The sequence below is a fragment of the Priestia sp. D51 genome, from assembly GCF_053345675.1.
In genome coordinates, this window is record NZ_JBLTIR010000003.1 from 461372 (window position 1) to 519042 (window position 57671).

The window sequence follows — 57671 nt, forward strand, 5'->3', positions numbered from 1 at the left end:
TAGTGAATGTAAAAAAATGTTTTTATTGGGTGAATGTGTATCTATGAAAAAACAATAGAAAAATCTAGTGGGTTTTTATGAGAAACATTTGTTTATTTCTGACGGACTGTAAGCTTCAAAAGAGTACAATCCGTCCTGTAAATCAGTATTAAGAAAAAATGAGCTGAACCCAGTAGAATAGGAGGAAAAGCGTAACGATGGTGGTAAGCGGGATAACGATAAGTGATACTTTTAAATAATCTTTCCATTTTATTTTGATATGATTTTCTTTTAAAATATGCATCCAAATAAGAGAAGCCAGTGTTCCAATCGGCAATAAAAGCGAGCCCATATCACTTCCAATAATATTAGCAAGATAAATGGTTTTAAGAGTAATAGGATCGAGCCCCATTTCAGTCAAGGTAATGGTTCCGACCATCAGGGCAGGGTGATTGTTAAACAAGTTAGAGAGAATAGAAACAAGTCCTCCCATGATAAAGCTTGCTTCAAAAAGTCCTCGATTTACGATTGGTTCGCAAATTTTTACAAGTAGCTCTGTCAATCCTACGTTATGCAGTCCGTAAATAATAACATACATCGAAAAGGCAAATACGAAAATGTGCCACGGCGTTTTCTTTAAAATATCAATCGGGTTTGTACGTAAGTGATACCATCTCCAAATAAGCAAGATCAGTGAGCCTAGTACAGCAACCAATTCGATTGGTATGCCGAAATAAGAGGCGACAAATAGGAGACATCGCATAACAAACACAAATAATAAAACTTTCAGCATAAATTGTGTGCGTTTACGTTTTGTTTCAACAGAAATGCTTCCTTTTAAGGGGTGAAACTGTTTCGTAAAGAAACTCTCTTCTATATCTTTTGAAGCATGCGGCAGTTTTTTTGGCAAATGGCGTTTTACGACCGTATACATGAGCCAAGACATAAATAATAAACCAAGTGTCGCCGGTACAAACATCATCGCCGTGTGCATATAAAGCGACATATGAACAATTTTTAAGGCAATCAAATTGACAATATTACTTACACCTATAGGCGCGCTGGAAGCGGTAGCAATAAGCGCTCCACTTAAAAGGTAGGGGATCTGCTGGTGGGGTTTTAGCTGAAGGTTTTTCAAAAGTAGAATTAAAATTGGAGTGGTAATTAAAATACTGCCGTCATTATTAAATAGTAAAGTCATTAAAAAGCAAAGCAGTTGAATGTACCAATATAATCGGTACCCTGAGCCTTTGGATAAACTCACTAGTCGTGCAGCTGCCCAGTGGAAGAATCCAAAACTTTCTAATATGACGGCCATGACAATGGTGGCAATAATGGTGATAGAAGCGCCGCTTATCTTTGCAAAAATATCAACAATGTCTGATTTGGATACAATCCCTGTAAGCAGGATAATGGATGCTCCTATGGCTGCCGGCCATGCTTCGTTGATGCCGTTTGGCCTCCAAAAAATGACGAGCATTGTCATTGTAAACACGAAAATGGCAATTCCAATTTCAATATTCATCAGTATGCTCCTTTCTTCTAAAATTTGTAATGAATATACCCTTGCATGTCCCTTACACTCTATTTATATTCATTTATTACTAGAAGGATTGTGCATAAGACCATTTTTGCTAATATGTTTGTTTATCTTGCCAAGGCACGTATCATCTCGGGAGAGGAGCCTATAAAAAAGGGGCTGGGACATAACTAAATCCATCCAATCTAAAAAGAAATCAATTGAATAAAGGAGCTAGTATGCGTTGCTTTTTACACCGCTGTTGATTTCCGTGCAAGACTCCGCTTTCCGCGGGCGGTAGAGCCTGGCCCTCCAATCCACAGCTAGAAGCCACTACATACATGAAACCTACGTTCATATTTATCATCACAATAAAAAGGTCCGAACGATTCATCGTTCGGATCTTTCTTCAACTAACATACTTTTGGACCAGGATCTTCAAGGTTAGCAAGTATAGATTTTTTGATGTAAAGTTAGCGCTTGTATCTGATCGTAATCAGGTTCATAGCCAATTCCCGGTGTATCAGGAACGGAAATAATGCCGTTGTCGACCGTGATTTCCGGGTGAACAATATCACGCGGCCAGTATTTAGATGATGCGGCCGTATCTCCGGGAAGCGTAAAATTGGCAAGTGTGGTAATGGCAATATTATGTGCTCGTCCGATACCTGATTCGAGCATGCCGCCGCACCATACGGGAATACCGTGAGCTTGGCAAAGGTCATGAATTTTTTTGGCTTCGGTTAGTCCGCCTACGCGTCCAATTTTAATATTAATAATTTGCGTGCTTCCAAGTTTAATAGCTTTTCGAACGTCTTCAGCTGAATGAATGCTTTCATCCAAGCAAATGGGCGTGCGCATGCGGGCCTGCAGTTCAGCGTGATCAATTAAATCATCATGAGCCAACGGCTGTTCAATCATCATTAAATCAAACTCGTCAAGCTGAGCAAGGTGATCAGCATCTGCAAGCGTATAAGCAGAGTTCGCATCAACCATCAGCGGAATAGAAGGGAACGCGTTTCGAATCGCGCGCGTCAAGTTAAGATCCCAGCTCGGCTTAATCTTAATTTTGATCCGCTTATATCCTTCATTCAAGCCGGCTTCAATTTTGCGAAGCGTTTCGTCAATCGTAGGCTGAATGCCAACGCTGAGCCCAACTTCAATTTGATTTTTAATGCCTCCTAACGCTTTAGATAGAGAGAGGTTTTGCCTGCGCGCATACAAATCCCAAACAGCGCCTTCTAACGCCGCTTTTGCCATGTAATTGCCTCGAATATGAGCAAAGCGTTGAGATACTTCATCAGGATGCTGAATGTCTTTCTGTTGAAGCAAAGGAATTAAAAAATCCTCCATAATGTGCCAATTTGTTTTGAGCGTTTCTTCTTTATAAAAAGGGTCCGCGCACGCTACGGATTCAGCCCAGCCCGATCGTCCGTCTTCGTCTTGAATTTCTACTAAAATAAAATCTCGATCCACTTCTTTTCCAAGACTTGTGGTAAACGGATGAAGTAAATCCATTTTTAAATGGCGTAAAATGACGCGTTTGATCTTCATTTTTGCACCTCTTTTTTCGTTAAGATGTAAAAATGAACGGGCGCGCTGCTTTCTGGATGCTTCATAAAACCTGTTACTTGGAATCCTTTTGCAAAACACGTTTGAAATACGTATCTTGTACGCATCCGCCAGTCCAATGCAAGAGAAGGAGAGCCTTCTTTCATTTGCTGAAAAGCAGCTGGAATAGCTACAGCTACAACCTCATCATTTAACAGTTTTTCATCAATATTTGTAACAGAAGGAAACCCTTCATCCGTTAACGTCCATTGAGTAAGCGATGCCTCCATTATTTGATCTGGCGTATAGGGAGGCTGAGCTCGTGTTGTATCTTCTGCGGATGCCCATTCTACAACGAATCGATCAGAAGGCAAGTCAGCATTTAACGGATCATTCATGTCTCCGTAGCAGTTTTCAATATATGTAGAACAAACGGCTCCAAGCTTTCCAATATTTAAATACCCGTTGGCGCTTTCTAACGGATCGTACGTCCAGCTGATATATGAATAACCCTTTTTTTTACTTTCCTGGCGCTGCGCATGCTTAAGCTTAGCTCCGATACCCATGCTGCGATAGGCAGGGTCAACTGCTAATATATGAGAACATAAGTAGACGCACGTTCCGTCAAACCCGGGGAAACTATATTGAAAGCCAATCAGCTTTTCATTTAGAAACGCACCGAGCACAAGACCTCCGTTTTTAACAGCGGTCAAAGTTTGATGGACAGGCGTTGCTTCTTCTTCTCCCCAGACGCGGCTTTCTAATGCGCGTACGTCTTCTAGTTCAGTGGTTGTTGTAAGTGAACGAATCGTTAAAGCTTCAGTCATATGTTTACTTCCTTTCTTTTAATCATTTATTCTAAAAAGATGCCTTTCTCGGTATAGAGCTTTTCCAAGTGTTCTTGTCTTTTTCCAGCCGTTTTTTCATCTCTTTTTTGCATGCTGCTAATGACAATTTGAGATAGGGCAAGAAGCGATAAAATATGTTCGGTTGTGCCGGCTAAAAGCGTGATATCAGCGATTTGACCTACCGGAGACAGACGGCGGTCTGTAATGGCAATGACTTTTGCTCCTTGTTTTTTAGCCTGCTGAGCTACTTCAAGCGCTTCTTTTGTATAGCGCGGCAGTGAAAATACCACAACGGTTGATGCGCTCGTGAGATTGCATAGCGTTTCAAGCAAGAATCCAGTTGGAAAAGATAAAAGAACATGATTGCGAAGCTGATTCATTTTATAATACAGCCAGTAGGCTGCCGTATGAGATTCACGGAAACCTGCAATATACACTTGATCACTTTTGATAAGCGTATCTACAGCTTGAGATAAATCCTTTTCGTCAACGGGGGAAAGCCATTCATCGAAAATTTTCTTTTCTTCCGCTGCGGAATAAGCTGCAGGCTTGCTAGCTGATTCTTTTGATTCGGCAGAAGAAAGCCATTCTTTTCGCATTAGCTCCTGCAGATCTGAAAAACCATTTAACCCAAGTGCGTAAGCTAGACGAATAACGGTTGTTTCACTGACACCTACTTCTTTGCCAATTTGTCCAGCCGTGTACAGCGAGCCTTTTTCCATAAAATTGACGAGAAACTCCGCCACTTTTTTTTGACCGCGAGAAAGGTCAGGGAATTTATGTTTAATTAATTCTTGAAATGATGGATTCATATAGCCTCCTAAAAAAAGAAGTTATAACTTCATAAAAATATATTAATGCATTTTTAGCTTCATTTCAATTACTGTTTCAAAATAAAAAGAAGCCCTCGTGATATAATAAATTGATTATTCAAAAATAAATGCCATTATTCAAAAACGAATTGTATTTTATTCAAAAATGAATAGAAAGCGGGGAGCATACATGAATTCAGAATGGAATGAAAATCAGTGGATCCTTCATTCATTAAAAGATGATTTGCTTGTGACGGATGAAAAAGGCATCATTGTCCGAATACATGAAGGAACGGGAAACATTTACGATGTAAAAGCTGAAAAACTGCTGGGAAAGTCTGTGTATGAACTTGAAAAACAAGGACTGTTTACCCCAATTGTTACCCCAATTGTGCTTGAAACAAAGAAGAAAATTACGCTTGTACAAACAACTAAACAAGGCAAGCAAGTGCTCGTTACGGGCATTCCGGTCAAAGATGAAAAAGGCGAGATTAAAAGAATCGTCAGCTATTCTCACGATGTGACGGAGCTGATGGAAATGAAAACATATCTTGATGCGATGGAAGGCGAAATGCAGCGCGTAAAGAGCGAGCTTATGCTGCTGCGGAACCAAAATCTATCAACAGAAGGAATTGTATGCAACAGCGATAAGATGCAGCACGTTCTTCGTACGGCCGTTCACGTTTCGAACGTGGACGTAAATATTTTGCTTTTAGGGCAGTCCGGAGTAGGAAAAACGCATTTAGCCAAGCTGATACATAACAAAAGTACAAGAAGCAAAGGGCCGTTTATTGAAGTGAACTGCGGGGCGATTCCAGACCATTTATTTGAAGCGGAACTGTTTGGATATGAAGCAGGGGCTTTTACGGGTGCATCGAAAAACGGAAAAGTGGGACTGGTCGAATTAGCAGACGGGGGCACGCTTTTTTTAGATGAAGTGGGAGAGCTGTCACCGGCGCATCAAGTGAAAATTTTAAAGCTCATTCAAGAAAAACAGTTTTATTCCGTTGGAGGAAGAAAGCCCAAAACCGTGGACTTTCGCTTAATTGCAGCGACGAACAAAGATTTAGAAAAAGCCGTCGCTGAAAAAGAATTTCGAGAAGATTTGTATTTTCGTTTAAGCGTTGTACCGATTACCATTCCATCTTTGAACGAGCGTCCTGAAGATATTTTTCCGCTGCTCACACATTTTGCCGAGCAGTTTGAAAAGAAATACAACCGAAAAAGAACGTTTGATAATGCGGTTATTCACGCACTGCTTGCACATGAGTGGAAAGGAAACGTACGAGAGTTAATCAATGTGATTGAACACGCGGTGGTTGTGTCTTCACAAACGCTGATTACAATGGAGCATTTGCCGCATTCTCTGCATAGGAAAAAACGGATTCAACACGTTGAAGAACATGGGGAAATGAAGCTTAATGACGCGTTAAACGAGCTGGAAAAAGAGATATTAGTAAGAGCAAAAAAACAGTATAAAACGACAACAGAAATAGGTGAAGCACTCGGAATCAGTCAGCCTTCAGTTGTTAGAAAATTAAAAAAACATTCTGTTTTTTAACGTCTTTGGCACGCTCTTTGCATGTAAAACAAGTACAAACACATTACTTGATAGATTGCGAGGAGGAAGTCAGATGACGCAGGCATCACTTACACAGTTAATGAACAGTTTACCGGATTTACTAGCACCAAGCATGGCGAAAGATCATCCTAATTTACCGGTGGTAAAAGCAGAGGGCTGCTACTACTACGGAGCGGACGGAAAAACGTATTTAGATTTTACATCGGGTATTGCAACAGCGAATACAGGTCATCGTCACCCTAAAGTTGTACAAGCGATTAAAGATAGCGTTGATCATCTTATGCACGGCCCGTCAGGTGTGATTATGTACGAATCTATTTTACAGCTTGCTGAAGAATTAAAAACAGTATTGCCAAGAGGCCTGGACTGCTTTTTCTTTGCTAACAGCGGAACTGAAGCAATAGAAGGAGCGTTAAAACTGGCAAAATACGTGACGCAAAGACCTTATACGGTTTCGTTTATGGGCTGCTTTCACGGGCGTTCTCTCGGAGCGCTTAGCGTGACAACATCAAAAAGCAAATACCGGAAATTTCTTCAGCCATCGGGCTTAACGTATCAAGTGCCTTATGCAGACGTGACTCAGTGTCCAAAAGGAGAAGATCCGGAAATCTACTGCGTGGAAAAGCTGGAAAAAGATTTTGACACGTTGTTTAAGCATCAAGTAACGCCGGAAGAAGTGGCGTGCATGATTGTAGAGCCGGTTCTTGGAGAAGGCGGCTACGTGATCCCGCCGAAAGCATGGCTGCAAAAAATAAGAGAAGTGTGTGATAGACACGGCATTCTGCTTATTTTTGACGAAGTGCAAACCGGCTTTGGACGTACCGGCGAGTGGTTTGCAGCTCAAACGTTTGACGTGACGCCTGACATTATGGCAATCGCAAAAGGCATAGCATCAGGACTTCCGCTAAGTGCTACCGTAGCTTCCAAGCAGCTCATGGAAAAGTGGCCGATTGGTACACACGGAACAACTTTTGGAGGCAACCCCATCGCTTGTTCAGCAGCACTTGCGACCATAGACGTACTAAAAGAAGAAAAGCTGATTGAAAACTCAAAAGCAATGGGGAAATATGCAGCGGATCAGCTTCAGCATTTAAAAGCGAAGCATGAAGGGATCGGAAGCATTCGTTCAGTAGGACTAATGATTGGAATTGAAATTATTAATCCGAAAACAAAGCAAGGTGACGGAAATCTTCTTCTTGAGATTTTAGACAAATGTTTGGAAAAAGGGGTGCTGTTTTACCTTTGCGGAAATAGCGGAGAAGTGATTCGAATGATTCCTCCTTTAACGATTACAAAGGAAGAAATTGATGCCGGGCTTCGCGTGTTAGACGAAGCATTGACAGAAATCACAAGTCTTCACGTGATCTAAAGCTTTAAGAAGCTCTTTGCTTCAATGAAAGATAGATTGACCCATAATAAGGAGGAATCTGTTATGAACGGACTAGATATGACGGTTATGTTTGTCTATTTTGGCGTATTGGTTGTAGCGGGTATCATTGGCTCGTTAAAAGCAAAGTCATCAGAAGATTTTATTTTAGCCGGGCGAAACTTAGGGATGTTTATGTATTTAGGATGTTTATCAGCCGTTATTTTAGGCGGAGCGTCAACGATTGGAACGGCTCAGCTTGGCTATGAGCACGGGCTGTCTGGCATTTGGTTTGTGACGATGATTGGACTTGGAATCATTACGCTTGGCACGATTTTTATTAAGCGGATTTCGTCGTTGAAAGTGACTACTATTAGTGAGCTGCTAGGAAAAAGATATAACGCTCAAGCGCAAATTATCAGCGCCGTTGTTGCCGCTATTTATACACTCATGGTATCGGTCACTCAAGTGATTGGAATGGGAACAATCATTCATGCGTTGCTTGGATGGAACATGACGGCCTCGATGCTAATTGGCGGTTCGATTGTTTTGTTCTATACGATTTTAGGCGGAATGTGGAGCGTAACGGTTACTGATATTATTCAATTTGTTGTGATGACGGTGGCGATTTTTGGATTTATGCTTCCGATGAGTGTATCAGAAGCAGGAGGTTTCAAAGCCCTTACCGGAGATTTACCATCATCGTATTTTGATTTTTCATCGATTGGATACGGTCAAATTTTTCAGTATTTCCTTCTATATACGCTTGGTATGGCAGTTTCTCAAGATATTTGGCAGCGAGTATTTACGGCGCGAACAGAAAAAATTGCGCGAAACGGCTCTATTTTTGCAGGGGTGTACAGCATTGCCTACGCAATTGCGGGAAGTGTAATTGGAATGTGTGCGTATTTGCTGCTGCCAAACGCAGAAAGCAGTCAAAGCATTTTTGCGACGCTTGCGATTCAAATTCTGCCTCAAGGGTTATTAGGTCTCGTACTTGCAGGCGTTTGTTCGGCGCTGATGTCAACTGCTTCAGGAACGCTGCTTGCGTCTTCTACGCTGATTAGTAACGATATCATTAAAAAAGTATGGCTTAAAAATATTTCAGAGAAAAACTATTTAGTTTTAACCCGTGTGAATACACTTATTGTCGGCGTGCTTGCTATTATTTTTGCTCTTTGGATTCAAGACGTGCTTGTTGCTTTAGACGTTGCTTATGCCATTTTATCAGGAGCGATCTTTGTTCCGTTTGTTGTCTCGCTGTTTTGGAAAGACATTCATCCAAAAGCCGGAGTTTCAGCGATTGTTGTTAGTACGCTAGTAGTGCTTGGAGGTCTATTGATTGAAGGACTTTCTTCTACTACGCCAATTCTATACGGCATTTCAAGCAGCATCATTGTAATGGCTGGATTTGCGGTTATGGCTCGAAACAAAGAACTGTCTGATCAAGAAAAGGTTCAAGAAGATATGTGAATAAGGGGGGGGAAAGCTTCTCATAGTAAAGTGAGAAGCTTTTTAGCATTTTGTATGCATAAGTATAGACAACGAACGGCAAGGAGGAGTACACTAGACGCTCAGATTATAGAGATAAGGAGATTGGTACATGAAAAGCAGAACGTCCGTAATGGTTAGTATTGTGCTGGCGATGCTAGTGGCTTCGCTTGATTCAACAATTATGAATACGACGATGCCTGTTATTGCAAAAGAGCTTGGAAGATTTGATTTGTACGCGTGGTCGTTTGCTTCGTACATGATTGCAAGTACGATTTTATCTCCGGTAGCGGGAAGATTATCGGATTTATTTGGCCGCAAAAAAGTATTTGGGTTTGGAATTATTGCTTTTTTAATTGGTTCAATGCTTTGCGGCGTGGCAAATACGATGATTCAGCTTGTTCTTTTCCGTGCGGTTCAAGGAATAGGAGCCGGGTTTATGGTGGCCTTTCCCGCTATTATTGCCGGAGACTTATTTCCAGTGGAGAAACGAGGGAAAATTCAGGCGCTCTTTACAACGATGTGGGGATTATCAGCTGTGTTAGCACCGCTTTTAGGCGCTTTTTTTGTGGATTATTTAACGTGGAGATGGATTTTCTTTATTAATTTACCGGTGTGTATCGTTTCATTTCTGACGTTAATGCCGTATCAAGAAAGCTATGAGCCGAAACGAGCAAAAGTCGATTACATCGGCGCTATTTTGTTTGGAGCGGGCGTTACCTCACTGCTGCTTGTGACAGTAGTGGAACAAAACCGAATTGTGTATGCAGTCGTTGGACTTATTTTATTAGTGATCTTTTATTTGCATGAACGAAAACATGCTTCTCCGATTGTACCGTTGTCTATGTTCCAAAACAAAACGCTGTCATGGATTAACATCAATGCGTTTATTGGAACGGTGGCTTTATTCGGAACGTCAAGCTACATTCCGTTATTTTTACAGCGAGTAGCGCATTTGTCACTGTTTATGAGCGGAGTGGCGCTGTTAGGAACAGCGGTTGGATGGATGTCTGTGTCCGTGCCTGCAGGTAAATGGATTTTAAAATATGGCTACAGAAAGCTGTTGTTAATCGGGAATGTGCTGCTGGTTGGTTCGGGAACGCTTCTGCTGATGCTAAATGAAAGTCACGGCTTCTTTTATGTGTTTTGCGTCATGATTGTACAAGGACTGTCGTTTGGTCTGCTTTCTACGGTTGGAGTCATTGGTGTACAGCAATTAGTAGGAGGACATGAAAGAGGTATTTCAACATCATTTTTTATGTTTTGCCGAAACATGGGAACAGCAATCGGCGTTACCATTATGGGTGCGTTGCTGACTTCAGGCGGAAGCTTTATGGCAGGCATTCATCACTTGTTTTTATTTGGCTTTGCTGGAAGCATCGTGGCGTTATTAACGTCGTTAAAAATTCAAAACGATACGGAAACAAAGCACAGTCGAGCTGCTAGTTGAGGGGATTTATGCTAAATATGTTTATTTCATAAAAAAAACGGGAAGAAACCAAATAAGGTCATAGAATTGCCTGAGAAATCGTAGGCATATTCTTCTTCTTCTTTCACTTACTACATGTGGGACGCCGGGGATCGGCGTCTTTTTTTTGTGCCGTAAAGGAGCTGCTTATATTATTCATAAATAATTTTGTTCAAATAATGGGACTTTTTACAAAAATAAGTCTTTAAATGGCAAAAAACATTAGGTATAATTTAGTAGTCATTTAGCATATTTTAGAAATGTTTGACTAAGTTTGTACGAAAAAGTGAAAGGGGATATTTCATGTCTTGGCTCACCAAATGGTCGTTCAAAAATAAAGCGGCTATTACCATTATGTCTATTTTAATTTTAGCTTTAGGAGTCATTAGTTATTTTACACTTCCGATGGAGTTCCTGCCGACCGCTGATCAGCCTCAAGTGTCAGTAGTAGTTATGGGGCAAGGAACGGATGCAGACTCGATGGAAAAACAAGTGACGTCACCGATTGAAGAAGCGGTAGCCGGTGTTAAAGGAAAAAGCAACGTGTATTCAACGACGGGAGACGGCTATTCCAAAATCGATATTTCATTTGAATCCAAAACGGATATGAAAGAAGCAAAAACAAACGTCCAAGAAGCGCTGTCTTCGGTGCAGCTTCCAGCCAGCGTATCAAAGCCTAATGTTATTCAATTAAACACCTCTATGATTCCCATCGCAGATATTTCACTCACATTTAAAGAAGGATTAACAAGAGACAATCTGGATTTTGCAGAGAAAAAACTGATCCCTAAATATAAAGACATTAAAGGCATTGCCAGTGTTCAAACATATGGAACAGCGGATTCCTACGTGTCTATTAAAGTTGATAATAAAAAATTGTCACAAAAGAACGTGACGATTGATAAAGTCATCAGCGTGTTAGAAGGAAAAAACACGTCGCTTGCAGTTGGAGAAAAAGTCATTAATAACAAGTCGAGCAATATCAACGTAACAGGTAAAGTTGACAGCTTGGACAAAGTGAAAAAGCTGCCGGTTGCACAGGGTGTAACGCTAGGCGACCTTGCAAAAGTAGAGGTCAAAAAGCCTGAAGGCGTCGTGACGCATATTAACGGAAAAGATGCACTTTTACTTATTGTGACAAAAGACAGTCACTCAAACGCCGTTAGCATTACAAAAGAAGTAAAAAAACTTTCTCAGCAAATTAACAAAGACTATAACGATGTGAATGCTTCTGTATTTTTTGCAACAGGGGATAGCGTACAAAACTCTGTTCATTCCATGATGAAAGAAGTGTTGCTAGGCGCACTTTTTGCGACTGTTGTCATCATGCTGTTTTTACGCAGCGCTCGCTCTACGTTTATCACAATTGTATCCATTCCGTTATCGCTTTGCTTTACGCTTTTTTTATTATCCAAATCAGGCGTCACGCTTAATATTTTAACACTTGGAGGAGTAGCGGTAGCGATTGGGAGATTGGTAGATGATAGTATCGTTGTCATTGAAAACATCTTCCGCAAAATGCAAAAAGAAGAGTTTTCGCTTGGACTGATTATTGATGCCACAAAAGAAGTAGGCTCTGCTATTACTGCTTCTACGTTAACGACAGTAGCTGTCTTTTTACCAATCGGCCTTGTAAACGGAGGGCTTCAGGACTTTATGCTTCCGTTCGCTCTAACGCTGACATATTCACTGCTGTCTTCATTAATTGTGGCGCTTACGGTTGTACCGTTAATGAGTGCCGGGCTATTAAAAAATGAAAAACTTCGCAAGCACAAGCAGCCGGTTCGTTTTACAAAGGTTATTACGTGGTCGCTTAATCATAAATGGGTTGTACTGCTGCTTTCGCTGCTTTTATTTGTCGGATCTATTGGCGCGTACACGATGATGCCTAAAGGAGCGGTTGATAACTCTTCATCTGACTTTGTAGGCACAACGTTAAGCTATCCAAATAATACGCCAATTAAAACCGTAGAAGAAAAATCACTGCAGCTTGAACGCTACATTTTAGCTCAAAAAGAAGTAAAAGAAGTATACATGCAGCTTGGTAATACGGACGAAGGAGCCAAGTGGGGAGACGTTGGTTCACCTACTGAAGCTACGTATACGATTACCGTAAAAGACAGTGGAAACACAGATTCGCTAATGAAACGAATCCAAAATCAAAAGAAACTCTATGACGGAGGGGATCTTAGCGTAAGTGCTGCTTCACTAATGGGAGCGTCTACTACTTCGATTACCGTTGATGTAATTGGAAATGACATGAACAAGTTAGAAAAGACGGCAAGCAGCATTAAGAAAGAAATAAGTGATATAAAAGGAGTAGACAAAGTTTCTACGAACCAAGACGAAAAGAAAACGATTTACTCTTTAGACGTAGATCCAACAAAAGCAAACACGCAGCAAGTAGCGCAGCAGCTTGGCGTTATGCTGAATAAAACGCCGATTGGAGCGATAGATTTAGAAGGCAAGCAAGCAAACGTACTTCTTGAATCTGTCTTAAATCCAACGTCACCAAAAGAGTTAAAAGATATTTCTATTATGACAGAGACAGGACCGTCGCCTGTTTCAAAAGTGGCTTCGCTAACGCAAGCTGAAAAGCCGACAAATCAGTTTCATAAAAACGGAGACCCGTATATTCAAGTAACAGCGGATGTCAATCCAGAAAAGCTTTCAGAAATTAATAAAGACATTCAAACAGCGATTTTTGGAGACGGTAAGAATAAAGGACTGTCGATTTCAAAAGATGTTGACGTTGTAATCGGCGGAGCAAGCACGCAGCAAGGAGAAGATTTCTCTGACTTGTTTATTACGATGCTCGTGTCGATCGGTATTGTGTTCTTAATTATGGTGATTACGTTTAAAACGATCCGCACGCCGTTTGCGATTTTATTCTCACTTCCGCTTGCTGCGATTGGTGCCATTTTAGGATTATTAATCAGCCGCATTCCAGTAGACGTAACGGCTTTACTTGGAGCACTGATGCTGATTGGTATTGTTGTAACCAACGCCATTGTACTATTAGACCGCGTGAAGCAAAATGAAAAGAAAATGATTATGCGCGATGCCATTGTTGAAGCAGCCGCTACGCGTATGCGTCCAATTGTTATGACGTCTGCTGCTACGATTTGTGCAATGCTGCCGCTTTTATTTAAACAAAGCGAAAGCGGAAGCCTCGTTTCTCAAAGTCTAGCAGTCGTTGTAATCGGAGGATTGGCTGTTGCAACTCTTCTTACCCTTGTAGTCATTCCAGTTGTATATGAACTGCTTCATTTCAGAAAATCGAAAAAGCAAAGAATACAGCAAAAACAGCAGGAAGACGTAACGCCGCTATAATGTTTAAAAGAGGTTAGGACATAAGTAATTTAGTTGAAGGAAGAGGCTGAACAAAAGGATTTTAGAAAAAGTGAAAAACGAACCATTGATCAAGATGTTTGATTCGTGGTTTGTTTTTTTTGTTAGGGTAAACATAGGTTTTATGTGTGTAAGTCTTTCTAGCAGGTGATTGGAGGGCAAGGCGAAGACTCCTGCGGGAAAAGCGGAACAGGTGAGACCCCCCAGGAGCATATGCGACGAGGAGGCTCAGCGGCCGCCCGCGGAAAGCGAAGCCTTGCACGGAAATCAACTGCGGTGTCACAAGCGGCTCAGCTCATTCTCTCATTTTTTTGTCTTTAGCTGGAATTGATTTGGTTACGTTCCAGCCTCTTTTTTATGAAACTTTTTGACTAGTCAAACGTATAGTTAGATAAAGAAATGGAGGGGTAGTATGTTTCGAATAAAAGAGCGATGTTCCGTTTGTCAAAAAGAAATTCAGCCGAATGAAGAAGTATGGATGAGAATGAAGTATCCGAGTAGAAGAGGAATGACCGAAATCAAAGCTTTTTTACATCAAGAGGCGCAGTTTGTATGTATGGACTGCTTTGAAAAAACAAAAAAATGAGTCAAATGCGGTGTTCTCTTTTCAAAATATTGACATATTATATTTTATAGTTTAATATTTAGATAATTATCTAAATACTTAAATATGATGGAGATGAACTTCAATTGAATGAAACGTTTAAAGCCTTAGCGGATCCTACTCGCAGAAAGATTTTAGAGCTGCTAAAAGAGCGGGATTTAACCGCAGGAGAAATTTCCGAGTATTTTAATATGACCAAACCAAGCATCTCAAATCATTTGAAAATCTTGAAGCAAGCGGACCTCGTTCAAGATGAAAAAAGAGGGCAGTTTGTGATTTATTCATTAAATACAACCGTTTTTCAAGATTTAATTGGCTGGTTTTTCAGCTTTCAGAAAGGAGAGAGTTAAATGAAAAAACACGTATTTCCTTTAAGCATTACTCTTTTCACACTAATTGCATGGCTGGTTGCACTGCCGCATCTTCCAGCTACGATGCCCATTCACTGGGGAGCAAATGGAGAAGCAGATGGATTTGCAACGAAGATAAATGCAATGATCTTAACAGTAGGAATCATGGTACTTATTTATTTTATCATCGCATTTGTTCCGCGAATTGATCCGCGTAAAGAAAACTATAAGTACTTTTCAAAAACGTATAATATCCTGTTAAACGCCGTACTGCTATTATTCTTTTTTGTAAATATGAGCACTATTTTACAGGGGCTTGGCTATAACGTGCCGATGTCGTACATTGCTCCGATTATGGCTGGACTCGTTTTTATCATTATCGGAAACTACTTGCAGCGCGTGCGCTCGAACTATTTTATGGGGATTCGTACACCGTGGACATTGAGCAATGAAAACGTATGGAAAAAGACGCATCGTTTATCTGGAAAGATCTTTTTTATCGGCGGACTGCTAATTCTTATTAGCGCTTTTTTACCTGATGGATACAAGTCAGTTATCATGTGGGGGAGTATCGTTCTGTGCGTGGCAATTCCTTATCTGTATTCGTACTTGGCGTATAAAAAAGAAATGAATATGTAAGCATACCAAAAAATCCGGTGAACACACCGGATTTTTTTATGGATAACATATCAGCCGTAACGCCACCGTTCGTGTCACGCCGGCTGATGAGAATAAATACAGCATAAAGTATGAAACGCGTTTCAGGTCAAGAGCTGCTATAAAAAAACTTACATTTCTTTACGGTCGCTTGCTTCAGGGGGCTTTTCAATCCACCCGTTTTTAATCATCACTTCGCTGCAGCGCCCCGCTACTTTTAAATCTCGTAAAATACACGCTTCACAGTGTCCTACAATATCAAGCCTCATGCTGGTAGTCATTGCCGTTGCGTAATAAGTAATGGCTACTTTAAACATCGCTCCTGCGTGAAACGTCATCAGCTTTTCTGAAAAAGGCGCGTGCGTAGACGTTGTGATTTCATTATCCAAAAGCGGAGGCGTATGAAGGTTTTCCTCGTGCATGATGGAAGAATAAAGCTCAATATGCTTGTGGGCTACATCAAGCCCCGTCTCCATGACTTTCCGCACGTCTTTTCGTTTGCTCACTTGTTTAAAGGCAATTAAAAGCGCTTTGGTTGCCATGCTTTTGCGCAAATTAAAATAAATATTTCCGGCTTCCGTTGCGTTTAAAAGGCGCTGCTTTCCTACAAAATCAAGAGCGTAAGTCAAATCTGTGATGTGCTCTTGTTGTTTCGGATTTGAAAAATAAGGAGCCGGCACATAAAGATTTTTTGCTAAAAGCAGGTCGAGCGACCGATTATATACTTCCATCACGTCCAAATTACACTGATGATAATAATCTCGAAGATCTCGGCGAACGGACACGCTAAATGAAATGCCGTATCCTGCCAAGCCGTGAATCGTCATGTCATGAAGATATTTCAGCCAAAACGAGTCTGTAAAAAGCGGAGGTGCGTGCAAGTCCACATCTTCATCTGTAAATCCTTTTGGCAACGGAAAATGCTCGGCATGAAAAATGGCAGTCAGCAGCTCAATATGCTTTTTTGATAGCTCTAGCGAAAAGGCAAACAGCGCCCGAATCTCTGCATCCGTGACCGTTACAAGAACGTGTTTTGCTACACAAACCGCCAGCGTATCCTGCTGATACTGCGCGCATAGACTCGTTATCTCCGGCGAAGTCAAACGCTTGCTTTCTGCGTTCAATAGGCTTTCCTCCTATCTATAAAAATGGTACGTATTTATAAAAAACAGATAAGCATAGTGTGGACAAGGGTGTGTTAAATTATTCCATGAGTAAAGAAGGATAAAAATAGAAAAAAGACCTGCCCGGCAAAAAGCAGATCTTTATGTAAAGCGTTTATTTTTTATTGAATGCTTTTTCAATTTCAGGGTAGGTAATGCCGTATTTTTTAGAGACGGTAACTAAACTCATAATTTCTTCTTCAGCAGGTGGTCCCACTTGCGGCAGAGGAGCATTTTCGGGAACGGAAGTACCGAGTTCTTTAACGAATGAATCAAAGCCTGCTGGAGAAGCAGTAAGGATAAATTCTGTTTCTTCTGGTCCGGTCACAAAGCGGTGCTGAATACCCCGAGGAGCAAAAACATAATCGCCTGCTTTTGCTTCAATTATTTCTTCTCCTATGTAGAAAATCATGGAGCCGCGCTTTACGTAAAACGTTTCGTCCTCATGTTCGTGAAGGTGAAGCGGGGGACCTTGGTTTGCTGGTTTCACTACGTGTGCTACGGCGTAAGCTCCGTTTGTGTCTTCACCTGATACAAGAAGCGTTACTTTTTCATCAAGAAAATGAAATGTGTTTTGATCGTGCGGCGTACGGTGAAAAGCGTTTGTTAGCTGATTATGAGTTGCTGTCATCCTTTTATCTCCTTAAAAAACATATTTTGAAATTATTGTATACTAATATGGACGTTTTGTGTGCAAAATAATAGTTAAAAAGAATTATTTATTTACATTTATTATCTTTTTATAGTTCTATTGTTATTGATTATGGATTTTCCATATAATTTCCTTTGTCTATTTTCCAAAACTACCCAGTATGCTAACATAAAGATAGAACCCTTAAATGGATAAGTCATGTATGAGATGTAAAAGGAGAGTTTTGATGAAGTTGTTTAAAGATGCGTCTAAACGAGAGCATCAAAATTGGAATAAAGCTGTGTCGGCAGGTTTTTATATCCTTTTATTGCTGCTGTTTGTGAACGTAATAATGTATACCTATAAAGGTGCCGAGTTAGTGTCGTCATTTTCTATGTTTTGGACAGGGATCATTGTGACGTTTGGCTATCAGTTCATTTTAAAAAGAAAAAGTGAGGAAAAATGAATAAACAGCCTTGGCACCGTTCAGAAAAATTTTTGCTGCTGCTGTGCTTTTTTACGCCACCCATTGGTTATGTGGCAGTGGTGATGAATAAGAAAAAGCTAAGCCGAGAACAGTGGCTGAGTAACTTAACGGTAGCGACTATTATCATGTCCATATGGATGCTGAAGTTTTTACCTCATCAGTGGGGAACGATTATTTTATTCACGGGCGTGGGAATCTATTGGTATCACCGAATGTTGAAGAAGTTTAAGAAGTAGCGGCAGGGATAAAGAAAGTTAAATTTTCCCCCTTTGATATTTTGAAAAAAGAAGTTAAAATATTATAGTAATACAAATTTGTTCTACCCATGTAAATAAAAGTATGTATTTAATATATTTGATGATTAGTTAAGAATAGAGCCAACCAAAGCGGTTGGTTTTTTGTATGAGTTCATTCTTTTTTTGTGGAAATTGAAGAATAGTATCCGATGTAAAGCTAGAGCATATAGGCAGGTTTTAAAACTGTCGGATCAGTTCTTTAAACAGGAGGCCATCACTAGTGTCGATAAAGAAAAAGTTGTCCGTATTCTTTACTTTGCTGGTATTGTGTATTCTACTAGCAAATAACACCTTGCACTACATTAGATCAAAAAATAGATTAACAGAGTTTAATCAAAGGGAAATCACGCTGGTCACAGAAGAAATTGCGTACGAAGTCGAAAATTCTAAAAATAGTGCCTCCTATATGGAAGATCGGATGGCACAGGAATTACGAACGGCTTCAATTGCAATTCAACAGTCTTTGCCTGCTGATTATCATGACGTCAGCAATGACGAGTTAAAACAATTGGCTAAAAAACTGATGGTATCTCACATTACATTATTAGCACCCGTAGCAGGTGATATTATAGGCGTGAAATCTTCTGACCCTAAGGAAATCAATATGTCTACAAAAGAGTGGGGCTATTGGTATACCTCCTTTCAGCAGCTTCTTTCTCAGCAGCCGGTCACGACAACAAAAGGATTGACGTTACCTCACTATTGGAGCGGGCCGATTGAAGTAGCTTCTAGCAACCCTAATCACATTGACAAATGGGGTTATTATTACGACGGGTCTACTAATTACATTATTGATCCTTATTTTCGAGATCAGCACGTCCTCGATTTTGAAAAAAGGTTTGGCCCTACGAACGTGATGAACCGCTTTACGGAAAATCTTGAAGGCGTTCTTGAACTAACGGCTTTTAACCCGAAAAACTTCGGGAAAAGAAATCAAAACGTATATTTAAACGGCAATAAATATATTAGAATAAAAGATCAGCCGATTTGGTACGGTACATACACGTATCGAAATACCGAACGTGATAAAAAGTCCATTCAAAAGGCCTTAAAAACGGGAAAATCACAAAGCTATACTGCTGAAATTAACGATAAAAAAGTATTAAAAACATTGGTACCGATTAAAGAAAAAAACTCTCCAGCTTACGTGATAGGTGTAGTGTATGACTATGGACTTATTAAAAAAGAGCTGCAGCAAGAATTAATCAAACATTTACTGCTGTCTCTTCCGTTTATCTTTATTGTCCTTATTATCAGCTTTGTTTTCTCTACATCCATTACGCGGCCGATTAAACATATTATGGAGCACGTAAATCAAATCGCCAAAGGCAATTTTGGCAAGGTGCTGAATGTAAGAAGAAAAGATGAGCTGGGAGGACTTGTAGCAAATATCAACCACCTTTCTCATTTTTTAAAAACATATGTGGCCGATTTAAAGAAAAGTCAGGAAGAAAGTGAGTACCATGCGTACCACGACTTTTTGACAGGATTGCCGAACAGAAGATATTTTAAAGAAGAATTAAACAGGCGCTTAGTTGAGTCGAAGGAAAAATCCATTCGTCACGTAGCCGTGTTATTTATGGATATAGACCGGTTTAAAGATATTAATGATACGCTAGGGCATTCAAAAGGAGATCAGCTTATACAGCTGATCGCCAACCGTATTAAAGAATGTCTGCCTCCTGCTAACAGCTTTCTTACAAGGCAAGGAGGAGACGAGTTTGTCATTTTATTCAGTGATTTTACACCGGAAGAAGTTAAAGGTATCACCGAGAAGATCATTGCATATGTTCAACAGCCCTGCTACATTGACAATGATGAAGTTTTCGTCAGTATCAGCAGTGGGTTAAGCTTTTATCCGGAGCACTCTACGAATTTGGACACGCTTATTACGTATGCAGATGTCGCCATGTATGCTTCAAAAAGACAGGGCGGCAATAAAGTAAGTATTTATCATGATTCGTTAAATCAAAAACAAGCTGAAAAAGTTCACATCGAAACGCGCTTGCGAAAAGCAATTCAAAAAGGTGACATTGACGTTTACTATCAGCCTAAAATAGAAGCAAAGCGCAATGTAATCACCGGCGTAGAAGCATTAGTTCGCTGGAATGACGCAGAACTTGGATTTGTTTCTCCGGAAGTATTTATCCCTATCGCAGAAGAAACTGGTTTGATTCAGTCTCTATGGGAAGTTGTCATGAAAAAAGCTTGTTCTCAAGTCAGCAAATGGAACAAGGATCGAAACGAAAAAATGACGCTAGCGGTTAACTTTTCTCCGCGGCAGTTTCAAGATCCGATTGTGTTAGTTAATGAAATACAGCAATTTCTTTCGCTTCATAGATTTGATCCCGCATGGTTTGAAATGGAAATTACGGAAAGTACATTGCTGATGAACGCGGAAGAAACGATTAAAGCTTTACATCTGTTAAAGAAATATGGTATATCAATTTCTATCGATGATTTTGGAACCGGATATTCTTCATTGAGCTATTTAAAAAAATTACCAATCGATTGTTTGAAAATCGACCGGTCTTTTATCCAGGATATTCAAGAAGATTACAGCAACAGTGAAATTGCGCAGGCGATTATCAGCTTATCTCAAAGCTTAAAGCTTGAAGTAATCGCAGAAGGTGTGGAAGAAGAATATCAAAAAGCGTTTTTAATGGAAAACGGCTGTGATCACATGCAGGGGTACTTGTTTAGCAAGCCTCTTGCTGCAAAAGATTTTGAAGCAGCGTTTTTAAATAGCTGAAGCAAAACCATCATTTAAAAATAAACTTACTAAGAAAAGGGAAGAGGACATAAAAAGATGGCACTTAGTACACAAAATTTAATTGCTCAAAAATTTTTAGAAACAGTAGGAACAAATTCAACTGAAATAGATAAAAAAATAGGTCAAGCTGACACATTTATGAATGCGGTGAAAGAACTGATAGATTTATGCGGAGATGATCCGGAAAGAGACGGCCTTGAAGAAACGCCGTACCGCGTGTTAAAAGCATTTTTAGAATACACGGAAGGCTACCGTGAAGATCCGAAAGCTCATTTGGAAAAAACATTCGATGTGAATCACAATGAACTGGTATTGATACGAGATATTGAATTTCACTCAATGTGTGAACATCACTTTGCGCCGTTCTTTGGCGTTGCCCACGTTGGGTATATACCGGATAAAAAAATCACAGGTTTATCTAAAATCGCTCGTACGGTAGAAGGATATGCAAAAAGATTTCAAGTTCAAGAACGTCTAACAAATGAAATTGCAGATGCAATCGAAGAAGTGTTAGAGCCAAAAGGAGTTATGGTAATTATTGAAGCAAAGCATATGTGCATGTGCGGAAGAGGAATTAAAAAATCTTCAGCTTCTACAGCCACTTCATCCGTTCGGGGAACATTTATGGAAAAACCAGAGGTTCGAGGAGAATTTTTATCTCTTTTACAGCGACAAATGTAAAGAAATAAAAAGCCATATAAGCTAAGAAGCAGAAGCGAGGTGAGCTGTATGCAACATGTTGACGTACTGATTATTGGCGGAGGACCCGCTGGTATCTCTGCTGCCGTGTGGTGTAAAAGGCTAGGCGTTGAGTGCTTGCTTCTTGAAGAGCAGGCACAGTTAGGCGGACAGCTGTTTACGATTTATAATGAGATTATTGATTATCCCGGAATACAAGCGGAAAATGGAATTGAGATGCAGCGTAAAATGGTTCAGCATTTTATTGATATGGACTGCTTATATGAAGCGAATACAAAAGTAATTTCCATTGATGAACGTTCTAAAACAGTAAAAGTAAAGCAGCAAGAAACAGAAAAAGAAATTGGCTATACGTATCTTATTTTAGCAACGGGCTCTAGTCAGCGAAAGCTCGGAGTGCCGGGTGAGCAGCAAATGATTGACCGAGGAGAAGTATATTCAGCTTCAGCAGACGGTGAACGGTTAACAGGTAAAAGGGTTGCTCTCATTGGCGGAGGAGACCGGGCGTTTGAAGGAGCACATCTTTTAGCATCAAAAGCAAAACAAGTATATTTGATTCATCGTTCTACGCATTTTAAAGCAAGAGAACAATACGTTGAAAAAGTTCTTTCCGACCCCGGTGTTAAAGTGATGACAGATACCGAAGTGACGGCTATCCACGGAAAGCATCACGTCACATCAATCGATTTAAAAAGTAAAAACGGTGAGTCCGAGAATTTATTAGTAGACGCAGTGCTAATCAGATTAGGCGTAGCGCCCAATGTTGAACTTATTAAACAAAAAGTCACGACTACACAAAGCGGGCTCATCGTCATTAATGAAGTGCATCAAAGCAGCAATCCATCTATTTACGCCATTGGAGACGCATGCACGACTCCCTTGTTTTCTAGTATCAGCTCTTCAGCCGGTCAAGGAGCGATTGTAGCCAAGCATGTATCGAGCCTTTTGAAAAAGTCATAATATCAAAAAGCATCTATCAAATCGATAGATGCTTTTTTACGTAACATAGTAAAAGAAACATAGAAGAAGTACGTTCACAGGCAGACAAATCGTTTGGAAAAAAGCAATGTAGTTTTTCGGAGCAGCGCTGATTCTTTTTACTAAAATACATTCGGTAATGAAATTAAAAAGAACGATGATAGAAGCGACTGTTATATACGTCCAGACGTTCTGCTGAAACAAACGAGTAAAAAGAGGCGAGAAAAGAAGTAAAAAAGCAGCGGTTTGAAAGGAACCCCTAGAAAATAAAGCATGTTTTTTAGCACTTTGCGTCACGCTGTCCCTCCTTTATATGTTTTATTTTACCAAATAAAAAAAGACTTTAAAAACCTTTTCGGCTATCTTTACCTGAGATGTTCCTCATTTGGGGAAAGTAGAGTAAAATATATGTCAAATGTAGCTTATTTTACTAGTATAGAAGAAATAGATAAAGAGATAAAAGGAGGCAGCATGAGACCTTGCCAGATAAAAACACGAAGAAGGACCAGTCGATCATAATCATGAAACATCTTGATCGTTTGAATACACAGCTTTTAAAAGAATACAGTGAAGGTATTTTTTTAATCAACTGTGAAGGCGATATCATGTTTAGCAACGAAGCAGCCTTCAAGCTAACAGGAAACGAGCATAAAGAAAAAAGCCAGCAGCTGACGGCTCTTATACATAAATCAAAACAACAACAGGCACAAGATCGCTTTCAACTTGCTTTAAAAGGAGAAAAAGTTCAGTTTTCGACGATAATTCATCACAAAACAAAAAAAGAACTTTATTTATATATCACTCTTATTCCTATTATCGTAAATGAACAAGTAGCTGGTGTTTATGCCGTATGCCGAGATGATTCAAAAGAGCAAGAGCGTTCCAATCATATTTCTCAATTAGAAACACATTTGAAAATGGAGCAAAAGCTTGCGAATGTAGGAAGCTGGTATTACGATGTGGCGGAAGATAAAAGCTATTGGTCACCTCAGCTGTACAATATTTACGGATTAAATCCTGGTCAGCTCTTTACTCCTTCTTTTAAAGATGTTCTTCAATTTATTAAAGAATGTGACCAAAAAAGATTACAAAAAGCAGTTACAGAGGCACTTTCAACGGGAGAAAGCTATAAAATTGAATACGCGCTCATGCGGCCAAACGGTGAAGAACGTACGGTGTTTGAGCAAGCGGACGCAGTAGCAGATGAGCAAGGAAACGTCATACAGCTGATTGGCGTAGTTCATGATATTACCGAATCGAAAGTGATTACGAATGAATTAAAGCAAAAAGAACAGCAGTTTCAAACAATTTATAACAATTTGGATGCCGGAATATGGTCCGTTGATGTGCAGCGCAATAAAATGATTGTATGTTCAAACGGTGTTAGCAGCATTTACGGAGAAGATGCGATTAAATTTTTAGAAGATAGAGATCTGTGGAAAAGCTTTATTCACCCTGACGATAAACCAGCTGTGGAAAAAGCGCAGCATCAGCTGCAAAAAGGAAAAACAATTCGTCATCAGTATCGGATTTACACACAAACGGGAGAAATGAAGTGGGTAAAAGATCGATGCATTCCAACCCTTGATGAGAACGGTAAGCTGGTGCGCATAGACGGGATTATTGAAGATATCACCGCAGAAAAAAAGTACGTGGATCAAGTTGAATATCTGGCGACTCATGATCATGTGACAAACTTGCCGAATCGAAGAAAGTTTGAAAGAGAATTAAAAAATTTCATTCGGCAAATGAAAAAAGAAAGAGATTCATTAGCGGTCTTTTATCTAGGATTGAATCGCTTCAAGCATATTAATGATACATTAGGACACGACGTAGGCGATCGCTTGCTGCAGTCTATCGCCAGTCGGTTAAAAAAGTTCGTAACGCCAGATGTAATGCTAGCTAGAGTAGGAGAAGACGAGCTTGCGATTTGTTTTTTATCTCTTGCACATATAAATGAATGTCAAAAGCTAGCCGCAGCACTTTTTCAAGAAATCGAAAAAGAAATTACCATTGACGACTTTTCTCTCTACGTCACAGCCACTATCGGAATCAGCATCTATCCGCATGACGGTGAAGATGTGAAAAGTTTATTGACGAATGCCAACCTTGCTATGCGTCGTGCCAAAGAAGTCGGGCGAAGCGACTGGCAGCTGTATTCTCCGTTAATGGACAGCGAGACGTATAAAAGCTATCACTTGGAAAAAGGACTGCGCAACGCACTTCTTCAAAATGAGTTTTTTATTGAATATCAGCCAAAAGTTCATACAAACAGCAGAGAGATTGATAGTATGGAAGCGTTAATTCGCTGGAATCACCCAGAGTGGGGGCGCGTATCACCAGAAAACTTTATTCCATTAGCAGAAGAAACACATTTAATTATTGAACTCGGCGACTGGGTGATCGAGAACGTCTGCAAGCAGCTGCAGCAGTGGAAGAATCAAGGATTACAAACCGTGCCCGTTTCGATTAACGTCTCGTCTAAACATTTGCTGAAACGCGGATTTGTAGAGCACGTTCAACAAACGTTAGCTCATTACAACATCGACCCTTCATTTATTGAATTTGAAGTGACGGAAAGCTCCATTATTCAGTATGAAGAACACGTAAAAAAAGTGATGGACGAATTAAAGAAAAGTGGCGTAACGTTTGCATTAGATGATTTTGGCACCGGCTTTTCTTCGCTATCACATTTAAAAGACTTCGAATTTAACACGTTAAAAATCGATAAAACGTTTATTCAACACGCGACTGATAAAGGAAAGCAGCAGGCGATTACAAAAAGCATTTTGTATTTAGCTCATGCTCTTAACATGAAAGTGATCGCAGAAGGCGTTGAAACAAACGAGCAGCTCGCCTTTTTACAAAAGCATAAATGTTCATTTATCCAAGGCTATATTGTGAGTCAGCCAGCTGCGTCTCAAAAAATCGCAAAATATTTAAAGAAACGATTTCTATAAAAAAGTGATGTCTCAACAGAGACATCACTTTTTTACGCTTGAATAGGTTTTCGAAGCGTCCAAATTTGGTAAAACATATAAAGAGACTGATAGATGGTCAAATATGTCAGCAAGATCCAGCCGTTCATTAAGTACGGATAAATGACTTGCTGTACGGGAGGGCTCGTTAAATAATCACGGAAATAAATGCATAGTACAACAATCATTCCTGTAAAGGAAAATCCTGTTAAAATCCCTTGCCCTAATTTACTCCGCGTTTTCCCATTTTCTGCGTTGTATTGATTCGCCCAGCCGTCTTTTTTATTCGCGGCAAGCCTCTCTAGCCACACTTGACCAAACGTAATTAAATTCACCCACAGATAAATTTCCGGACTAATCAAAAGACCGGCCAGTATCACATCAATTGGCCTGTGCATTGGCGTTTTCACAGCAAGCATAATATTTAACACAGAAGCTAACGCAATGGGAATGATCCAAAGCCACGACCAGTAAAATTGATCAGTCGCAAGCGCAGCCGATAACAATACAATAAACAGCAGGCGAATGAGCAAATCACACAGCGTTTTGATCTGTGAACGCCACAGCTTTCCTTTATGCTTGGTTCTGACGTCCAAGTTTCCGTTTGTCAGTAAATCAACGGTTCCGGACTTCCATTTATTACGCTGTTCACGGTACGTGTGATAGCTTCTCATCGAGTCTACAAAGCAGCGAGCACCTGGACTGATTAACGTTTTCCAGTTGGATTTTTGCAGCTGCCACGTCAGCAGCATATCTTCAACGTCGCTGTCATTTTGCCAAGGACCGTCAAGCTTATTTTCTTCCACTATATTTTGAAGCGCTTCCGGGCGAAACAGCGTAGCCTGACCACCGAGTACGTACGTGCTTCCGCCGTGGTACTGAAGATCTAGCAACCAGCTCGCCATATCCTGCTTTTGCTGATGTGTCCACCACCGGGCTATCGGTCCGCCATACTCGCCGCTTGCAAGCTTTTCTTCATAACGTACGTCATCTTTTGACAGCGAGCTCTTCTTTTTGGGCATTCTCATCGTATATTTTGCCATCACGCCCCCGATGTTTCGAGACGTCATTAAATCTTCCCATAAATGAATGAGTGCTTTTGGAGCCAAGCGACTGTCTGCATCCATCCCTAAAATCGCTTTAATCGACTCTTTATACAGCTGCTGATATTTCGTCAGCGTCGTATTATATAAATCGAGCGTATCTCCATATATCTTTTTCCAAGCCGTATTTAACGCGCCGACTTTTCGTTGTTTATTGCCTTCAGTGACCAGCACTTTTACATTTAAATCAAATTCATCTGCGGCCAGCTCCGCTTTTTCTTTTGTGCGGTCCGTACAGTTATCTGCAATCACAAATACATCAAGCTCCACATTATTCGGAAGAAGCTGATCGCCTAACCCGGCCAAGCAGTCGCGAATTGATTTTTCTTCATTGTGCGCCGGAATGAATGCCACAATGCGCGGCCTCATATATGAAGCTCCAATGCTTCCAGTAACGACACGCTGATTGTTCATGTTTTCCTTTACCCCCTGATATATCAGGAAACCCAGCTATCCTAGTCCTAAAGACCTTAGACCTGAGGTTTTGCGTCCCAGCCTTTCGACTGGTTTGCCTTTAACTGAACAAGTTAAGTTCACTACTCTTTGTTTTCTTTAAAGAACGAAATACCTAAAAAGATACTATATAACGAATATCTTTTTTAGATTTTACCATAAAAATAGGTTGAATTACCCTAAAAAAGATTCGACAAATTTCGATGATGGTTTATAGGTTGAGTGAAAATGTTAATAAATTATCGTATTAAGTTGATAAGAATTTTGGTTGTCAGTTTACAAAAAAATAAAATGGTAAAAATATAGGTTTTTATATCCATATTTATATAAATATTGTAATATTAATAGGTATTTAATAATAAAAGGAGGAATAGTATGATTTTATCCATACGAAAAACAATTTTGCTATTAGTTATCGTGAGTTTTGGTTTTTTTGGAGTGAAACCAATTTTCACACATGCTGCGATTTCAAATGCTGTACAAGTAGAATTAAATAAAGCTTATAATGGTAAATTACAACAAGGGAAAAACGAAGATGATTTTTATAAATTTTCTTTGCCGAGCGACGGAAATGTGACGTTGTCAGTCAAGCAAAGGGATGGATTTACTTGGGAAGCAAAGATTTTGAACAGCAAGGGAGAAGTATTTCAATCATTCCAAACAGATGATAGTGAGTTAATTGAGGGTAATGCTTCAGCAGAAGTAGGACTTCCAAAAGGAACATACTACATAGAAATTAGTTCATATGATTATTCATCTTATGACGAACGCTATGAATTTAAAGTTGGCTTTGCATCAAGCAATAATTATGAAAAAGAGTTTAATAATAGCTTAGCTACTGCAAACATAATGAACGTAAACCAAACATATAAAGGAAATTTAAGCGACAGTGAGGATGTAGATGTCTATAAAATAACAGTTCCTAGTGACGGAAACATTACTTTATCTATGAAACAACAACCGGGGGTCCGTTGGCAGGCAGCTATTCAAACTAGCAGTGGCAAAGTTATCGAAGATTTGACTACAGATGATAGCGAATTGATTGATGGTTATGAAACGAGGCAAGTAGGCTTACCGAAAGGGTTGTACTATATTACAGTAGAATATTATAGCTACGGAGTAGATGAACCTTATGAGATAAAAGCAGGTTTTGAAAAAAGTGATAACTATGAAAAAGAATTTAATAACAGCTTGACAACGGCAAATTCAATGAAGCTAAATCAAAGTTATAAAGGAACATTAAATAACGACGATGATAAAGATGTCTATAAAGTTGATATTCCTAGCAATGGAAATATTACTGTTTCTTTGAAACAAAAAGCTGGATTTAAGTGGCAAGTTAGTATTTTAAATTCAAAATCTCAAGAGTTTGATAGTTTTGTTACAGATGATAGCGAACTTGTTGAAGGATACGAAACTATGCAAGTAGGTTTACCAAAAGGGTCATACTATATTGCGGTAGAACGTTATAGCTATGCAACAGATGAACCCTATGAAATAAAAACATCATTTTCGTCAAGTAATAACTATGAAAAAGAATTTAATAATAGCTTAACTACAGCTAATTCTATTAGTCTTAGCCAGTTATATAAAGGTACAATCAATTCTTATGGGGATACTGATGTTTATAAAGTAGTAGTACCCAACGATGGAAATGTGACATTAGCAATGAAACAGCAAGAGGGGGCAAGCTGGCAAGCTAAAATTCAAAACAGTGGTGGGTATGTATATAAAGAGCTTGTAACAAATAACGACGAATTAGTTTCAGGAAATGCCTCAGTTCAAACCTGGTTGAAAAAAGGAACTTACTTTGTTGTTATTACAGATTATTATGGCAATGCAGAACATAAGCCTTATCAATTTATTACATCTATGAAATCCTCTGCTTTAAAATCATCTCAAATTAAAGTCACAAACAATAAAGGAAAAGATGACGTAATTGCAGTTTCGGGCATTGCTAAAGGTGATATCGTTAGAGTGTACAATGAGAACTCAAAAGGAACGATTCTTGCATCTAAAACATCAACAGGAACATCGGTTACGCTTACAGCGAAGCAAATCGGTCAAAAAGCAGGAAAAGTGTATGTAACAGTTATGCGCCCAGGAATGGGTGAAAGTGATCGCGTAGCAGCCTCATTCTCAGGAGAGCAGTCTAATTCATTACAGTCATCACAAGTGAAAGTAACGAACAATAAAGGAAAAGATGATGTAATTGCAGTGAGTGGAATTACTAAAGGTGACATGATCAAAGTATATAGTTTAAGCTCAAAAGGAACAGTTCTTGCATCTAAAACATCAACAGGAACGTCGCTTACACTTACAACGAAGCAAGTTGGTCAAAAGGCAGGGAAAGTGTATGTGAGCATCACACGTTCAGGTATGACGGAAAGTGCACGCACGACGGTGTCATTCGCTGGGGAACAATCCAATGCGTTGCAATCATCACAAGTGAAAGTAATCAACAATAAAGGAAAAGCAGATAGTGTAACTGTAAGTAAAATTGCTAAAGGTGATGTTATCCAAGTATATAATGCGATTTCAAAAGGAACGCTGCTTGCAAGCAAGCAGTCAGAGGGATCATCAACAGTATTATCAATTAAGCAGCTTGGCTCAAAAGCGGGAAAAGTATACGTGACAATCACCAATTCAGGTATGAGTGAAAGCATACGAACAGCGGTTAGCTATAGTGCTGAAAGATAACTAAGCAAAAAAGCGAAATGCTTCGGCATTTCGCTTTTTTGTTTAAGTTTAGTAAAAAAGCTTGATTATTTTTTAACTTGTACGCTCGTTCGCTTTCCGTTTTTTAAAACAATCGTATAAATGTCAGCTGAAGGAGTACTCTTAACGGTATAATTTTGAACCCCATTGTTAGTATTAGTGTTAATAATGAACTTATATTCAGCATTTTTTTGATTGCTATTCATAAACTGAAGCTGAGTAATTGGCAGTTTTTTATTAAATTCTAATGATTGCCATCCAGCGATAGGAGAAGCAGAACCTTTGTAATTTTTGATGGTGCTCATTTTTGTAAGCTGAATCAGTTCAATTTGCTGTTGATCAAGTTTGCTGGTAAGAGTAAACACTCTGCTTGCAGATTTTTTTACATCTACGTCTTTTCCGATATTAAATATATCCGTGTATGTGTGATTTTTGTTTGATTCCATTACATCACGCACAAGAATGCTGTTTGTGTTTTTTAGATAAACAAGCGTTCTGCTTACTTTTACTCCTTTATATAGCTCATGGCTACCAGTTACATAACTGTACGTTTTATTTATTTCAGAAGAACTAATTTTAGATTTGTTGACTTGATCCTTGGTTACAGGAAAGGATTTTTTATCTACGGTTACGGTATTATGAGCTAAGGTACCTTTAAAGTATTCTCTGTAAGGATCTGTGTAACTGTAATTATATTTCCCTGAGTCTACAAAGAAGTCAGTTTTTCCATAGTTTAAGATAAAGGACAAATCATCCGCATGTTTATGAGTAGTGGAGTGGAAGGCAGATGTGAATAAAAGGTATAAAGGTCTTTCATTATTCAAATCATTTTTAAAAACAGCCGTACCACCGTCTGCGTATACCATTTCTTGACCAGGTTTTTTTCCTTGTTTTCCTTTTGTGACAACATATAAAAGCTTTTGACTTGTTATAGATTTAGGATTTAAGGAATAAAGGCTTTCAGGCTGTGAATCACCTAACATCGGTAAGTCACCAGATTGGTTGCCAATAAAAGCTAAATAATCCTCCATTTTTGAAATGCCATCTTTTAGCTTAGGCTCGTTCACGTTAAATTGTTTGATAAAGCCATTGATGCTTTTAAATAGGTTAAGAACAAGCAGGTGATAAGAAGGACTGTGCTCTTTATGAACACCGCTTTTTGTAACGTCACCTTCTACATGTGTAATTAAACGACCCATTCCTTTTTTATACCATTGCTCACTGTGAGACATATCTGGAAAGATTAGTGCTAATTCGATTAAAGAACGATCTTGGAAAATTCCATGATTACTCCCGGCAGAGTAATTTTTATCATCCATTAAAAAATCACCGTGCTTTTCTAACATTTCAATTAATTTGTTTTCAAAATCTTTATCATAAATAGCTGAATCCTTGTATTGTTCCCAAAATTGAATCATGGTCACGACTCTGTTTGCTGTACTGTGATCTTTCCAAGCAAAGCGGCTTGCTTGTTTTGTAGGAGATGGATTAGCATTCATCCAGCTTTCTATGTACCACTGAGCTTTTTCTAAATATTTTTGAGAATGAGTTTGCTCGTAGGCATTTGTCAAATAACCTACCATATCTAAGCTTTGGAAATAAAAAGACCAGCTGTCATCTTTATAAGGGTTTTCTTTCCATGTTAATTTACCATTGAATTTATACGTAGGCCAAATAGTGTTAACGTAAAGTTCGTCCCTCATTAGTTTATCTGCTATACCGACAGTTTGAGAGTTGGAACTAACCCTCTTAAAGATACTAATTTTTTTTGCAGCCGCTACCTGTACAGATGAACTTTTAGCGTTTGCCGCTGCATAAGCAGGGCTCACTGAAGCTGACATAGATACAAGTAATGAGGAAGCAACGAAACATGTTATCACAAAACTTTTCCAATTTCTTTTCATATAATACTCCTTTTTAATTATAGTTAATAGACTAAATAAAATAACAGTGATTCATAGGGTTATTTCTAATTTTTACAGCAAAATCTCCTGTTCATAAAAAGTTAGAATACAATTAATATAGTACCTTATAATCAGTATAAAAGTAACTTTTATTTTCCTTTTTATTCAATTTTAATTAACGAAAGATTTATTAATGGATTGAACGAATTTTAAAATTCGTTCAGCAATGTACATAACCTCCAAAAAAAGTTAACAGTGTGTAAACTTTTAGCTAATAAATAGAAAAAATTAAATGAAAATGAATTCATAATGTAAACAACTTAGTAGCTCTGTCGATATATAGTATGAACATATTTCCTAGAGTTATATGTTTGATTACTGTCAGATCCTGCTTAACTATGAATTAAGCAGGAAACTTCTTGAATACAAGGATGTAACCAAGAAGTAAAACCAATTATATGGAGGTAAAGGAAAATGAGAATTAATCACAATATTGCAGCATTGAACACGTATCGTCAGTTTAACAATGCTAATAATGCACAATCAAAATCAATGGAGAAGTTATCATCGGGTCTTCGTATTAACAGTGCGGCGGATGATGCTGCAGGTCTTGCAATTTCTGAAAAAATGCGCGGACAAATTCGTGGGTTGGATATGGCTTCTAAAAATGCTCAGGATGCAACTTCACTGATTCAAACAGCTGAAGGTGCATTAAATGAAACGCATGATATTTTACAACGTCAACGTGAATTGGCTACCCAAGCAGCCACTGATACAAACACTGATCAAGATCGTCAAAATATTCAAGATGAAATGAATCAGTTGGGGAAAGAAATTGATCGTATTGCTGAAACAACTCAGTTCAATACAAAAAATCTACTAGATGGTTCTATGGATAAAACAACAACTGCTCAAGCTAATATTCAAGGAAATGCTGCACTTAAAGCAGGTACGAGCGCTCCAGTAACAACAGGTACTAAACTGGATGCTTTAACTGATAAAGATGGTAATAATTTAGGTATACAACTAGGAGATACTATTGAAGTGTCTTATGTGAAAAATGGTCAAACAATAACTAATAAGTTTGCTAATACTGATGGTTTAGGTACACCTTCATCATTAACTGTTGCTGATTTAGAAACAACAGACGGTGCTGGAGCTACTGATGATACTAACTTTGCTCTTACTGTTGATGCAAAGGGTAGTTTAAATGCAACAGCATCAACTACTGGTGAAGCAGGAGCTATTCATGGGTTCACTATTACAGTTAAAGATTCTAGTGGTAATGTAAGAACAGGAGCAACAAACGCGCTTTCTAGTTTTGCTGAAACTCAACAAGCTACTGATGTTCATTCCGATGGGTCCTCTACATTTCAAATTGGTGCAAACACGGGTCAAAATATCAACTTAGCTATCAAAGACATGGGAGCTTCTGCATTAGGGGTAAAAGACCTAAAAGTAGGAAACCAAGGTCAAGCAAACGTAGCAATCAAGGTTATTGATGAAGCAATTAAAAAGGTATCTACCGAACGTTCTAATCTTGGTGCTACTCAAAATCGTTTAGATCACACTATTAACAATTTGAATACATCTTCTGAAAACCTAACTGCTGCGGAATCTCGTATCCGTGACGTTGATTATGCTTTAGCTGCATAAGCAGTAACAAGCACAGTCGTCCTAGCCAGTAACGGCTAGCGATTATTATCGGGTGAATTGCTGGGAACCCCTTAGAGCTTTTCTTGCCACAACGTAGTTGGAAACGACAAGCGTGATGGTATGAAAAAAGAAAAGATTGGGCAATCAGCAGCCAAGCTCCTGTGAGGAAACTCTGGAGAAGGTTCAACGACTAGGATAGACCATCTAAAAGCCATGCTCAAGATGATGAAATCCATAGGTGAAACAATAACCATCAGTATTGTGAATCCGAAGTGCCCGGCCCCTACTTATATAAGAGGGTGAAGATATAGTCTAGTCATTTATGAAAGTAAATGTTCGCACGATGGCGAAAGAAATGATGGAACAAACGAAGAATTCAATTCTTTCTCAAGCATCACAAGCAATGTTGGCTCAATCTAATCAGATGCCTCAAGGAGTATTACAACTTTTGAGATAATGATTAAAGGGCGTCTAGCTTGGTAACGAGCTAGAGGATAACTGGGTGAACTGCTGGAACTTCCTAAAGCTTTGTCAACCACAACGTAGTTGGAAACGACAAGCGTGACGGTTTAAAAATGATAAATATGCTACAATGGATAATCAGCAGCCAAGCTCCTGTGAGGAAACTCTGGAGAAGGTTCAACGACTAGAGGATACGGTCTAAGGTGAAAACTATGACTATGAATCTCGTAGGGCAGTGAAAACTGTTCGAAGTGCCCAGCTCCATGAAAAACATGGATGAAGATATAGTCTATTCTGTCATCGAAAGATATAGTCGCAAAGCAAGCGAACCAACAACCACAAGGAGTATTACAACTTCTTCGTTAATAAAATTTTAAGGAATTCTAGTCTTACTAGAATTCCTTTTTATATTTGATACAAAGAAATTAAAAGAGTCGTGCAATATTTACTTTACAAAAGTTTTTTCTCTTTTAGTTCTCTAATCTTATAAACAACTGACCAATACGTTCGATTAATTGCTCTAGCTATATTAGAGATTGATTCTCTCTTTTTATACAATATGATAATACAATTAATTTCTTCTGGAGAGTACGATCTGTAGCGATTGGAACTCGAAGCAACAATTTCATAGTTAGGATATTGCTCCAGTAGCAATTGTTTTTCCTTATTATAGCGCCACTCCCAATTGTTTTTGTAAAACATGCTTGGACAGGTGTTGGTCACAGGAGAAATAAATTCTAAAAATGAAAAGGTATGTTGTACAGATGTAAACCTTAACATATGACCATATCCAGATGGAGTAGAGCATAGCTTAAAAGAATAATTGAAAGTATTGTGGATGTGTTTTTGTAGTAAGTTGAGCTCACGTACAGGATAACATTGAAGTGCTAACATAATAGAGGGTGTAAGGTAGATTCGTTTTTTTGTATGATTAATTCGTTTTGTAATTGATAGCGTACCATCATCCATATACAAGACAGCCAAAAAGTGAGGTAGAGTACATATTGGTAATAACTTTTTAGGAACTTGTTTTTGATTTTTACTATTGTAAAAGTGTGGATATAGTTGTGTGAAAAGAGGAAGTGATCTAGAGCAAAGGCTATGACTTTTTTTATTGAAATATAACAAATCAGGAAGAAATAACTGTTTCCATTCACGATACTTTTCTTGAGCTTGTCCATAATGTTCACGGTAGCTATTATTTTTACGTCGACTATTTTTGTAAATTTTTGTTATTTCACCGTCACCCATAATACTAGCTATTAAAACATTTTGTTGAATGGAAGATAACTGATACAAATCCATTTCGTTCACCTCGTTTTATAATAAGGATGTATGTTCTTATTATAAATTATAACGTTAAATAATTAAAAGATATAGTTTGTTTATAAGAAAAAAGAAAGGAAGTGCCCTATGGATATCGCACTTACGTCAATGTCACTAAGTCAAGGAAAAGTCCAGCAGCAAGCTTCTCTATCAGTCATGAAAATAGCAATGGGAAACGCTGAACAGCAAGGAGAAGCTGTTAAGGAATTAATCAGCACTTCCAATGTAAAAGCACTTCAACAGGCCGCGCAACCGCATCTAGGCGGAAATATTGATTTGAAATTATAGTTTCATTACTGCTAGATAAATGAAATATAAGGGCATCGAATATAATGTCTTACTATGCAAAATGACCTTACCAAGTAGAGTAAGGTCATTTTTTTATAATATAATGGTATCGTTTAAATATTATTTTTAATGCGTAGCCCCACCCGAAACCACAACATCCTCTTCAACCAAAATCGTCGTCTTCACCAAACTCAACAACCCCTGCACAATCAAATCCAGCGACATACTCGCTTTCCCTGGATGGTTCACAGCTTGTTCAGGAAGATAAGGAATATGCACAAACCCGCCTTTAATACAGCAGTTTTGAATCATGTTCATCAGCCCGTAAAACACGTGGTTACAGACAAAGGTTCCAGCGGTTTGGGAGACGCTGCTTGGAATGCCTGTTTGGCATAAGTTTTCGACAGCGGCTTTAATTGGCAGTGTCGAAAAGTATGCGGCAGGTCCGTTTTGGATAATAGGACGATCAATAGGCTGCTGGCCGATGTTATCAGGAATCCGCGCGTCGTCTACGTTAATGGCCACGCGTTCTACCGTAATTCCTTCTCGGCCGCCTGCTTGTCCAACGCAAATGACGATAGAAGGGCTAATTTCTTCTATATACGTATGAAGCTTTGCGATTGATTCACCAAACACAGTAGGAAGAGGTTTAGCGATAATATGATAGTCTTCAACAGCTACGCCGTCTAAAGCTTTTACAGCTTCTAAGGACGGGTTAATACTTTCACCTTCAAATGGTTCAAAGCCAGTCAGTAATACAGTTGTCATTCTATTACTCTCCTTTAAAAGTGATATACAAGGTAGTACATTAATAACATATTCACAACAAAAACGGATAAAGCGATCGGCACTTGCGCTTTAATCACGGCGTTTTTGTCTTTTAATTCAAGCAGCATGGCAGGCACAATGTTAAAGTTAGCTGCCATTGGCGTAAGAAGCGTGCCGCAGTAGCCAGCAAACATGCCAAGTGCCGCCATAATGGCTGGATTTCCTCCGTGCATATGTACAATCAAGGGAAGTCCAATACCTCCTGTAATAACGGCAAATGCCGCAAAGGCATTTCCCATGACAATCGTAAATAGCAGCATTCCTAGACAATAAGCAAGCACAGCAACAAACGCATAGTTAGTCGGAAGCACATCACTTACAATATCTGATACTACTGTTCCAACCCCTGATTTGGAAAAGATGCCGCCAAGCGCTGCCAGCATTTGCGGTAAAATAACTGCCCAGCCAACTGCTTGAAGCAAGCGGCTTCCTTCTTTAACAGGCACGTCCATTTTTGCTTTAGTGACGCCCATTGAAGCAACAAATGCAATGACGGCTGCGATTGCCAGTGAAATTAACGTGACTTTTTCTGGGTCAATCAATGCCCAGTTTCCAAACTTAATTTTGCCAAAAAGAAGGGTGCCGATAATCGTAAAAATAGGAATAAATAAAGCCGGTAAAAAGATTTTGTTTTTTAACCTTTGCGCGTGGGCTACTCGTTTTTCAGCAGGTGTTTCCGCTTCATTCGATTTAGTCACGCGGTTAAATGAAGCAAGCAGCACCATAATAATGACTAAACACCCTACATAAAAAGGCGGAATTACGTTGCCAAATAAAAACGTAACGGAAAACAGCGCCCAAAACAGAGAAGATCCTAAACGGTTAGGATGGTTGTGATCGCGTGCAATTCGAATTGCGATAAAAGCGACAATAATACCGAGTAAATAGTAGATCGTATCAAGCGTCAGGATACTTTTCATTTAACTCGCCTCCGTCTTTGAAGATGATGTTGGTTTGTGTTTCGTCATCTTTTTGTGAATTCTTCGGTCTAATTGACGGAAGCGAATGGCGCTGATCAGCAGTGCTGCGATAGCTGTTGGAATCCCCCAAAGCGCCATATTCCAGACGTCAACGTGAATGCCTACGGAGTCAAAGAACCCTTTCATTAAAAGAATTCCACCCGTTGCGATAAAGATATCTTCTCCGAAAAACCAGCCTGTATTTTCAGCCGCGGCTGCGTGAGCGCGAATATCTTCTTTGATTTTAGGCGGAAGCTCTCCATATTTGGCACGAGCTGCGCCTTCAGACATAGGTGCTACTAACGGACGCACGGATTGAGCATGCCCCCCAATATTTAAGCCGACTGCGGCTGAGATTTCACGGATAAAAAGATATATAAGTAAAACATTTCCAGAAGAAGCGTTTTTGGCTTTTTTGATCAATACTTCCGCTTGTTCCTTTAATCCGTATTTTTCTAACACGCCAAAGATAGGAAGAGTAAGTAAAATAGCCATAGACATATAGCGGTTATCGACAAAGAACTGTCCAAACATCGTGATTACCTCATGCAGTGACAAGCCTGATACAAGGCCCGTCACGATGCCTGCAACAGTTACCACAAGCAGTGTGTTTAAACGAAATAAAAACCCTACTGCCACTAGCAAAACCCCAATTAATTTCAACATAAAAATCCCCCTTGATTATGTATAGACCGTGCTGCAAATTCACCTCCTTTGTTTTTCTAGAAAAACAAAGATGTTTTGAGTATAAACAATTCTGAAAATTAAAACAAGATGCTTAAGGCATAAAATAGTTTTATTGGTGAAATAAAATTATAGAAAGAAGATTTATATAATGTGCATGGATTCAGAAATAAAAGAAAGAATTCTGCCAGGGGATTTGGGTAGTGATTTTTTTAGATAATCTGTTGAAAACATTTCTCCTAAAATACCAAAAATGGTGTATAATGCTAAAAGGTATGAATATAGAATTATATAGATTTTAACTAAATGAATCTATATAACTATATTTTAAACAATTTATTGAAGGGGGAGGAGTATTTGAATTGTTCAAATTGCGGCCATTTTAATGAGGGCGGGAAGTTTTGCGTGAAATGCGGTCATAAATTACAAGAAGAGGCAGCTGTAAGCCAGACGGCAGCAGCATCCGAATATCAGTCTCATCCTGAGCCGCAAACTGCGTATGCGCCTCAACAGCCTAATCAGCGTGTCCGTCAGGCGAAAAAAGTGTCAAAATCATTTTTTAGTTATTTTGCAGAAGGAATTAAAAATCCAACAGCTACAGCACAAGCAGCAGGCGAAAGCCAATTCGTTAATGCACTTATCACAGTCATTCTTTATGCTCTTAGTATACCTATTATGCTGTATGTAGGCTGGAAGCTATTGTTGATTCAATTTGTTCGAAGCATGTTCAAGCTTCCTATTATCAGTGAAGAGCTGGCTCCATCTGACATGGAGGATTTTAATACAGGCGCTGATTTGATAAAAGCCACAGATATCAACAGCATCATTCACTTCAATTTTACCGATTTTGTCTTTAAACAAGGGATTTTCATTTTTATTGGACTCGCAATTATTATTGGAACAACATATGTTGCAGCAAAGTTTGGAAAGGTAGACGTTTCCTTTAAAGAATTTTTCTCACGCTTTGGCACGTTTTTAATTATTCCAACAGCTCTTCTTTTAATTGGACTTGTGCTTGCATTTCTCCATGTTGAATACTTCTCTTATTTTATGAATTTTGGTTTGCTGAGCATCTTCTTTGTGGTTCCATTTACGATTGCTAGCTTTAAGCAAAGCGGAACAAATGGACTTGATCGTATCTATAGCACTCTTATTGTATATGTAATCATTACGATTGTACTGACGTTCATTGCGAATGGTTTAGGAGAAGAAGCCAAAACCATTATTACAAGAATGGGAAACAGCAGTGAATTGAATGATCTATTTTAAGTCGACAGAAAGCATCGTGTACAGCGGTGCTTTTTCATACCATTATAAAAAAGGAGTGTAGAAATTGGGATATTGCAGAGAGTGTGGTCATCAGTTAACAAGTGAGCATGAATTTTGTCCGGAGTGTGGACATCCCGTCGAAAGGAAAGCGGCTTCTAGTGAAGGAGCAAAAACACAGCGTTACGTAGAACCCGCATCAGCTTCAGTAGAGGAAGAGAGAGAATCGGTAAAACCTCCGAATAAAAAAACAAAGATTATTGCGATTTCAGTTATAGCGGCAGCTGCTATACTCGGCGGTGCTTATTACGGAATAGATAAAACAATGATGGCGCCTAAAGCCGTGTCAGAAAAATTTATTGCTTCAGTAAAGGGTAATGATGTTGATAAAGTAAAAAAATATGTAAATGATGGTCAAATTCAACTAGAAGCCAACGATGAGCAAACAAAATCATTTATTACATATCTGCACGAAAATCCGGATGTAATGAAGTCAATGTCTGAAGGGTTAGCGGCAGATAGCAGAGCGCTTGAAGCAGGAGTTCCAAGCGAAGACCACTCTTCATACGCTAAGCTAGAACAAGACGGAAAGAAATGGGGAATCTTTGATCACTACACGGTTCAAGTAAACCCTGTATATGCAAAAGCTCAGTCTACAGAAGATGCGACAGTAGTATATATTGACGGTCAAAAAGCTGGAACGGTAAGCAGTGACTCTTCTAAAAAGATTGGTCCGTTTTTACCTGGTACACATACATTAAAAGGTGAAGTGCAAAATGATTACGGAAAAGTTGAAAACGAACAAGAGATTGAAGCCACCAACGGAGAAGATGTAAATGTAGAGTTTGATTGGTCAGATCATGCAGTATACATCTCTTCAGATTATGATGACGCGACGCTGTTCGTTAATGGTAAAGACATAAAAACAGAAATTAGCGATATTGATTATTTAGGTCCGCTGCCAATGGATGGTTCTATAAAACTATATGCAAAACGCGGAGAAAAGAAAACGGAAGAAGTATCAATTAAAAAAGGTATGGAAGATGTTGCGCTTAATTTTGATGAAGAAAATACGACAGAAGCTACGGCAAAAGCATCGGCTCCTTCTAAGAATCAAGAGACGACGGACAAAGGTTCGGAAGTCAATTCTGGAGTATCTACTAGTGAAGTTTCTAGTTTTATTGAACAATATATGTACGCTACAATTTCCTCAATTAACAGTGGAGACTTCTCTATTGCAGAGCCTTATATCGATACTAACGGACCAAAATACAAGGAACAAAAAGATTATACAGCTTACCTAATCAAAAAAGGCATAACAGAGGATTTATTGAGTTTTAACGTAAATAGAGTAACAAAACTAGATGACTCTATGTATAAAGTATATACAACAGAAGAGTATGATATTTCGTACGGAGACGGGTCTGTTAAATACAAAAAATTCAACAGTATTCATAAAGTAAAAGCATCATCTGATGGAAGTTTGGGAGTTTATCAGCTTATTAGTTCAACGGAAGTAAAGTAAAAGCTGATAAATAGACCCTGAAAAAGCAAAAAACGTAGTAGGAAATAACAAATAAAAAAGGCGTCTTCCATGAGAAGACGTCTTTTTTATGTATGAGCCCTAATATCAAACCCAATACCTGGGATACTGCCGATCTTGAAATAAATTATTATACACGGTAGAAATCAGCACAACTACACAAGCACAAATCATAATAATACCTAAGTATCCCCAGCCTGATTGCGTATTAATTGCGACAATCGCGCTAGCTGCAGCGGGAGGATGAACGGTTTTTGTAAGAATCATTAAAATAAGAACAAAAGCAAGCACAATCGCTATGGTGATTAGACTTCGATGAAATAAGCTCCAAATAATAAGTGCAGAAACGGTTGCGAGCAAGTGCCCTCCAAGCACGTGGCGCGGCTGTGATAAAGGACCTTTGTGCGCCCCAAAAACAAGCACGCAGCTTGCGCCAATCGGAGCGAGAGCCATTGGATAACCAAGCGCTAGTGCAATCGCGCTGCTGATGATAATCGCAATTAAGCCTCCAATAGAAGAAACGACTGCGTCTCTATAATTGATTTTCGGTTCTTCTTTTAGTTCTCCTTTCATCTTTTTAGCATAAGAGCTTAAGTAAGACAGAAAGGGGCTTTTGCTTTGAGAAAAACTTTTTTCAAATTCCATTTCTTATTTCCTTTCTTTTGTGTAAAAGTTATATGTCAAGTTGTATGTCAGAACATCTGCTATAATAAGTTAGTTTATAAGAAAAGAAGGATTACTGAAAGAGGAAAAACGACTTTTTTTATTGGAAATACTTTTGGTGGACGAAAAAAGGCGTGATAGAAGGGAAAAGGGTCTCTATGTGCAGTGAGGGAAAGAGAAATGTATAATAGATCTAGAGGTGACTAAATTATGTATCTAGTAGACTACCATCATCACACGAACAATTCATTTGACTCACAGGCAGTCATGAAAGAAGTGTGCGAACAAGCTGTAAAAAACGGCATAAACGAAATTTGTTTTACCGAGCACTTTTCATTAAATCCATTAGCGCCAACGTACGGTCATATGGATTTCGATAAATATGAACGAGAACTAGCGGAATGCAGAGATCAATTCCAAGACCAGCTAGTGATTAAAAAAGGAATTGAAATTTGTGAGCCTCACTATTTAAAAGAGAAGTATCAAAAAACTATGCAGCAGGAGAACTTTGATTTTATTTTAGGATCAGTTCATAACATTAATAACATCAAGCTTCGTAAACATTTGGAGCTGAATGACAAAGAAGCAATTTACCGCGCTTATTTTAACGAAATGTATAAGCTAGTAAGTGAAGCGGATATTGATGTATTGGCTCATTTAGATTTAATGAAGCGCTATGCGTTTGAGCAATACGGCATTTACGACTTTCATCAATTCAAAGATATTCTTGCGGATATTTTGAAAAAAGCCATTGATCGCAATATCGGAATTGAAATTAATACTTCAGGTATAAGAGGGAAGCTGGGCGAAGCGCTGCCGGCACTGGAAGTTGTTGGGCTGTACCGCGATTTAGGCGGAGAAATCTTAACGATTGGCTCTGATTCACACTTCGCTGAAACCGTAGGAGCACATATGAAAGAAGCAGTTGAAATGGCAAAACAGTGTGGGTTTAAGGAGATTTATACATTTGATGAGCGTCTGCCAAAAGGAATTCGTATTTAATAGAAGTGGAGTATACTTTCTTCTAGAATAATAATAACTGTAAAAAGCACGCTCAAATTAGAGCGTGCTTTTTTAATTTAGTTCTGCTTAAGCTCCGATAAAAACCTCCGGACTTCTTCGATGGTCAGACCCAGCTTGCGGGCTGATTCCATAAGGCTTACCCACTCTTGATCGATTGACAGTACATTTTCTTTTTTCATTACGATTCATCCACCCTTTGCCAGGGAACCCAGCTATCATAGCCGAAAGAGGCCTTAGACCTGAAGCTTTGCGTCACTATTTTTCAATAGTTTTGCCCTTATCTGGATAATTTGTAATAGTATTCTTAGTATACAGTTATTTTACAAGATAATATTTGTAAAAGATGTCGAAATAGGTCGATTGTCATAAAAAAATTAAAAGCTAGTGAATGGATGTATCAGTTTGTTTTACGGAACTTTAAATAATACTGAAATTCGATAAATTCTTCTTTGGTCATGCCGTCTTGAATGGCTCGTTCAATTAAATGCAGCCACTCTAGATTGAGGACTGGTTTTGAAGTTAAAGCTGGACAACTGATGTCTCCTTCAATTAAGTCATCAATTGTTGTATGAAGAGAAGACGCAATTTTATCAAGCATTTGAAGAGAAGGATTATTGTTCAACCCTTTTTCTAAATGAGACAAATACGATTTTGAAATATTGGCTTCTTCAGCCAAGCGTGTAATAGAATAGCCTTTTTTTAGTCGCAAATTTTTAATCTTTTCTCCTATCACATTCAGTTCATCCTCTTCTTGTGGGTTTTTGTTCATTATAACGCATATTTGTGTATCTTGTGTACATAAAAATATAAAATAAATAATATTTTGTTCTTTATAAAGAATAAAATAGGTTAAAATACCTATTCTTGATACGGGTATATTATGCTATACTACACTTACAAATTGTTCTTTATTGAGAATATTTGTCGATTTATCGTATTTTAAATTCATTATAATGAACGTTTTGCCGAGTGTACAGAAAGAGAATGAACGAGCCGAATTACTTAATTTAAAAGAGTAATCGCGTTGTGCTACTACATTTTAGACAGGGGATTGTATGAAAAAGCGTTACGTAGAACTTGACTCTGTAAGGGGATTGGCCGCTTTATTTGTTGTGATTAATCATTACCTCATGATTTTCCCAAGTTTCAGTGAATACAGCTATCAAATTCAATCTTCTTTCCTGATGAACGTGTTAAAAGAAAGTCCGCTACGTTTATTTTTTAGTAGCGGCAACGAGTCGGTTGTTTTGTTTTTTGTTTTAAGCGGTTTTGTATTAGCTCTTCCGTTTTATGAAAGCAGTTCTTTTCGTTACGGAGAATATGTAATTAGGCGAGTGTGCCGGATCTATCTTCCATATCTGTTTTCTGTTTGTCTTGCGATTGGGTGTAAATTACTTTTCGCTCAAGGAGGGATCAATGAATTAAGTCTATGGTTTAACAATTCTTGGAACATGAGAGAATCGCCAAGATTACTAATTGAACATTTCTTTTTAATCGGGACATACAATACTGATGCCTACAACAATGTGATTTGGTCACTTGTTCATGAAATGAGAATTTCTCTTTTGTTTCCTTTAATTTTGTTGGTATTAGTCAAGCTATCTGGTCAAAAAGTAATGAGGCTTTTCTTTTTTATTTTTGCAGTGTCATCTCTGTTGTTATTGGTAAATCAATCTTCATTAACACCTACGAGTTATTTACTTTCATTTCATTATTTGCTTCTTTTTATGGCTGGTGCCATAACAGCTAAGTACAGAGACACTCTAATTCATGTATACCGTACAAGAAGCTGGATGCAAAAAGTCGGAATTATCTCTATTGGCTTTGCACTCTATCTTTCTGAAGGTCTACTAGCAAACTATGATATTACAAATAACTTTTTATGCCGAAATGTATTAGCAATGGCAGGAAGCTGTATTCTAATGGTCCTTGCGTTAGCATCGCCAGCTGCTTCTAGAGTGTTAAAAAAGAAGCCACTGATCTTGTTGGGGGAAATTTCATATAGCTTATATTTAGTCCATTTAATTGTCTTATTTTCGTTTATTTATCTTCTGCATGGACGGTTGCCGTATGAAATAATTTTATGTCTTTGTTTCTTTGCATCATTTTGTTTGGCTATTGGAGTTAATCGTTTTGTTGAAAAACCTTCATACAAATTTGGAAAGATGTTAGTTAAAAATAAGAATATAGCTTTAAAAAATAATAGACGTACAATTAGCCGCTATTAAGGCATTTTGAGCCATAAATGATTAGTTGGAGGGACATTATTATGCAAGATAAGCTTCAGCTTAAGGACTTCTTTTACATCTTAAAAAAAAGGTGGCTGGCTGTTTTAGCCACTATGCTGTTAGCCAGCACAAGTATTGCTGCGGTAAGTTTCTATGTGTTAAAGCCAACATATCAAGCGTCAGCTCAAGTGCTGGTAAATCAAGCAACTTCTAAAAATGTAGATGAAATCGCAAATATTACACAGCTGAACACACAATTGATTTCTTCTTACATCGATTTTATTAAAAATCCTATTGTATTAAAAGGAGTAAAAGATGAATTGAACTTAAAAAGCTCAATAAAAGATTTAAGTGATGAAATCACCGTTCAGCACAATGAAAACTCTCAGTTTATTAATATTACAGTCAGAGATCACGATTCTAAACAAGTAAGTGAAATTGTAAACAGAGTCGCTTTTCTATCAAAAAAGCAAGCTGAGAAGCTAATGAAAGGAAGCAATATTCAAGTGCTAACAGATCCTTCTGATAGTGAACAAATCTTTCCGAAACCGCTTCCTGTAGCAGCTATAGCAATTGTCGTAGGCTTCATGCTTGGAGTAGCGATTGCTGTTCTTCGTGAATACGCAGATGACTCACTTCGAAATGAAGATGAAATTGAGAAGCTTATCGGTCTCCCTGTCATTGGGCATATCGAACTCCAACCTCGAAAAATGAAGCGAAACCAAAAGCAAGGCAGTGATCAGGAAAAGGCAAGGAGGGAGAACCTTGAGTTTTAAACAAAAAAAGTATCCATTTTCATTGTATCAAGATGCCAAAACCATCAACCAAACAAATATGATTCGAAAAAATGTTGAGGTGCTGCTGAATAGTGAAGTCAAATGCCTGACAATCACATCAGCGGAATTGAATGACAAAAAGCCTCTTATAACGGCAAAGCTAGGTATTTCATTTGCCGAACAAGGGAAAAACGTTCTTCTTATTGACGGAAACGTACACTGTCCTTCTCTTCATCAGCTCTTTGACCTTGGAAGTTCAGAAGGATTAACGGATGTGTTAGTAAACGGGAAAGGCCGGCACGTACCCATTAAACAAACATCATATAAAGGACTTGACGTGCTTACGGCCGGATCTCATTTTCGAAACGCCTCAACACTATTTGTTTCCAAGTATTTTGATGAGCTCATAAAAAGATGGAAAGAAGAATACGATTTAATTCTTTTTGAAACGCCTCAGTTTTTAGAAGAGACGGATTCTCATATTCTTGCAGCAAAATGTGATGCGACCATGCTCATGGTGGAAGAACGTAAAACAAAAGCAGATGCCGTTGTCAAAACGAAAAATATGCTGGAAAAAGCGCGTATTCATGTGCTAGGCGTTATTTGGAGTCCGTCTCACTAGCTCCTCATTTTATATAGAAGGAAGTGAAACGATGAATCAAATTGTCTCGAAAACGACCGGTGATTCCGATGTGCTAAAAAAAGAATTTCCGCTTTTTTATTCGCTGTGTAAACGCATGGTTGATATCGTGATTTCGTTTGTGGCTCTTGTGGTTTTGCTGCCTGTTATTTTGCTGTTTGCGCTCATTGTGATGATTGAAACACCGGGTTCACCTTTCTTTCTTCAAGAGCGTCTAGGTCAAAGCCGCAGACCATTTACGATTATGAAGCTGCGTTCGATGTACAGTGACGCTGAAAAAAACGGAGCGCAGTGGGCGGTTAAAAATGACAGCCGGGTCACCAGAGTAGGAAAGCTGATTCGCCAAACGCGAATTGATGAACTGCCTCAGCTGTGGAATGTATTAAAAGGCGATATGTCCATTGTCGGACCAAGGCCTGAAAGAGCCGTATTTATAGAAGAATTCCAAAAAACACTTCCTTCGTTTAGTCAGCGGCTTGCCGTTAAGCCGGGCCTGACAGGCTGGGCACAAATTAACGGAGGATATGAGCTAACGCCAGCAGAAAAGCTGGAGCTCGATCTTTACTACATTCACCATACGAATATACGGTTTGACGTGAAGATTATGATAAAAACGCTAAGAGTCATCGTAACAGGAGACGGATCAAGATAGGAGAGGGATAACATGAAAAGAGTATTAGTTACAGGCGGATGCGGTTTTATTGGATCACATATGGCAGAGCTTCTTTATCAAAACGGATTTGAAGTAAAGGTCATTGACAATCTCTCAACGGGGAAAATAGCAAACTTAGAAAATCGAGGCATTTCTTTTCACTACGGAGATATTGTGAGTGAAGAATTAGATAAAGTATTTGCTGAGTTTAAACCTCATTATGTTGTTCACCAAGCGGCTCAAGTGAGCGTGGCTCATTCCGTTACTAATTTTCATCTTGATGCCAATGTTAATATTCAAGGAACAATCAACATTATTAATGCATGCAAAAAGCACGGTACCGAAAAAATCATTTTTGCTTCATCAGCGGCCGTGTACGGAAATACGAACGTCACTCCAATTTCACTTACTCATCCAACGAGTCCAGCTTCACCGTACGGACTGTCAAAGTTTACGTCTGAAGAATATTTAAAGCTTGCTAAACAGCTGTATGATATTGACTACGTCATTCTTCGCTACAGCAACGTATATGGCCCGCGGCAAAATTCACAGGGTGAAGGCGGCGTAATCTCGATCTTTTTTGACCGATTTGTTACGAACCAGCAGCCGATTATTTACGGAAGCGGCCGTCAAACAAGAGACTTTATTTACGTAGAAGACGTGAGTCAGGCGTGCTTACATGCTATTCAGTATGCAGGGTGCGGCACGTTTAATATTTCCAATAACAGCAGCATCAGCATTAACGAACTTTTTTTCACGATGAAAAGCATATCAGGCAGTCAATTAACACCTGCTTACCACAGCGTGCGTGAAGGTGATATTGCAGACAGCAGGCTGTGCAATAAAGAAAGCATCAAATTATTGAAGTGGTCGCCTGCTTTTACGCTTGAAAAAGGATTAGCTAAAACGTATGACTACTACCATGAAACGCTAGCTCAGCAATTTGCTAAAACGATGGAGTAAGAGGGATGTATGAAGAAAAATTCCATTTGGAAAAACATTGTTCACTTATTTATTAGTACGGTTGTATCACGTTTGTTAAATGCAGCTGCGCTTATCGTGCTGGCACAGTATTTAAGCGCAGCTAGTTACGGCAGGTTCAGCGTAGCGCTAGCTTTTGCGATGATATTAGGCTACTTTACAGACGTTGGCTTAAGTAACACGGTGCTTCGCGAGGGATCTAAAAAACAAGCTGACGTGGATCAGCTTTTATCCTCGTATGTGAAGATGAGAATTTTGCTTTTACTTGCGACGTTTGCAGGGGCGTATATAGTAATTTCCTTGTTTTATCATGAAGCATCACTTGTAAAGATGATGTACTACTTGATTATACCGATGGTAACAGGACTTGCGATGCAAAGCATCGGGATTACGTATTTTCAGCTTACTGAGCAAATGCATCACTTAGGAGCAATTCGAATCTATTCAGCTCTTTTGTTGGTGGTTCTGCTGACGATTGGAATGCTGATGCATACAAGCCCGTTTTTTATTTCGTTTTTGTTTGGCTTTTCCTATCTTTTAGCAGGAGTGTACGGACTGTGGATGGTGGGGAAAAGAGTATCGTTTAATTTGAAAAAGAAAATTCAACGCGGGCTGCTAAAAAATATCGGCTCATTTATTGTAAGCGGCCTGCTGATTATGCTGCTGCCGCAGCTTGGTCCAATCGTATTAGAAAATACGATTCCGCTTGCAGCCGTCGGCGTGTTTGCCGTTGCGTACCGCATTCCATCGGCGCTTTATCAAGTTCCAGGAATTGTGGCAGGTGCTTTTTACCCCGTGTTATTTCGCCACTATAATCATCAGCAGACAGACAAACATTTAGAATTAAACATTCTTCAAGTGAAGCTTATGAGTTTAGTAGGGATGCTGACTGCTCTTCCTTTTTACCATTTATCCGATCTTGCCGTGTCGTTATTGTTCGGAGATAAATGGGCTGCAGCCGGAGATGCGTTAAAGTGGCTGTCGCTCATGCTGATTTTCCAAGGCTTAAGCGTAGCGCTAGCAGATGGTTTAACAACAAAAGGACTTCAAGGAAGAAGAACGGGCGTTCAGCTAGTTGCTGTTGTATCGGGAATTGCTTTTTACTATTTTTTAAGCTCTGCTTATTCTGTGATAGGAGCCGTGTATGCTGCGCTTTTAATTGAAGCAATTTTATTTATTGGCTGCTGGTTATGTAATCCGGAAAGAGTCATCATCATGCGTAAAACTTTTCCCATTTTTGTTTATTTATTTGGCAGTACGCTTGTGCTTACCACGCTGCTATTTTCACAGCACCCGTTTATTGCGCTGTGTGTAAACATGCTGCTTGTGTTTTTGTTAACGCTGCTAGATAAAAAGATTCGAAATCAAGCGTTAGGATACCTGCAAAAAAACAAACCAGTAAACGTAGAGAACAGAAAGGAGGCGCAAAATGAATAGTGTATACGTGCAAAATCGAAAACCGACCGTTTTGTTTTGCCTTTTTGTTCTTGTTACATTAAGTAAATATAACGTCAATATTGGCTTTTCATTAAAGCCGTACATGATTTTTTTATTTGCGCTTTTGCTGCTGAGCTTTGCTTCTTTTTACGTCTATAAGCTCCAGGCGTATGAAGTGCTGCTGCTTTTATTTTATCTTTTTTACTGTATGACCGGAGCGTTTTCTCTGTACCCAGAAGCGAGTCTTCGTATTATGCTAGGCGTTTTGCTTATCCTTGCCTGCTACTTTTTAATGAAATATGTGATAGCAGAGTTTCATAGCGGCAGTATCAAACGTGCGTTAACCGGAGCGGGCATTCTTTTTAACGGCGTGAGTTTACTGCTCTATATTGCAGGTCTTCAAGCCGTTCATTTTCAATTTGCCTCCGATGTAGAAATTATCAAATGGGGCGTGATGATTGACCGCAGCTATCCGCGTTTGATTGGCGTACTGGATGATCCTAATATTTATGTATTTTACAATACGCTGTTTTTCACTTACTTTTTAACGAACAGCTATAGTACTAAAAATAAAGTCGGACTTTTACTTAGCACATTAGCAAGCGTTTTAACGTTCTCGCGAGGCGGATTAATTGCCATGGTACTTATTGTTATTCTTTACCTAGTAACGAATCGCTCGCTTAATAGCCTCAAAACGGTGCTGTCATTTGTATTTGCCTTTGGAGTGCTTTCTCTTATTGCACATTTTATGACAAGTTTTAACGTATTCACCATTTTAACCGAACGAGCCGATGATTTTTTACATGATGGAGGAAGCGGAAGGTTTTCGCTGTGGAGCCGGGCATTTGAGTTTTTTTCATCGCATCCGTTTACTGGAATCGGTGCTTTTAACTTTTCAGAGTACAACTTGTTCTACTACGGCGAAGCGCTGTACGTTCATAACACGTTTTTAGAAATTTTATCAGAGACGGGTATGATTGGCTTTTGCCTATATTTTAGCTTTTTACTTCTTGTGTTGCTTCAGCTTTTAAAACAAAAAATTCATAAACAAGAACCTTACTTATTTTTAACGTTTATTGGTTTTTTGCTTCAAATGATGTCACTTTCGTTAATTGTAAATGAGCTGTTCTTTTTATACTTAGCGCTGCTGTCAGGCTATTTACGAAATCATCAAAGTGAGGAGAGTGCAAGATGAATAACTTCAAATCTCAACCGGATCAGCCCCTCGTTTCAATCGTTACACCTGCTTATAACTGCGCAGCCTTTATTTCATCCACCATAAAATCCGTTCAGCAGCAAACGTACCTCAACTGGGAGCTGCTTGTAATTGACGACTGTTCGACAGATAAAACGGCTGAAGTAGTAAGGGAGTTCAGTAGCAAAGATCAACGCATTCAGCTGCTTCAGCTTACAAAAAATTCAGGAGCCGCAGCCGCACGCAACGAAGGTATAAGCGCAGCAAGCGGACGATTCCTTGCTTTTTTAGACAGTGATGATCTATGGCATAGGGGAAAACTTGCAAAACAAGTGGCTTTTATGCTTGAAAAAAACTGTGCTTTTTCCTATACGGGCTATAGCATTATCAATGAAAAAGGTGAAAAAACAGGTGTTGAAGTAAACGTTCCGAAAAGTGTTGACTATAGAATGCTAGCGGGTAACACCATTATCGGCTGTTTGACAGTCATGCTTGATAAAAAACAAATTTCCGGGATTTTAATGCCAAACATTCAGCCAGAAGACACGGCGCTGTGGCTGTCACTGCTGAGAAAAGGCTATACAGCATACGGCCTTCAAGAGTCACTTGCTTATTACCGTCTTGTATCTCACTCGGTTTCTAGCAACAAGCTGAAAGCAGCGACGAGGTATTGGAAGCTTCTGCGCAAGCAAGAAAGGCTGCCGTTATGGAAAAGCGCCACTTATTTTGTACAGTACAGCGTGAATGCGTACGCTAAAAGTAAAAACCTCTCAAAATCGTAAAGGATGTGGAGTCTTGAAAAACGTACTTTTAATCACGGATAAATTGATTACAGGCGGAGCAGAAACGTATTTTTGTAAGCTAGAAAATCAGTTGAATCATCCGGATATCACCGTGTATACAGCAGCTGCAATGGGAGAACTGTACAGTAAAATTCAATATAAAAAACGGTTCACGCCTTTAAGCAGAAAAAATCATCTTCACAATCTTTATGTACTTTGGAAAAAGGTTCGAACGTGTAAAATTGACATTATTCATGCCAACAGTCTGCGTATGGTGATGTATGCAGTATGCGTGAATCGAGTGCTGAGGAAAAAAGTAAAAATACTTTATACAAAGCATAATGTAACGGTGCTGGAACAAAAGGCAAAAAGCTTTTTTTGTAAACTCGTAAACTCTTATGTGCATGGAGTGATTACGGTCAGCCGCTTTGAACAGGAGCAGCTAATGAATCTCGGCGTAAACAGCAACAAAGTGACAACAATCTATAACGGAGTGGATTTAGATCAATTTGTATTTAAAGAAAAATCTGCTTCACTCGATTGTCATATCGGTCTGTTGGCACGAGCTTCAAAAGAAAAAAATCACGAGCTGTTTATCGAAATCGCCTCACTGCTGAAAGGTAACGACCACATGAAGTTTCATATCGGAGGAGGAGGACCTGACCTTCAGCGAATTCAAGAGCTTATTCACCAGCAGGGCTTATCCGAAAAGATAAAGATATGGGGAGAAGTAGAAGACCCTGAAGCATTTATTACGAAAATGGATATGCTTCTGTTAACTTCTCATCGTGAAGTCTTTCCAATGGTTGTTTTAGAAGCAATGGCTGTTGGTACACCGATGATTTCAATTGATGTAGGAGGCGTGAAAGAAGCGATAGCAGACGGAGACACGGGCTATTTAATCCCTGCATATTCACCTCAAGCATTCGCAGAAAAAATTACGGTGCTGTACGCCGAGCAAGAGCAAAAGCAGCGTTTTGCTAAAGGCGCAAGAAAAAAAGTCGAACAGCACTTTACGTCGAGTCAAATGATTGCGTCCACTGCTAATCAATACGTAAACGTGAGCGGAAAAAGCTTCTAACCCGGAAGCTTTTTTTCTATGGAAACAGTGAACCACAGGTAGTCAACACGCATAAAGTAATAGAAGCAGTACATGCTTTACAGCTGCTGAGAAAGCGAGATGAGTTTAATGGAAAACTGCAGTGAAGAAAGAATAGTCGACGCCGCTTGTTTCGGTGTGAAAAGAGACGGCGTTACGGATGATGCACCTGCGATACAGCAAGCAATTGATTACGCAGAGGCTAACAAGTTATCACGAGTGCTCCTAACAGGAGACTATACGTATGCCATCGCATCACCCATTGTGATTAAACCGTCTATTTCATTTGAAATGGACAGCGGAACCAAACTCAAAGTAACGGGAAATTATCATGTATTTACCCTTCAAAAAGATGCGTCCATTTCAGGTGGAACGGTTGAAGTAATCGACCCATCATTTACCTCTTCAGTCATTTACCTTCACGGATCGCAGCAATTAGAAACAGGAAACAAAACGACGATAAGCAACATCAGCATGATTAATACGTCAGGCGCTTACAGTGGAAAAGGCATTTATTTTTACTGCCAAAAAGCGTGGGATTTTATCAGCTTTGTGAACGTATCATTTGTACACCTTCGCAACTTTGAAAGGGGCGTGCTGCTGCAAACTGAAAAAATCACCAACATCAATACGCCTGCATGGATCAACGCGAATAACTTTAGCTATTTATCCATTGACGGCTGTCAGTATGGAATTGACGTAGCCGGCATCAGTGACGTGCCGTATGAAACGTCGGGAAACAGCTTTGTTCATTTTCAAATGCAGTGCCGCAGCCAAACGAAACGAGCAATTAAATGTTCAGGTGCTTACAATACGTTTGAAGGGCATATTTGGGATACGTATTTGATGAACGGAGGAGAACCGCCCGTAGAATTTACGAGTATCTCGCATCGAAATCAGCTTGCCTCTAACCTTTTATCCACATCGATTTTAAACAACGGACAGTATAATGACATTACGTCTCCTTTTGAACAAACCCGAAATATATTTGCTCCAGGTCTTCCAGGAAAACCTGATATCATCGGCAATCAAGACGATATTTTCGTACAAGCTGATAAAAAATACACCGTCAAACAAATCGCTGGAAAAGCCCCGTACGGAGGTAGCATCAGCAACTGCTTCAGCTTAGTTGATGAACAAAGCATGAACTACCTTGATGTGCCGGCTTCAGCTCCCGTTGTGATTGAAATGGACTTTACTGCAAATCCAATTAAAATGCTGAATATGGCCGGCGTTTCATTTGGATGGGGTGAGTCACCTAAAAATATTAAATTTGAATATCTAACAGTACTAGACGGCGCGTGGATAACAGCAAAAGACGTAAAAAACAACTTAGGAAACACGGTAACGGCAGAAGTGCGCGCCAATACGCTGTATAAAATGAGACTTACGCTAAGTGAATACACAAAAGACCACAAGCGTTTTCGAATTAACCGCATCTTCGGTACGTCTTCTATAATGCCAGGTTCCTCTTGGGTTGCAACGTCCGGAAGCAAAATGTATGGAAACCTTGAGTTTCAGCAAGGAAACAGCCTGATCCTTAAATCTCCTGACGGACAAAGCTGGAAGCTAAGTATTGATAACACAGGGAAAGTATCAGGGACAAAAATCTAAGTAGAGAAATTATTTTTAAACCAGCTTCTTTTTATAAGAAGCTATTTTTTATGCCGATAAAAAGTCACGAGCGTACTATGGATAGAACACCCCCTATGACCGATAGATATAACGAAGTGTGAAAATGAAAGCAGAAGAATACATCAGTGAAAAGGGGAAATGTTATGGGGGCATTACGAAATCTGAGTATCTATCGAAAGCTGCTAGTCATGGTTATAATTTCAACAATTTCACTTATTGCAGTCGCCGTGATTAGCTATTTTTACACACAGCGAATTGCTGACAGCTCGGAGTCTATGTACAATGACCGCCTGCAGCCAATCAGGCAGTTAGGGCAAATTCGTACGAATAACCGAGCGATTGATGCCAATACGCTTGAAATGATTTTATCAAAAGACGAAAACTATCAGCGTAAGCGTCTCGATGAAATTCAAGAAAAAGAAGCTGAAAATAACAAGCTTATCGAACAGTATAAAAAGACATTTTTGCTAGATAGTGAAAAAGAAAAACTGGCTCTATACGAAGAAAATATAGGTAACTTAACACAAGCAAGAAGTGAAGCCATACAGCTTGCTCAAGATGAAAAAGGAGACGAAGCCTATAACGTTTTTTCTAAACAAATCGTCACCCTGCGTACAACCATAAACAACACGTTAGATGATCTTCAAACGATAAACAACGAGGAAGCAAAAAGCATTTACCAAAAAAATAAGCAAAGCGTAAAATCAGCCGTTACCACCCTATTACTCGTTAGCGCATTGGTTATCCTGCTTACGATAGCCGTTGGACTTCTAATTGCACGCATGATTACAAAGCCTTTAAACGATATTAAAAATCTTATGGAAACAGCAAAAGACGGGGATTTTCAAGTGCAAGGCACGTATGAATCTCAAGATGAAATTGGCTTACTTACAGCATCATTTAATAAAATGATTGGCGGATTAAAAGAAATGATTATGTCTGTTGGAAGCATTTCATCAACGGTTGCCGCTTCTTCAGAAGAACTAAGCGCCAGCGCAGAACAAAATAATAGTGCGATTGAACATATTTCAAGCATCACTGAAAAACTAGCCTCAGGATCCAACCATCAAGTGAATCAAATTCAAGAAAGCTCCACCATTATTCGCCGTATTACGAACCAAACGTCAGAAGTTGTTGAAAACGTCGAGCAAATCACTAAGCGAGCACTCGACACGGCTGCGATCTCAAATAGCGGAACAGCGACCGTTGAAACAGCAGCCCAACAAATGAAATCAATCAACGACAATGTCACTGAACTCTCATCTGTTTTTCAAGGTCTTAGCGAACACTCAGCGAAAATTAGTCAAATTAACGATGTCATTACAACCATTGCCGATCAAACGAATCTGCTTGCTTTGAATGCAGCTATTGAAGCCGCAAGAGCAGGAGATCACGGAAAAGGCTTTGCTGTTGTGGCAAGTGAAGTACGAAAACTAGCAGAAGGCTCATCCAACTCAGCAAATCAAATTAAAGATCTAGTTAGCTTAATTCAAAGCGAAACAGCTCGAACGCTGCAGTCGATGACAGCCACAACCAAAGAAGTAAAAGAAGGCCTAGCAGTAGTTGAACAAGCAGGTACGTCATTTATGCAAATTAACGAAGCCGTGCAGCACGTAGTGAATCAAATTCAGCAGATCGGAAGCGCTATTCACAATTTAGCCAAAGATACACATGAAGTCCAGCAGGCGATTCACGAAGTCAACGGTATCGCTGAAGAAGCGGCAGCGGGAGCGCAAAACGTATCAGCTACAACGGAAGAACAGCTTGCCTCCATGGAGGAAATTGCTTCATCGGCAATGGATTTAGCCAATATGTCGGAGGGACTGCAGGAATTGGTTTCGAGGTTTAGAGTTTAAGAGGGTTTAGAAATGGAAAGGTATTGATGGAAGCTTCTATAGTAGCAACAGGCAAGAATAAAAGTAGATGCGTTCATTAAAAATTTAGCAAAAACCAAAATAAAGCTAGTAAGTAAATAATTATTTATATGAAAAAAAGTCTGTTCCTCATATGAGAAACAGACTTTTTTTCGGTTTTATTATCAAGCAAGATATAAAGATATCTTTAATATAATAACATGGATAGATGGGATAAGTCATTAAAATATGGAAAATAAATAAGAAAATATCTTTATTGGATAAATCAAATAATCTTTTTGTTATTCCTAAAAATCTTAAACTGACTGTAAAATAATAGAGTTTTGATCATAGCTTGTCACATTAAGTGACAAGCTATTTGTATATTTATAGATTAATATGCTTATTTTTGTTATTATTTTCAATTTCGTACCGATAGTAAATAAGAGATTTCCGAGGAGGACTATTAAAAACGAAAAAGGAGTAAAAAAATTAATGAAAAAAATAGGAAAAATTTTCTTTGCAGTCATCGTTATGCTTATTGCTTTGAACGTCGTGAACAAAGCAGAAGCAGCTGAAACAGAACCATTAATTTCAGTAAAGCTATCAAACTATCTAGGTAATAAAAGCTCGATTACGATTCAGCCATCAGAAATTTATCGCATTAAAGGTACTAATTTAATCTTAAGCGCTAAAAAAGATTATGAAGTGAAAGTGACATCTAGTGGCATAGCTATTTATAAAGGAACAGAGAAGCTTGCGGAATTTCCTAGCTTTGAAGTAACTCCTTCTACATATGATGCGACATTGAGTATCCAAGGGAGAAAGTACTTAGGTGATGTAGCATTCACAAATGAAAGTCAAAAATACGTTCGCCCCATTAATACATTGCCGATAGAAGACTACCTAAAAGGTGTAGTTCCGGAAGAATCCTTAAAAAATTGGACTTCTTTAAATACATTTAAAGCTCAAGCAGTAGCAGCTCGTTCATATGCGTTAAAGCATTTGAATGATTCAAACCTTACAGATACACAGAGCAGGCAAGTTTACGGAGGAAAACAAGAGTTATCTATTACACCTCTTACTGATCAAGCCGTTGAAGAGACGTTTGGTGAAGCAGTTACGTACAATGGAAGAGTAGTAGAAACCCTTTTTTCTTCAAGTAATGGCGGAATTATTGAGTCCAATTCTAACTACTGGACTAATAGTGCTCCACTACCTTACTTTCAAGTGAAAAACGATCCGTACGATCCTCAAATGCCGTGGAAAAAGGTCGTAAATAAGCAGCAAATTGATTTATCAACAAAAGATTTAGCTGCATCCGATACGTGGTGGAGTCAAACGAACGAAAAAGACTTAAAAATGGCGGATAATATCAAAAACAAAATGAAAGCTAACGGATTAGACACGAAAGACATCAAGATTACTGACATTACAAAAATAGATTTTTATGACCGTGCGTCGGGTCAGCGTGTTACAAAAGGAGATCTAAGCGTTCGTTATATTAAGAAAGATGATGTAGATAAAGACGGTAAAATTCTTATTCACGATTGGGACTATATAGGAGAAAGTGCTAAGACCGTTAAAGACCTCATTGAAGGTTCATCTATGCTAAACCTGTACGTAACTTCGATTGATGAAGATGATACGTCGTTTACTATTCATGGAAAAGGTTTTGGACATGGCGTAGGAATGAGTCAGCAGGGATCGAACGTAATGGCAAATCAAGGGCTGGATTATAAAGAGATTTTAGCATTTTATTATCCAGGTACAGCCCTTACTGAATATTACAGCACAAAAGCAGAACGTTCTTATAAAACAGCTCCGTATGCAGCTGCCTTAAATTCAGTTAATGAAATGGGTACGAAAATAACAGGAAAAGCAGAAGCAAATACACTCGTCTACGTAAAATTTAACTCCACGAGTTCTGCGAT

Annotated in this window: 49 protein-coding genes, 1 pseudogene and 2 riboswitches (1 of these 52 cut by a window edge); of the genes and pseudogenes, 34 read left to right on the top strand and 16 right to left on the bottom strand. The window is 39.0% G+C overall.

Annotated elements, in window-relative coordinates:
• Positions 1 to 148: 148 nt before the first annotated feature.
• The 4 genes from ACNHOZ_RS14260 to ACNHOZ_RS14275 form a co-directional block, all read right to left on the bottom strand.
• Positions 149 to 1504 (bottom strand): arsenic transporter, encoded by a 1356-nt coding sequence (locus ACNHOZ_RS14260; RefSeq protein WP_447697174.1) that lies wholly within the window; start codon positions 1502 to 1504, stop codon positions 149 to 151.
• Between the two features lie 438 nt (positions 1505 to 1942).
• Positions 1943 to 3052, bottom strand: coding sequence for an o-succinylbenzoate synthase (gene menC / locus ACNHOZ_RS14265; RefSeq protein ID WP_447697175.1), 1110 nt, complete (start codon positions 3050 to 3052; stop codon positions 1943 to 1945).
• Complete coding sequence (locus tag ACNHOZ_RS14270; protein WP_447697176.1) at positions 3049 to 3876, bottom strand: GNAT family N-acetyltransferase; 828 nt, start codon at positions 3874 to 3876, stop codon at positions 3049 to 3051. Before ACNHOZ_RS14270 ends, menC begins: the two co-directional genes overlap by 4 nt.
• A 26-nt stretch (positions 3877 to 3902) precedes the next feature.
• Positions 3903 to 4709: a MurR/RpiR family transcriptional regulator gene (locus tag ACNHOZ_RS14275; RefSeq protein WP_447697177.1), complete on the bottom strand. Its 807-nt coding sequence runs from the start codon at positions 4707 to 4709 to the stop codon at positions 3903 to 3905.
• A gap of 190 nt (positions 4710 to 4899) precedes the next feature.
• On the opposite strand from ACNHOZ_RS14275, the gene ACNHOZ_RS14280 reads away from it, so the two are divergent.
• The 9 genes from ACNHOZ_RS14280 (at position 4900) to ACNHOZ_RS14320 (ending at position 15560) form a co-directional block, all read left to right on the top strand.
• Positions 4900 to 6270: a sigma-54 interaction domain-containing protein gene (locus ACNHOZ_RS14280; protein WP_028407737.1), complete on the top strand. Its 1371-nt coding sequence runs from the start codon at positions 4900 to 4902 to the stop codon at positions 6268 to 6270.
• A 73-nt stretch (positions 6271 to 6343) separates the two neighbouring features.
• Positions 6344 to 7660: an aspartate aminotransferase family protein gene (locus ACNHOZ_RS14285; protein WP_243495531.1), complete on the top strand. Its 1317-nt coding sequence runs from the start codon at positions 6344 to 6346 to the stop codon at positions 7658 to 7660.
• A 63-nt stretch (positions 7661 to 7723) separates the two neighbouring features.
• A complete protein-coding gene (locus ACNHOZ_RS14290; RefSeq protein WP_033578249.1) occupies positions 7724 to 9130 on the top strand; it encodes a sodium:solute symporter in 1407 nt (468 codons plus the stop codon).
• A gap of 130 nt (positions 9131 to 9260) precedes the next feature.
• Positions 9261 to 10598, top strand: coding sequence for an MFS transporter (locus ACNHOZ_RS14295; RefSeq protein WP_447697178.1), 1338 nt, complete (start codon positions 9261 to 9263; stop codon positions 10596 to 10598).
• A 321-nt stretch (positions 10599 to 10919) separates the two neighbouring features.
• The gene (locus tag ACNHOZ_RS14300) at positions 10920 to 13949 is read left to right on the top strand and encodes an efflux RND transporter permease subunit (protein ID WP_447697179.1); all 3030 of its coding nucleotides are present in this window, start codon (positions 10920 to 10922) and stop codon (positions 13947 to 13949) included.
• Between the two features lie 165 nt (positions 13950 to 14114).
• Positions 14115 to 14288, top strand: coding sequence for a hypothetical protein (locus tag ACNHOZ_RS14305; protein WP_204247885.1), 174 nt, complete (start codon positions 14115 to 14117; stop codon positions 14286 to 14288).
• Positions 14289 to 14379: 91 nt separating this feature from the next.
• On the top strand, positions 14380 to 14553 hold the full coding sequence (locus ACNHOZ_RS14310) for a hypothetical protein (protein ID WP_028407741.1): 174 nt from the start codon (positions 14380 to 14382) through the stop codon (positions 14551 to 14553).
• A 104-nt stretch (positions 14554 to 14657) separates the two neighbouring features.
• Positions 14658 to 14921: an autorepressor SdpR family transcription factor gene (locus ACNHOZ_RS14315; RefSeq protein ID WP_013082079.1), complete on the top strand. Its 264-nt coding sequence runs from the start codon at positions 14658 to 14660 to the stop codon at positions 14919 to 14921.
• Positions 14922 to 15560, top strand: a complete 639-nt coding sequence (locus tag ACNHOZ_RS14320; RefSeq protein WP_155008390.1) for an SdpI family protein — start codon at positions 14922 to 14924, stop codon at positions 15558 to 15560.
• Positions 15561 to 15709: 149 nt separating this feature from the next.
• On the opposite strand, the gene ACNHOZ_RS14325 is transcribed toward ACNHOZ_RS14320, so the two are convergent.
• Together ACNHOZ_RS14325 and ACNHOZ_RS14330 are read right to left on the bottom strand one after the other, a co-directional pair.
• Positions 15710 to 16702 (bottom strand): DUF3231 family protein, encoded by a 993-nt coding sequence (locus tag ACNHOZ_RS14325; RefSeq protein WP_447697180.1) that lies wholly within the window; start codon positions 16700 to 16702, stop codon positions 15710 to 15712.
• Positions 16703 to 16856: 154 nt separating this feature from the next.
• A complete protein-coding gene (locus ACNHOZ_RS14330) occupies positions 16857 to 17372 on the bottom strand; it encodes a cupin domain-containing protein (protein WP_447697181.1) in 516 nt (171 codons plus the stop codon).
• Between the two features lie 247 nt (positions 17373 to 17619).
• Between ACNHOZ_RS14330 and ACNHOZ_RS14335 the strand changes: the two genes are divergently transcribed.
• From ACNHOZ_RS14335 to ACNHOZ_RS14355, 5 genes are all read left to right on the top strand, one after another.
• Positions 17620 to 17838 (top strand): hypothetical protein, encoded by a 219-nt coding sequence (locus ACNHOZ_RS14335; protein ID WP_447697182.1) that lies wholly within the window; start codon positions 17620 to 17622, stop codon positions 17836 to 17838.
• Positions 17835 to 18095 (top strand): hypothetical protein, encoded by a 261-nt coding sequence (locus ACNHOZ_RS14340; RefSeq protein ID WP_447697183.1) that lies wholly within the window; start codon positions 17835 to 17837, stop codon positions 18093 to 18095. The genes ACNHOZ_RS14335 and ACNHOZ_RS14340 overlap by 4 nt, the downstream gene beginning before the upstream one ends.
• Before the next feature lie 280 nt (positions 18096 to 18375).
• Positions 18376 to 20907, top strand: a complete 2532-nt coding sequence (locus tag ACNHOZ_RS14345) for an EAL domain-containing protein (RefSeq protein ID WP_447697184.1) — start codon at positions 18376 to 18378, stop codon at positions 20905 to 20907.
• A 57-nt stretch (positions 20908 to 20964) separates the two neighbouring features.
• Entirely contained in the window at positions 20965 to 21609 is a 645-nt protein-coding gene (folE, locus tag ACNHOZ_RS14350; RefSeq protein WP_221817917.1) for a GTP cyclohydrolase I FolE, read from the top strand.
• Positions 21610 to 21657: 48 nt separating this feature from the next.
• Positions 21658 to 22587, top strand: coding sequence for an NAD(P)/FAD-dependent oxidoreductase (locus tag ACNHOZ_RS14355; protein WP_447697185.1), 930 nt, complete (start codon positions 21658 to 21660; stop codon positions 22585 to 22587).
• Positions 22588 to 22623: 36 nt separating this feature from the next.
• Here ACNHOZ_RS14355 and ACNHOZ_RS14360 read toward each other — a convergent pair whose 3' ends face one another.
• Positions 22624 to 22902 (bottom strand): hypothetical protein, encoded by a 279-nt coding sequence (locus tag ACNHOZ_RS14360; RefSeq protein WP_447697186.1) that lies wholly within the window; start codon positions 22900 to 22902, stop codon positions 22624 to 22626.
• Positions 22903 to 23084: 182 nt separating this feature from the next.
• On the opposite strand from ACNHOZ_RS14360, the gene ACNHOZ_RS14365 reads away from it, so the two are divergent.
• Positions 23085 to 25565: a sensor domain-containing protein gene (locus ACNHOZ_RS14365; RefSeq protein WP_447697187.1), complete on the top strand. Its 2481-nt coding sequence runs from the start codon at positions 23085 to 23087 to the stop codon at positions 25563 to 25565.
• 32 nt (positions 25566 to 25597) lie between these two features.
• Here ACNHOZ_RS14365 and ACNHOZ_RS14370 read toward each other — a convergent pair whose 3' ends face one another.
• Positions 25598 to 27100: a glycosyltransferase family 2 protein gene (locus ACNHOZ_RS14370; RefSeq protein WP_447697188.1), complete on the bottom strand. Its 1503-nt coding sequence runs from the start codon at positions 27098 to 27100 to the stop codon at positions 25598 to 25600.
• A gap of 23 nt (positions 27101 to 27123) precedes the next feature.
• A riboswitch (cyclic di-GMP riboswitch) is annotated at positions 27124 to 27209 on the bottom strand.
• Between the two features lie 305 nt (positions 27210 to 27514).
• On the opposite strand from ACNHOZ_RS14370, the gene ACNHOZ_RS14375 reads away from it, so the two are divergent.
• Entirely contained in the window at positions 27515 to 29839 is a 2325-nt protein-coding gene (locus ACNHOZ_RS14375; RefSeq protein WP_447697189.1) for a hypothetical protein, read from the top strand.
• Positions 29840 to 29904: 65 nt separating this feature from the next.
• On the opposite strand, the gene ACNHOZ_RS14380 is transcribed toward ACNHOZ_RS14375, so the two are convergent.
• The gene (locus tag ACNHOZ_RS14380; protein ID WP_447697190.1) at positions 29905 to 31761 is read right to left on the bottom strand and encodes an alginate lyase family protein; all 1857 of its coding nucleotides are present in this window, start codon (positions 31759 to 31761) and stop codon (positions 29905 to 29907) included.
• Positions 31762 to 32235: 474 nt separating this feature from the next.
• Between ACNHOZ_RS14380 and ACNHOZ_RS14385 the strand changes: the two genes are divergently transcribed.
• Positions 32236 to 33417: a flagellin N-terminal helical domain-containing protein gene (locus ACNHOZ_RS14385; RefSeq protein ID WP_447697191.1), complete on the top strand. Its 1182-nt coding sequence runs from the start codon at positions 32236 to 32238 to the stop codon at positions 33415 to 33417.
• A gap of 343 nt (positions 33418 to 33760) precedes the next feature.
• Positions 33761 to 33874 (top strand): annotated as a pseudogene (locus tag ACNHOZ_RS14390) (flagellin); the annotation flags it as partial.
• 455 nt (positions 33875 to 34329) lie between these two features.
• Here ACNHOZ_RS14390 and ACNHOZ_RS14395 read toward each other — a convergent pair.
• The gene (locus ACNHOZ_RS14395) at positions 34330 to 35184 is read right to left on the bottom strand and encodes a DNA endonuclease (protein WP_447697192.1); all 855 of its coding nucleotides are present in this window, start codon (positions 35182 to 35184) and stop codon (positions 34330 to 34332) included.
• Between the two features lie 108 nt (positions 35185 to 35292).
• On the opposite strand from ACNHOZ_RS14395, the gene ACNHOZ_RS14400 reads away from it, so the two are divergent.
• Positions 35293 to 35493 (top strand): YjfB family protein, encoded by a 201-nt coding sequence (locus ACNHOZ_RS14400; RefSeq protein WP_447697193.1) that lies wholly within the window; start codon positions 35293 to 35295, stop codon positions 35491 to 35493.
• Positions 35494 to 35619: 126 nt separating this feature from the next.
• Here ACNHOZ_RS14400 and pcp read toward each other — a convergent pair whose 3' ends face one another.
• From pcp to ACNHOZ_RS14415, 3 genes are read right to left on the bottom strand one after another with little or no spacing between them, the layout of a single operon-like run.
• Entirely contained in the window at positions 35620 to 36261 is a 642-nt protein-coding gene (gene pcp / locus ACNHOZ_RS14405) for a pyroglutamyl-peptidase I (RefSeq protein WP_447697194.1), read from the bottom strand.
• A gap of 14 nt (positions 36262 to 36275) precedes the next feature.
• Positions 36276 to 37241, bottom strand: a complete 966-nt coding sequence (locus ACNHOZ_RS14410; RefSeq protein WP_447697195.1) for a DUF979 domain-containing protein — start codon at positions 37239 to 37241, stop codon at positions 36276 to 36278.
• A complete protein-coding gene (locus ACNHOZ_RS14415; protein ID WP_447697196.1) occupies positions 37242 to 37946 on the bottom strand; it encodes a DUF969 domain-containing protein in 705 nt (234 codons plus the stop codon).
• A 375-nt stretch (positions 37947 to 38321) separates the two neighbouring features.
• Between ACNHOZ_RS14415 and ACNHOZ_RS14420 the strand changes: the two genes are divergently transcribed.
• Positions 38322 to 39233: a zinc ribbon domain-containing protein gene (locus ACNHOZ_RS14420; protein ID WP_447697197.1), complete on the top strand. Its 912-nt coding sequence runs from the start codon at positions 38322 to 38324 to the stop codon at positions 39231 to 39233.
• 64 nt (positions 39234 to 39297) lie between these two features.
• On the top strand, positions 39298 to 40755 hold the full coding sequence (locus ACNHOZ_RS14425) for a zinc ribbon domain-containing protein (protein WP_447697198.1): 1458 nt from the start codon (positions 39298 to 39300) through the stop codon (positions 40753 to 40755).
• A 105-nt stretch (positions 40756 to 40860) separates the two neighbouring features.
• Here ACNHOZ_RS14425 and ACNHOZ_RS14430 read toward each other — a convergent pair whose 3' ends face one another.
• Positions 40861 to 41418, bottom strand: a complete 558-nt coding sequence (locus ACNHOZ_RS14430) for an HPP family protein (protein WP_447697199.1) — start codon at positions 41416 to 41418, stop codon at positions 40861 to 40863.
• Positions 41419 to 41646: 228 nt separating this feature from the next.
• Here ACNHOZ_RS14430 and ACNHOZ_RS14435 point away from each other — a divergent pair, with 228 nt between their 5' ends.
• Positions 41647 to 42438: a histidinol-phosphatase HisJ family protein gene (locus tag ACNHOZ_RS14435; protein WP_447697200.1), complete on the top strand. Its 792-nt coding sequence runs from the start codon at positions 41647 to 41649 to the stop codon at positions 42436 to 42438.
• A gap of 77 nt (positions 42439 to 42515) precedes the next feature.
• On the opposite strand, the gene ACNHOZ_RS14440 is transcribed toward ACNHOZ_RS14435, so the two are convergent.
• Positions 42516 to 42638, bottom strand: coding sequence for an anti-repressor SinI family protein (locus ACNHOZ_RS14440; protein WP_328170540.1), 123 nt, complete (start codon positions 42636 to 42638; stop codon positions 42516 to 42518).
• A gap of 20 nt (positions 42639 to 42658) precedes the next feature.
• Positions 42659 to 42745, bottom strand: a riboswitch (cyclic di-GMP riboswitch).
• A 111-nt stretch (positions 42746 to 42856) separates the two neighbouring features.
• Positions 42857 to 43192, bottom strand: coding sequence for a helix-turn-helix domain-containing protein (locus tag ACNHOZ_RS14445; RefSeq protein WP_279620844.1), 336 nt, complete (start codon positions 43190 to 43192; stop codon positions 42857 to 42859).
• Between the two features lie 322 nt (positions 43193 to 43514).
• Here ACNHOZ_RS14445 and ACNHOZ_RS14450 point away from each other — a divergent pair, with 322 nt between their 5' ends.
• The 12 genes from ACNHOZ_RS14450 to ACNHOZ_RS14505 form a co-directional block, all read left to right on the top strand.
• Complete coding sequence (locus ACNHOZ_RS14450) at positions 43515 to 44687, top strand: acyltransferase family protein (RefSeq protein WP_328170539.1); 1173 nt, start codon at positions 43515 to 43517, stop codon at positions 44685 to 44687.
• Positions 44688 to 44728: 41 nt separating this feature from the next.
• A complete protein-coding gene (locus ACNHOZ_RS14455) occupies positions 44729 to 45463 on the top strand; it encodes a YveK family protein (protein WP_328170538.1) in 735 nt (244 codons plus the stop codon).
• Positions 45453 to 46085 (top strand): CpsD/CapB family tyrosine-protein kinase, encoded by a 633-nt coding sequence (locus ACNHOZ_RS14460; RefSeq protein WP_097824126.1) that lies wholly within the window; start codon positions 45453 to 45455, stop codon positions 46083 to 46085. The genes ACNHOZ_RS14455 and ACNHOZ_RS14460 overlap by 11 nt, the downstream gene beginning before the upstream one ends.
• Before the next feature lie 31 nt (positions 46086 to 46116).
• The gene (locus tag ACNHOZ_RS14465) at positions 46117 to 46755 is read left to right on the top strand and encodes a sugar transferase (RefSeq protein ID WP_328170537.1); all 639 of its coding nucleotides are present in this window, start codon (positions 46117 to 46119) and stop codon (positions 46753 to 46755) included.
• 12 nt (positions 46756 to 46767) lie between these two features.
• Complete coding sequence (locus tag ACNHOZ_RS14470) at positions 46768 to 47718, top strand: NAD-dependent epimerase/dehydratase family protein (protein ID WP_447697201.1); 951 nt, start codon at positions 46768 to 46770, stop codon at positions 47716 to 47718.
• Between the two features lie 9 nt (positions 47719 to 47727).
• Positions 47728 to 49173 carry an oligosaccharide flippase family protein gene (locus ACNHOZ_RS14475; protein WP_447697202.1) on the top strand — a complete coding sequence of 482 codons (1446 nt, stop codon included), beginning with the start codon at positions 47728 to 47730 and terminating at the stop codon, positions 49171 to 49173.
• Entirely contained in the window at positions 49166 to 50368 is a 1203-nt protein-coding gene (locus tag ACNHOZ_RS14480) for an O-antigen ligase family protein (protein WP_447697203.1), read from the top strand. The genes ACNHOZ_RS14475 and ACNHOZ_RS14480 overlap by 8 nt, the downstream gene beginning before the upstream one ends.
• Positions 50365 to 51150, top strand: coding sequence for a glycosyltransferase family 2 protein (locus ACNHOZ_RS14485; protein WP_447697204.1), 786 nt, complete (start codon positions 50365 to 50367; stop codon positions 51148 to 51150). The genes ACNHOZ_RS14480 and ACNHOZ_RS14485 overlap by 4 nt, the downstream gene beginning before the upstream one ends.
• Before the next feature lie 13 nt (positions 51151 to 51163).
• The gene (locus tag ACNHOZ_RS14490; RefSeq protein ID WP_447697205.1) at positions 51164 to 52231 is read left to right on the top strand and encodes a glycosyltransferase family 4 protein; all 1068 of its coding nucleotides are present in this window, start codon (positions 51164 to 51166) and stop codon (positions 52229 to 52231) included.
• 99 nt (positions 52232 to 52330) lie between these two features.
• Positions 52331 to 53863 (top strand): hypothetical protein, encoded by a 1533-nt coding sequence (locus ACNHOZ_RS14495; RefSeq protein ID WP_447697206.1) that lies wholly within the window; start codon positions 52331 to 52333, stop codon positions 53861 to 53863.
• Positions 53864 to 54027: 164 nt separating this feature from the next.
• Entirely contained in the window at positions 54028 to 55740 is a 1713-nt protein-coding gene (locus tag ACNHOZ_RS14500) for a methyl-accepting chemotaxis protein (RefSeq protein WP_447697207.1), read from the top strand.
• Positions 55741 to 56232: 492 nt separating this feature from the next.
• Positions 56233 to 57671, top strand: partial view of a SpoIID/LytB domain-containing protein gene (locus ACNHOZ_RS14505; protein WP_447697208.1) — the 5' portion only. 901 nt of this gene lie beyond the right edge of the window; the window shows 1439 of its 2340 coding nt (coding positions 1-1439); its start codon is at positions 56233 to 56235; the stop codon falls past the right edge of the window.

What these genes read in the sequence shown, in the direction of transcription:
- ACNHOZ_RS14260 (WP_447697174.1), bottom strand. Translation starts at nt 1,504, where the DNA reads ATGAATATTGAAATTGGAATTGCCATTTTCGTGTTTACAATGACAATG.
- menC (WP_447697175.1), bottom strand. Translation starts at nt 3,052, where the DNA reads ATGAAGATCAAACGCGTCATTTTACGCCATTTAAAAATGGATTTACTT.
- ACNHOZ_RS14270 (WP_447697176.1), bottom strand. Translation starts at nt 3,876, where the DNA reads ATGACTGAAGCTTTAACGATTCGTTCACTTACAACAACCACTGAACTA.
- ACNHOZ_RS14275 (WP_447697177.1), bottom strand. Translation starts at nt 4,709, where the DNA reads ATGAATCCATCATTTCAAGAATTAATTAAACATAAATTCCCTGACCTT.
- ACNHOZ_RS14280 (WP_028407737.1), top strand. Translation starts at nt 4,900, where the DNA reads ATGAATTCAGAATGGAATGAAAATCAGTGGATCCTTCATTCATTAAAA.
- ACNHOZ_RS14285 (WP_243495531.1), top strand. Translation starts at nt 6,344, where the DNA reads ATGACGCAGGCATCACTTACACAGTTAATGAACAGTTTACCGGATTTA.
- ACNHOZ_RS14290 (WP_033578249.1), top strand. Translation starts at nt 7,724, where the DNA reads ATGAACGGACTAGATATGACGGTTATGTTTGTCTATTTTGGCGTATTG.
- ACNHOZ_RS14295 (WP_447697178.1), top strand. Translation starts at nt 9,261, where the DNA reads ATGAAAAGCAGAACGTCCGTAATGGTTAGTATTGTGCTGGCGATGCTA.
- ACNHOZ_RS14300 (WP_447697179.1), top strand. Translation starts at nt 10,920, where the DNA reads ATGTCTTGGCTCACCAAATGGTCGTTCAAAAATAAAGCGGCTATTACC.
- ACNHOZ_RS14310 (WP_028407741.1), top strand. Translation starts at nt 14,380, where the DNA reads ATGTTTCGAATAAAAGAGCGATGTTCCGTTTGTCAAAAAGAAATTCAG.
- ACNHOZ_RS14320 (WP_155008390.1), top strand. Translation starts at nt 14,922, where the DNA reads ATGAAAAAACACGTATTTCCTTTAAGCATTACTCTTTTCACACTAATT.
- ACNHOZ_RS14330 (WP_447697181.1), bottom strand. Translation starts at nt 17,372, where the DNA reads ATGACAGCAACTCATAATCAGCTAACAAACGCTTTTCACCGTACGCCG.
- ACNHOZ_RS14335 (WP_447697182.1), top strand. Translation starts at nt 17,620, where the DNA reads ATGAAGTTGTTTAAAGATGCGTCTAAACGAGAGCATCAAAATTGGAAT.
- ACNHOZ_RS14340 (WP_447697183.1), top strand. Translation starts at nt 17,835, where the DNA reads ATGAATAAACAGCCTTGGCACCGTTCAGAAAAATTTTTGCTGCTGCTG.
- folE (WP_221817917.1), top strand. Translation starts at nt 20,965, where the DNA reads ATGGCACTTAGTACACAAAATTTAATTGCTCAAAAATTTTTAGAAACA.
- ACNHOZ_RS14355 (WP_447697185.1), top strand. Translation starts at nt 21,658, where the DNA reads ATGCAACATGTTGACGTACTGATTATTGGCGGAGGACCCGCTGGTATC.
- ACNHOZ_RS14370 (WP_447697188.1), bottom strand. Translation starts at nt 27,100, where the DNA reads ATGAACAATCAGCGTGTCGTTACTGGAAGCATTGGAGCTTCATATATG.
- ACNHOZ_RS14375 (WP_447697189.1), top strand. Translation starts at nt 27,515, where the DNA reads ATGATTTTATCCATACGAAAAACAATTTTGCTATTAGTTATCGTGAGT.
- ACNHOZ_RS14380 (WP_447697190.1), bottom strand. Translation starts at nt 31,761, where the DNA reads ATGAAAAGAAATTGGAAAAGTTTTGTGATAACATGTTTCGTTGCTTCC.
- ACNHOZ_RS14385 (WP_447697191.1), top strand. Translation starts at nt 32,236, where the DNA reads ATGAGAATTAATCACAATATTGCAGCATTGAACACGTATCGTCAGTTT.
- ACNHOZ_RS14395 (WP_447697192.1), bottom strand. Translation starts at nt 35,184, where the DNA reads ATGGATTTGTATCAGTTATCTTCCATTCAACAAAATGTTTTAATAGCT.
- ACNHOZ_RS14400 (WP_447697193.1), top strand. Translation starts at nt 35,293, where the DNA reads ATGGATATCGCACTTACGTCAATGTCACTAAGTCAAGGAAAAGTCCAG.
- pcp (WP_447697194.1), bottom strand. Translation starts at nt 36,261, where the DNA reads ATGACAACTGTATTACTGACTGGCTTTGAACCATTTGAAGGTGAAAGT.
- ACNHOZ_RS14410 (WP_447697195.1), bottom strand. Translation starts at nt 37,241, where the DNA reads ATGAAAAGTATCCTGACGCTTGATACGATCTACTATTTACTCGGTATT.
- ACNHOZ_RS14415 (WP_447697196.1), bottom strand. Translation starts at nt 37,946, where the DNA reads ATGTTGAAATTAATTGGGGTTTTGCTAGTGGCAGTAGGGTTTTTATTT.
- ACNHOZ_RS14430 (WP_447697199.1), bottom strand. Translation starts at nt 41,418, where the DNA reads ATGGAATTTGAAAAAAGTTTTTCTCAAAGCAAAAGCCCCTTTCTGTCT.
- ACNHOZ_RS14435 (WP_447697200.1), top strand. Translation starts at nt 41,647, where the DNA reads ATGTATCTAGTAGACTACCATCATCACACGAACAATTCATTTGACTCA.
- ACNHOZ_RS14440 (WP_328170540.1), bottom strand. Translation starts at nt 42,638, where the DNA reads ATGAAAAAAGAAAATGTACTGTCAATCGATCAAGAGTGGGTAAGCCTT.
- ACNHOZ_RS14450 (WP_328170539.1), top strand. Translation starts at nt 43,515, where the DNA reads ATGAAAAAGCGTTACGTAGAACTTGACTCTGTAAGGGGATTGGCCGCT.
- ACNHOZ_RS14455 (WP_328170538.1), top strand. Translation starts at nt 44,729, where the DNA reads ATGCAAGATAAGCTTCAGCTTAAGGACTTCTTTTACATCTTAAAAAAA.
- ACNHOZ_RS14465 (WP_328170537.1), top strand. Translation starts at nt 46,117, where the DNA reads ATGAATCAAATTGTCTCGAAAACGACCGGTGATTCCGATGTGCTAAAA.
- ACNHOZ_RS14470 (WP_447697201.1), top strand. Translation starts at nt 46,768, where the DNA reads ATGAAAAGAGTATTAGTTACAGGCGGATGCGGTTTTATTGGATCACAT.
- ACNHOZ_RS14475 (WP_447697202.1), top strand. Translation starts at nt 47,728, where the DNA reads ATGAAGAAAAATTCCATTTGGAAAAACATTGTTCACTTATTTATTAGT.
- ACNHOZ_RS14480 (WP_447697203.1), top strand. Translation starts at nt 49,166, where the DNA reads ATGAATAGTGTATACGTGCAAAATCGAAAACCGACCGTTTTGTTTTGC.
- ACNHOZ_RS14485 (WP_447697204.1), top strand. Translation starts at nt 50,365, where the DNA reads ATGAATAACTTCAAATCTCAACCGGATCAGCCCCTCGTTTCAATCGTT.
- ACNHOZ_RS14495 (WP_447697206.1), top strand. Translation starts at nt 52,331, where the DNA reads ATGAGTTTAATGGAAAACTGCAGTGAAGAAAGAATAGTCGACGCCGCT.
- ACNHOZ_RS14500 (WP_447697207.1), top strand. Translation starts at nt 54,028, where the DNA reads ATGGGGGCATTACGAAATCTGAGTATCTATCGAAAGCTGCTAGTCATG.